We start from the raw sequence: 57,671 nt of genomic DNA, 5'->3' as shown, positions 1-57,671 counted from the left end.
GCTGGGCCGGGCTCTACGCCGCAAAATACGCCCGCGCCGCGGGCCTCGAGGTGATGCTGCTGGAGGGGCGCGAGGACCTCGGCGGCGTGTGGAACTACAGCGACGACCCCGGCGTCGTCACGGTGATGCGCAACACCGTTTCCTCCTCCTCGCGGCACGTGACCGAGGCCTCGGACCTGTCGATGGGCGAGGCGGCCGGCAACTTCTTCCGCCACGAGGACGCGCTGGCCTTCCTGCGCGCCTATGCCGAGCGCTTCGGCCTGAGCGACCGCATCGTGACCGGCGCCAAGGTGGCCGAGGCGCGCAAGGAGGACGGGATCTGGCGGGTCGAGACCGCCGACGGCCGCGTCTTTCGGGCCGAGCGGCTGGCGATCGCGACCGGCGTCCACCAGCGCCGCCGCCCGATCACGGGGCCCGCGGCGGGCTTCGCCGGCAAGCTCGTCCACGCGGGCGACCTGAAGCATCCGCTGGACCTGGGCGCCGGGCCGGGGGATCACGTGGTGGTCTACGGCGGCGGCGAGACGGCGGCCGACATCATCCACGACCTCGCGAGCGGGACCGGCGCCGACGTGACCTGGGCGATCCGCGGCGGGCAGCATTTCTTCCGCAAGGCCCCGATCAAGCGCGACGCGCCGCCGGGCCACTACGACCGCAACGACATGCCCCTCGACGAGTATTCCTCGGTGGTGATGGGCCTGCTGACCACGGTCCACAAGGGCTCCCCGGGGCGGCGGACGATCGCCAGCGTGGCGAGCTCGGGCAGCCTCTTCGCCTACCAGGGCCACGGCGTGGCGGAGTGGACCAACGACATCCGCTGGTTCCGCCAGTTCTTCAACAAGAACGGCCACGCGGTCGAGCATGTCTGGAACGGCCGGGTGACGCCCGCGCGCGGCGTCGCCTCCTGCGACGGCGACCGCGTGACCTTCGAGGACGGCCGCTCGGTCCGGGCCACGCACCTGGTCTGCTCCTTCGGCTACGAGGCCGACTTCGCCTTCCTGCCCGAGGCGCTGCGCGCGACGCCGACCGACCGGCTCTATCGCCTCGTCGTGCATCCCGACGACCCCTCGCTGACCTTCTTCGGCTTCGCGCGGCCCACGATCCTGTCGCTGCCCTACATGATCGAGCTCCAGTGCCTGTTCGCGCAGCGGATGTGGTCGGGCGAGGTGACGCTGCCGGGCCCGCGGGAGATGCGCGAGACCGCCGACCGGCAGGCCGAGGAGCTGGACGCGCTGTTCGGCTACGAACGCTCGAACCGCAACATCGTCTGCCCGTTCTGGTACCTGGGCGTGATGATGGAGGCGATGGAGCTGAGCGGCTACCGCCGCCTGCTGCGCCGCTTCGATCCGCGGCGCGACTGGCGGCTGTTCTCGCAGCTTCTGCGGGCGCCGGCCTCGCCCCTGCTGCTGCGGATGCTGGTGGCGGACTACGGGCCGGAGGAGCGGGCGCGCATCGACCGCTACGTGACGCCCATGATGTTCGGCTTCCGGCGGGAGGAGAAGGTCTCGCTGGCGCGCTACGTGGCGACCTACGCGGCGGTCATCGGCCTGACGCGCCTGCTGCGGATCGACCAGATCCTGGAGCGGATCGCGAAGCGGCGCATCGCGCGCCGGGGCCGCGCGGTCCCGCTGCGCCAGGCGCCGCCGCGGCCGGCCGCGACGCCCGCCGCGGCCGAGGCGCCCGCGCCGCTGTCAGCGGCGGAGTGAGACGGCGGGCAGCGTGCGCCCGCCGAGGTAGAGGACCAGCACCGTCCCCATGACGGCGACGTGGAACGTGCCGTAGAGCCCCAGCCCCGCCACCGAGACGCCGAGCGGCGGCAGCATTCCCGTCGCGATCATCAGCGCCGCGGCCAGCGGCAGCAGCGGCGAGGCCTCGCCCCGCAGGGCCGCGCGCCCCGACAGGATCAGCAGCGCCAGCACCACCACCAGCTGCGCGGCGAGCGGCACGAAGAAGTTGTCCTCCAGCAGGATGTGGACCACGACCGCGGCCGCCGCCGCCGCGCCGGCGAGGATCGTGATCCGCCCCGCCCGCCTGCCCAGGAACGCCCGCGCGGTCATCGCCAGCAGCGCCAGCGAGGAGACCGTCGCGACGATGCGCGTCGCGGCCTTCATCGCGGGGTTCAGCGGGTGGTGCGTCGGCTCGAGGAAGGTGTGGTCGATCGCCCCCAGCAGGAAGGCGAGCGCGCCGAGGAACAGGTAGGCCGCGAAGGCGAAGGCCGGCGAGCCTGGCGCCATCTCCCGCCGCGCGGCGAGCCCCGCGAGGAAGAAGGCCTCGCACGCAAGGATCACGTCGGTCAGAGCCGAAATCTCGAGGTCCGTCATCCTGGGCATCCGTCTGGACCGGCGCGGGCGCGTCCGGAAATGCGTTTCACGCCCGCAATTTGCACGTCGGCGCCCCTGATGTATACGGAATCGCACATCGAAGATCGGCCGGGCGACCCTCCGGCGCCGCGGGCAGGAGACGCGCCATGTTCGGCTATCGCCACGCCGTGCTCGACCATTGCGCCGCCCTGCTGGGCGATCGCGGCGCGGGGCTGCGCGCGCTCGACTTCGGCGCCGGCGACGGCTGGTTCGCCGAGAAGTTCCCCGAGCGGGGGCTCGCCGGCTCGGTCGTCGCGCTCGACGTGCGCCGGGCGCGCGGCGCGCGGGTGGAGCCGATGCTCTACCCCGGCGGCGACCTGCCCTTCGAGGACCGCGCCTTCGACCTCGTCTACGCGGTCGACGTGCTGCACCACTGCGACGACCCCGAGGCGAGCCTGCGGGAGCTGATGCGCTGTTCGGCGCGCTACGTGCTGCTCAAGGACCACGTCCACGCCACCCGGGCCGGCTTCGCGATGCTGTGCATGATGGACGAGGTGGGCAACCGCCTGGCCGGCGTGCCCTGCCCCTACCGCTACCAGCGGGACTGGTCGTGGCGCCCGGTGATGGCGGCGGGCGGGTTCGTGGAGGACGGGATGGTCCACCCCGCGCGCTGCCACCCGCTGCTGCCGCGGTTCCTCTCGGACGAGCTTCAGTTCGTGGGGCTCTGGCGGCGCGAGGGCCCCTGACGCCGTTCGCCGCGCGTGAGATCGCTCAGGCGGCCACCGCGCGCAGCTCGCCGACGAAGCGGGCGAGACGGTCCTCGAGGTCGGTCTCCGCCTTCCAGCCGAGCTCCTGCAAGGCGCGCGACGGGTCGCCCACGAAGCGGCCGACGTCGAAATTGCGCGCCGGCGCGTCGACGATCTCGAGCCCCGGCGCCGCGTGGCGCGACACCGAGCGGGCGAGATCCTCGAGCGTCGTTCCCCGGCCGGAGACGAAGTGGAGCGGCGGCAGCCGCTCGCCCCGCGCGCTGGCCTCGACCAGGCGGAACAGGCCGTCGACCGCGTCCTCGACCGCGGTGAAGTCGAAGGTGTTGCCGCGCCCTTCCATGCGGATCACGCCGCCCCGCGCGGCGGCCGCGGCGAAGGCGGGGACCACGCGGTCGGGATGGTCCTGCGGGCATCCGAACACGCTCGAGAACCGGCAGATGTTGGCGACCATGCCCTCGTCGCGCAGCGCCTGCACGACCCCCTCGCCCGCCACCTTGCTGCGGGCGTAGACGTTCATCGGGGCGAAGGGCGCATGCTCGGGGACGGGGAGGGTCTCCTGCTCGCCGTAAACCTCGCGGCTGCTGGCGAAGACCATGAAGCGGCCGCTCCGCGCGAGGCCGCCTTCGCGCAGCGTCTCGAGCGGGACGACGTTGGTGCGCCAGCACAGGTCGGGGTCCCGCTCCCCCCAGACCACGCGGGAGACGGCGGCGAGGTGCACGACGCCCGTGGCTCCCTCCAGCGCCTGCGCGAACCGGTCGGGATCGCGGATGTCCTCTTCGGGGGTTCGGGCGTGGTCGAAGGGCCGGAAGGCGATCCCAGCGCGCTCGAACCGCGCGCAGAGATGACGGCCGATGAGGCCGGAGGCTCCAGTGACCAGAATCATGATCGCCAGCGACCTCCGATTTCCTTACGCATCACATTCAATGACTAACGCCATATCCGCGGCGAGGCCAACACTCGAGACCGGCCTGAGGAAATGCCGCAGAGGGCGGGCGGGAGGCCGGGTCTGACCGGTCCCCGCGCCCGCCCGTCGGGCTCAGAAGATGAAGTCCGAGGAGCCCATCAGGTTCACGTTCCAGCCCGTGATCTCGAGGCTGCCGTCGCCGCCCAGCGCGTCGAGGTCGATGATGACCACGCCGCCCGCGCGGTTCTGGGAGGCGGCCTTCACGTCGCCGACCGAGGTGGTGATATCGATGTTGAGCGCGCGCAGGTTCAGCACGTCCTCGCCGTCGGTCCAGTCGGTGATCAGGTCGTCGCCGGAATGGCGGCCGATGCGGAAGACGTCGGCCTGGGAGCCGCCGGTCATCTCGTCGTCGCCGCCGCCGCCGACGATCAGGTCCTCGCCCGAGCCGCCCTTGAGCACGTCGTCGCCGGCCTTGCCGAACAGCCGGTCGAAGCCGCCGCCGCCCTCGACCACGTCCTCGCCGTCGCCGCCGATCACGGTGTCGTTGCCCTCTCCGGCCAGGATGCGACCCTCGACCGTCGAGCCCTTGCCGCCCCGGTAGAGGTCGTTGCCGTCGTCGAGGAGGAGATCGCCGTCGATCGAGCCGTCGCGGTTCAGGACCTTGTCGGCGACGGCGCCCGTATCCACGTCGCCCACGATCCGCCCGCCGTTGTTGCGCAGCAGGTCCGCGCCGTCCCCGAGGGCGACATCGCCAGCGATCAGGCCGGAGTTCTGCACGACGTCGATCCCGGTGGAGCCCGAGAAGGCGTTGGCGCCGAGGCTCGAGATCTCGCCGCTGTTGCGCAGCGTGCCCTCCGGCCCGCTCATCACCACCGCCACCGCCGCCGAGGTGATGATCCCTGTGTTCAGGAGCGACCCGCCCGTCGACAGGGAGACGCCGACCGAGGTGACGCCGTGGATGAGGCCGTGGTTGACGACCTGTCCGTCGGCCGCGTCCATGATCACGCCGCGGCTGGCCGCCATCGTCCCAAAGTTCGTGACCTTGCTGCTTGCGCCCAGCATCTGCACCGCGGCGTCGCTCAGGCCCTGGACCAGGCCGTGGTTGATCACGACATGGCTGTTGCCGTTCAGCTCGATCCCGTCGCTGGCTCCGGTGATGCTGCCTCCCGGGTCGACCGTGACCTTGAGCGCGCTGGATCCGCCGTCCGAGCTGACCGCATCCCCGTCCTCGGAGAAGATCGACCCCAGGACGACCAGCGAGACCGAGCTGAGCCCGGCGAAGTCGAAGGCGTCGCCGAACCCCTGGATCGACAGGCGTCCGCTTGCGACCACCACGACCATGTCGCCGTTGCCGGCAGGCGTGAACCCGTCGGAATCTGTGCCTATGAACTGCAGCGTCATGGGAAAGCCTCCCTGTTCCCCCGCGAACCCCGCTCCCCGGGCGCCGGATGACCACGCGCGAGTCGGAGAGATGCGCCGCCCCACGGCGCGCGCGGAGCAGACGACACTGGATATGAACGGCGGCGGAACCGAAGGCCGGGGGGCGCTGCGAAATCAGATCAGGAAGGTCTCGACCGCGATGTCCGCGGCCTCCAGCGCCGGCGCGTCGCGCAGCGTCGCGATCCGGACGGCCGCGGCGGCGCCCGAGCCGTCGGCGTCGTAGCTCAGCGCGCCCGTGGCCGTGTCGTAGATCAGCGCGGCCGCGCCGCCGGTCGGGGCGGCGTCGACGAAGAGCCGGTCCGGCGAGAGCGTCCCCGTCGGCAGTTCCGAGAAGCCGGCGGCGGAGAGGCGCAGCGCGTCCTCGCCCGGCTCGAAGTCGATCTCGTCGGGCTCCCAGGCGGGGTCGAGCAGCCAGAAGACGTCGGCGCCCACGTCGCCGAACAGGCGGTCCGAGGCCTGTCCGCCGACCAGCACGTCGTCGCCCGCGCCCGCGTAGATGCGCACCTCGCCCCGGGTGAAGGCGGAGGCGTCGAAGGTGTTGCTTCCCGACCAGCCGTAGAGGCGCGCCTGGTCGATGTCGACCAGCGCGTCCGTTCCCAGTCCGGTCAGCGTGTCGTCGGTCAGCACGAAGTCGACGTCGCCCCTGGCCTGCACCGCGTCGGGCCGCGCCGCCCGGCCGACCAGCCGGTCGTCGCCCCATCCGCCCTCGAGGATGACCATCGCCCCGGTGAAGGCGGAGGCGTCGAGCGTGTTGTCGCCCAGGCCCCCGGTCAGGTGCGCCCGCTCGATGCTGTGCAGCTCGTCGGTCCCCACGCCGGTCAGCGTCGCGTCGGTCAGGACCATGTCGACGTCGCCGGCCTGGACCACCATGTCCCAGCCCGCGCCGCCGAACAGCGTGTCGTTCCCCGCGTTGCCGGTCAGCTCGTCGCTCGACGCGCCGCCGCGCAGGACGTCGTCGCCGGCGCCGCCGGTCAGGAACACCGGGCCGCGGGTGAACTGGGCGGCGTTGAAGACCACGTCCCCGGCCAGCGCGAACAGCGCGGCCTCCTCGACGTTGCGGAGCGACACCGGCCCCTGCCCCAGCAGCTGGTCGTCGGTCAGCGTCATGTCGAGCTCGGAATAGGCCACGACCCGGTCGACGCCCCCGGCCCGGCCGATCACCGTGTCGGCGCCGCCGCCCGGCTGGATGAAGGTGCGCTCGCCCTCGAAGCCCGAGACGTCGAAGGTGGACGCGCCCCGCCCCCCGACCAGGCGCACGTAGTCGATGTCGACCAGCGTGTCCGTGCCCGCCACCTCGTCCGACACCAGGCGCCGGGTGATCAGCTGGGTCGCGGCGACGGTGTAGTTCCAGTCCTCCCCGAGGTACGGCATCGTCCGCACCCAGTCGACCTTGCGGTCGCTGCCGATGAAGGTGTCGTCGCCCAGCCCGCCGGACATCTCCACCGTGCCGGCGGTCGCGGCCGAGGCGTCCAGGACGCCGCCGAAACCGCCGACCAGCCGCAGCGCGTCGATCCCGACCAGCGTGTCCGTCCAGCTGTCGAAGATCGTGGTCCCCGTGGCGACCACGTCGTTCCTGTCTTTCCACAGGGCGCGCGTGGAGGTGTAGACGTCGTAGGCGCCGCCGCCGATCACGGCGTCGTCGCCCAGCCCCCCTTTCAGGTAGGTCCGATCGCCCCGGAAGCCGGAGACGTCGATCAGGCTGTCGCCGGAGTCGGTGGTCAGGCGCAGCGCCTCGATCCCCGAGAACACGTCTTCGCCCAGGCCCTGAAGCGTGCCGTCGCCGGCGACGAAGCTCGCGGCGCCGGTCTCCACGATCATGTCGCGCCCGGCGCCGCCGACGAAGGAGTCGTCGCCCAGGTCGCCCGTCAGGCGGTTGACGTTGGAGGTCCAGTTCGTGCCCAGCCCGGCGGTCTCGGGCGCGATCAGCGTGTCGTCGCCCAGGTATCCGTCCAGCAGCACCGTCCCGCGCGTGAAGCCCGAGGCGTCGAGGACGTCGTTGTAGACGACCACGGGATCGGGACGTGCGCCGACCAGCTCGGCGCGGAAGAAGCCTTCGAGGAGGTCGGTCCCGCGCCCGACCAGCCGCTCGTCGGTCAGCGTGAGGGCGCCGTGGGAGATCTCGCGCACCGTGTCGATGCCCTCGCCCCCGCGCAGCACGTCGTCGCCGTCGGAGCCCTGCAGCGTGTCGTCGCCATGCAGACCCAGGATCAGGTTGTCGGCCGGACCGCCGATCAGGGTGGAGCCGTCGTAGCCCCCGATCAGCTCGACGAGGTCGGAGAGGATCACCTCCACGTCGACCGCATCGCTCTGCCCGCTCGAATCCATGGCCGCGAGGCGGAGGGTGAAGGTCGGCCGGGTCTCGAAATCCAGGTCGTCCGGGTCGGCGACCGTCACCGCCCCGTCGGCGTCGATGGCGAAGGCGAGCACGCCGTCGCCGTCCAGGTCGACGTTGCCGGAGGCGATGGTGAAGCTGAGGGCGCCGTCCCCGTCCGACGCCTCGTCCGCCTTGGCGACGGTCACGGGCGTGCCGGTCGGCGCGCCCTCCGGCAGGGTCGCGGGGGACGGATCGGCGTAGAGGGTCAGCGGCTCGCTCGCCGCCGCGGCGAGCAGGCCGCCGGCAAGTGCGGCGTCGCGCGCGTGCTGGGCGTCGTCGGAGTCGTCGAAGTCCTGCGGCATCTGAAATGCGTCCTCCCACCAAAGAGACATGCGGCGCGCGCGGCGCGGCCCCTCCCACGGACCGCGTCGCGGCGGACTTGGCGCGCCTGAAAACCAGGGCCCGTCCATCGCTCGCATGGGAACCTTAGCATTGTTCCATCGAGTTTTCAGTGAATGCGATGCGTTGCGGGGAGGCGAGGCGGGCGCGCGCGTCGCCGCCCGGGCATCGACGATGGGCTCGACCGGAGCGGGGGCGACAGGCGCGGATCGTCCGCCAAGGCGCTGGCTTCAAGCGATCATCGCCAACGGCGCGCCTTGGCGCCCGAGCCCCGGAAGCCGCCCCCTCAGCAGGCTCACGACCCGCGAAGCCGCAAGCCGGAGATTCCGCCTGACAGGATCATGTTCCGGACAGGGGCGCCTCGCCGCGCCTAGACCTTCACCGGCGGCTCGAGCCGACCTGCGACGCCGGCGTCGGCGCGGTAGGTCAGGCCCTGGCGGGCGTCGGGGTCGGCGATCCCCTCCCGCGCGGTGGTGACGAACAGGGTGCGCAGGCCCTCGCCGCCGAAGGCGGGGCAGGAGGCGTGGCGCCCGCCCACCGCGACCGCGCGGTCGAAGCGGCCGTCGGGCAGGTAGCGCGCCACCCGGCCCGCGCCCCACTGGGCGTTCCACAGGGCGCCCTCGGCGTCGACGACCGCGCCGTCGGGGTTCAGCCCCTCGGGCGCGAGGTCGACGAACAGCTCCGGCTCGCCCTGCGGCCAGCCCTCGGCGTCGAGCGCCACGCGCAGGATCCGCCGCGTGGGCGTGTCGGCGAAATAGGCGAGCCGCCCGTCGGGCGAGAAGCAGATGGCGTTGGGGATGGTGATCTCGGGAAACAGCGTCTCGACCGCGCCGCGGTGAAAGCGGTGGATGCCGCCGCGGCCCGGCTCGGCACCCTTGCCCATCGTGCCGATCCAGAAGCCGCCGAACGGGTCCGCCCGCCCGTCGTTGGAGCGGGTGGCGGGGTCGCGGTGATCGAGATCCGCGATCGGCTCATGCTCGCCCGAGGGGATGTGGAAGCGACGCAGCGCGGTCTCGGTCGCGATCAGCAGGTGGTCGGCGTCGATCCAGCCGGCGGCGGAGACGTGCTCGGGGAAGGACCAGTCCTGCGGGCCGGCCTCGGTGCGGGTCAGCAGGCGCCGGCCGAGGATGTCGAACCAGAACAGCTGAGAGCGGAGCGGATGCCACAGCGGCCCCTCGCCCAGCTCGCACGGGCGGTCGCAGAAGACCTCGGCCTCCCCGCTCACGGGGCGGCCCCGTCGTGGAAGGGCTCGACCGTCAGGCGGCGACCCAGCAGGAAGGCGTCGGCCACATGGACCAGCGGCGCGAGATCGACGTCGCTGGCGCCCGCGGCGATCAGCTCGGCGAAGCGGCGGTAGAGGTCGGGGTATTCGCCCGGGCCCGAGAGGGGCTGCGGCGCGCCGTCGATCTCCAGCGCCGCCCCGCCCTTCGAGAGGGTCAGGCGGCCGTCGTCGGTCTCCACCTCGATGTCCCAGCGCGGCGGGCCCTCCCAGCGGAAGTCGAAGCGGGCCTCGACCTCCAGCCCCTCCGGTCCCGCGAAGACGAGGTCGCAGGCGATGGGCGTCTCGCAGTTCGCGGGGACGTGCAGGTCGGCGGCGGTCAGGCGCACCGGCGCGGGCAGGATCGCGGTCAGGATCGAGAGCGCGTTGATGCCCGGATCGAACACCCCCAGCCCCCCGGCCTGCCAGATCCAGGTCTGCCCCGGATGCCACTCGCGCACGTCCTCCTGCCACGTGATCCGCACCCGCCGGGGCCTGCGGGCGGAGAGCCAGGCGCGCGCCGGGCCGACGCCCAGGGCGTGGCGGGAGTGCCAGGTGGCGAACAGCGTCACGCCCTGCCGGGCGGCGAGATCGGCCAGCGCCTGCACCTCGGCCACCGTCTGGCCGGGCGGCTTCTCGAGCATCACGTGGCGGCCGGCGAGGATCGCCGCGCGCGCCGCCTCGAACCGCGCCTGCGGCGGCTGGCAGAGGGAGACGGCGGCGACGTCGGGGCGGGCGTCGAGCAGCGCCTCGAGCGTGGCGAAGGTCTCCACCCCCTCCACCGCGCCGGAGCGGGTGGCGGCGGCGGCCAGGCGGAAGCGCGGGTCGGCCGCCAGCGCCGGCAGGTGCTGGTCGCGGGCGATCTTGCCCACGCCCACCACCGCGATGTCGATGGTCCCGCTGGGCGCCTCAGTGGCTGTCACGGGGCACCTCCTTGCCGCGCCGGCCGCGCAGGAAGTCGAAGTCGGCGCCGGTGTCGGCCCCCTCGACATGGGTGTGGAACAGCTGGGCGTAGCCGCCCGACGGCGCGGGCGCGGCGGGGGTCCAGGCGGCGAGGCGCGCCTGGAGCTCCGCCTCGGGGACGTCGAGATGCAGGCGGCGGGCGGCGACGTCGAGCTCGATCATGTCGCCCGAGCGCACCACCGCCAGCGGCCCGCCCACGGCGGCCTCGGGCGAGACGTGCAGGATCACCGTCCCGTAGGCGGTGCCCGACATGCGCGCGTCCGAGATGCGGATCATGTCCTTGATCCCCTTGCGCAGGACCTTCGGCGGCAGGCCCATGTTGCCGACCTCGGCCATGCCCGGATAGCCCTTGGGCCCGCAGTTCTTCAGCACCATGACGCAGGTCTCGTCGATGTCGAGGTCCTCGTCCTCGATCCGCGCCTTGTAGTCGTCGATGTCCTCGAAGACGACGGCGCGGCCGCGGTGGGTCATCAGGTGGGGGCTCGCGGCCGAGGGCTTGAGCACCGCGCCCTTCGGCGCGAGGTTCCCGTTCAGCACCGCGATCCCGCCCGAGGCGGTCAGCGCCCGCTCCACCGGGCGGATCACCTCCTCGTTCCAGTTGCGCGCGTCCTTCACCTGCTCCCACGCGCTCTCGCCCGAGACGGTGAGCGCGTCGCGATGCAGGAGGCCGGCCTCCCCCAACCGCTTGAGCACCACGGGCAGGCCGCCGGCGTAGAAGAACTCCTCCATCAGGTAGTCGCCCGAGGGCATCAGGTTGACGATGGTGGGGATGTCGCGGCCCAGCCGGTCCCAGTCGTCGAGGGTCAGGTCGACCCCCGCCCGGCCCGCCAGCGCCAGCAGGTGGATGACCGCGTTGGTCGAGCCGCCGATGGCGCCGTTGCAGCGGATCGCGTTCTCGAACGCCTCGCGCGTCAGCACGTCGGAGGGCTTCAGGTCGTCCTTGACCATCTGAACGATGCGCCGGCCCGTGAGCTGCGCCATCACCCGGCGGCGGCTGTCGACGGCGGGGATCGCGGCGTTGCCCGACAGGGCCATGCCCAGCGCCTCGGCCATGCTCGCCATGGTGGAGGCCGTGCCCATGGTGTTGCACGAGCCCGGGGAGCGGGACATGGCCTGCTCGGCCTCGAGGAAATCCTCCCGGCTCATCTCCCCGGCCTTGATCGCCTCGGACATCTGCCAGAGCGCGGTGCCCGAGCCCACGCGCTCGCCCCGGAACCAGCCGTTCAGCATCGGACCGCCGGTGACCACGATGGCCGGCAGGTCGACCGAGGCCGCGCCCATCAGCAGCGCGGGCGTGGTCTTGTCGCAACCGACCATCAGCACCACCCCGTCGAGCGGGTTGGCGCGCAGCGCCTCCTCCACGTCCATGGCCGCGAGGTTACGGTACATCATCGCCGAGGGACGCAGGCTGCTCTCGCCGGTCGAGAACACCGGGAACTCCAGCGGCAGGCCGCCGGCCTCGTAGATCCCGTTCTTCACCCGCTGGGCGAGGTCGCGCAGGTGGGCGTTGCAGGGGGTCAGCTCGGACCAGGTGTTGCAGATGCCGATCACCGGGCGGCCGTCGAACAGGTCCGCCGGCAGCCCTTGGTTCTTCATCCAGGAGCGGTGGTAGATATGGTCCCGGCTGTCGCCGCCGTACCATTCCTGACTGCGCAACCTGCGGGGCCAGGGGGCGGGTTGGAAGGTCATGCTCGCTCCTTACAGCGCGCGGATCTCGGTCCGCGGCTCGGGCGAGACGGGGACGGCGACGCGAAGGGGATTGCGCAGGGGCAGGCCGAAGGGCGCGGCCTCGATCTCGAAGACGTCGCCGTCGCGGGTCTGCACGCCCGCGGCGAAGCTGAGCGTGGCGGTGCCGAACATGTGCACGTGCACGTCGCCCGGCCGGCGGAAGCCCGCGTACTTGAAGTGGTGGTGCTCCAGGTTCGCGAGCGAGTGGGACATGTTCGCCTCGCCCGACAGGAAGGGCTGCTCGAAGATCGTCTCGTTCCCGCGCCGGATGCGGGAAACGCCCTCGACCGAGGCGGGCAGCTCGCCCACCAGCAGCTCCGGCCCCACCGCGGCGGGACGCAGCTTGGAGTGGGCGAGGTAGAGGTAATTGCGCCGCTCCATCACGTGGTCGGAGAACTCGTTGGCCAGCGCGAAGCCCAGGCGGAAGGGGGCGCCGTCGGGGCCGATGACGTAGATGCCGGCGATCTCGGGCTCCTCGCCCCCGTCCTCGGCGAAGGCGGGCTGGTCGAGCGGCGATCCCGGGGGGATCAGCGCGTCGCCCTGGCCCTTGTAGAACCACTCCGGCTGCACGCCCGCGCGGTCGTCCGCGGGCTTGCCGCCCTCGATCCCGAGGCGGAACATCTTCATGCTGTCCGTCTCGTCCTGCGCCTTGGCGCCCGCATGCATCGTGGCGCGGGTGGAGGCCGAGCCGAGATGCGTCAGCCCGGTGCCCGTCAGGTGCAGGTGGGCCGGGTCGGGGTGCAGGATCGGGGGCAGCAGGCGCCCCTCGGCATAGAGCCGCGCGAGGTCGACGGGCTCCTTCAACCCGGTGGCGGCGACCAGCTCGGTCAGGGTCCGGCCCTGCTCGATCGCCTGGAGCGCGAGCTCGCGGAGCGGCAGGTCGGAGGCGAGCGCGAAGGCCTCGGCCCCGTCGCGGGCGACCACCTGCACGCCGCCGTCGCGGGTTCGGAACTGGGACAGCAGCATCGCTCAGGCCCCCTTCTTCTTGTTCATGACGTCGAAGATCACCGCGGCCAGCAGCACCAGCCCCTTGATGACCTGCTGCCAGTCGATGCCGATGCCCAGGATCGACATGCCGTTGTTCATCACGCCCATGATGAAGGCGCCGACGACGGCCCCGATCACCGTGCCCACGCCCCCCGACATCGAGGCGCCGCCGATGAAGACCGCCGCGATCACGTCGAGCTCGAAGCCGAGCCCCGCCTTGGGCGTCGCGGTGTTCAGCCGGGCCGCGAAGACCACGCCGGCGAGGGCCGCGAGCATCCCCATGTTGGCGAAGGTCAGGAAGGTCAGCCGCTTGGCGTTGATGCCCGACAGCGTCGCCGCCTTGGCGTTGCCGCCGATGGCGTAGATGCGCCGCCCGACCGTGGTGCGCGAGGTGAGGAACGAGTAGATCGCGATCAGCAGCGCCATCACGATGAAGACGTTGGGCAGGCCGCGGAAATCCGCCATCAGCCAGCCCATCCAGACCAGCGCGACGAAGATCAGCAGGTTCTTGGCGGCGAAGAACACCAGCGGCTCCTCGGCCGTTCCGGCCGCGATCTGGCGCAGCCGCGCGCGCACCGCCAGCCCCAGCACCAGCGCCGCCGCCGCGACCATCAGCAGGAGCGAGAAGAGGTTCAGCCCCTCCCCCCCGAAGAGGTCGGGCACGAAGCCCGAGGAGATCAGGCGGAACGCCTCGGGAAACGGCCCGACGGACTGGCCGGCCAGCAGCCACAGGGTCAGGCCCTTGAAGACCAGCATCCCCGCCAGGGTGACGATGAAGGAGGGGATGCCGAAGTAGGCGACCCAGTAGCCCTGGGCCATGCCGATCAGCGCGCCCGCGATCAGGCACAGGACGCCCGCCACCGGCCAGGGCAGGCCCCATTGCACGATCATCACCGCCGCGAGCGCGCCGACGAAGCCCAGCACCGAGCCGACCGAGAGGTCGATGTGCCCGCACACGATCACCAGCAGCATGCCGATGGCCATGATGACGATGTAGCTGTTCTGCAGGAACAGGTTGGTCAGGTTCACCGGCTTGAGCAGGATGCCGTCGGTGGCGACCTGGAAGAAGGCCATGATCACGATCAGCGCGAACAGGATCCCGAATTCGCGAAGGTGTCGGCGCAGGTAGCGCATCGAGGCCTTCATCTGGGGCTCGGGCGCGTCGGCGCGGCGGGCGTCGGAGGCTGTGGAGTCGGTCATGCGGCGTCTCGGCTCGACTTGATGATGGCGGACATGATCCGCTCCTGGCTCGCTTCGGCGGTCGGCATCTCGGCGACGAAGCGGCCCTCGTTCATGACGTGGAGGCGGTCGGTGACGCCCAGCAGCTCGGGCAGTTCGGAGGAGATCACGATGATCGCCTTGCCCGCCGCGGCCAGGTCCCGGATCACGCAGTAGATCTCGAACTTCGCGCCCACGTCGATGCCGCGGGTCGGCTCGTCCAGGATCAGGATCTCGGGGTCGGCGTGCAGCCACTTGGACAGCACCACCTTCTGCTGGTTGCCGCCCGAGAGGTTCACGCACTCCTGCTCGATGGAGGAGGACTTGATGTTCAGCCGGCCGCGGTAGCGCTCGGCCAGCGCGGCCTCCTTCTCCCGGTCGACCACCCAGCCGTCGGCGATGGCCTCGAGCCGGGCGAGCGGCACGTTGCGCCGGATGCTGTCGTCCAGCACCAGGCCGTAGCCCTTGCGGTCCTCGGTGGCGTAGGCGAGCCCCGCCTTGATCGCGCGCCCCACGGTCGACAGGTCCGCGGGCCGGCCGTCGATGAAGACCTCGCCCGAGATGTCCTGCCCGTAGGATCGCCCGAACAGGCTCATGGCGAGCTCGGTGCGCCCGGCGCCCATCAGGCCGGCGATGCCCAGCACCTCGCCCCGGCGGACGTGGAAGTCGACCCGGTCGACCACCTTGCGCTCGGGGTGCTGGGGGTGGCGCACGGTCCAGCCGCGCACCTCCATCGCGACCTCGCCGATCTTCGGCTCGCGCGGGGGATAGCGGTCCTCGAGGCTGCGCCCGACCATGTCGCGGATGATGTCGTCCTCGGAGATCCCGTTCCGGCAGTCGAGCCGCGCCACCGCCGCCCCGTCGCGCAGCACGGTGATGGTGTCGGCGACGCGGCTGATCTCGTTGAGCTTGTGGGAGATCAGGATCGAGGTCACCCCCTGGCGGCGGAACTCCACCAGCAGGTCCAGCAGCTTGTCGCTGTCCTGCTCGTTGAGCGAGGACGTCGGCTCGTCGAGGATCAGGAGCCGCACGTTCTTCGACAGGGCCTTGGCGATCTCGACCAGCTGCTGCTTGCCGAGGCCGAGGTCGTCGACCCGCGTCCCCGGATGCTCCTTCAGCCCGACGCGGGCCAGCAGCTCGGCGGCGCGGGCGTTGGTCTCGCCCCAGTCGATCACGCCGCGGCGGGCGCGCTCGTTGCCCAGGAAGATGTTCTCGGCCACCGACAGGAGCGGGACCAGCGCCAGCTCCTGGTGGATGATGACGATCCCCTCGCGTTCGCTGTCGGGGATCGCCTGGAAGCGCTTCACCTCGCCGTCGAAGACGATGTCGCCCTCGTAGGAGCCGTGCGGATAGACGCCCGAGAGCACCTTCATCAGCGTCGACTTGCCGGCGCCGTTCTCGCCGACGAGGGCGTGGATCTCGCCCGCCTCGACCGACAGCGTCACGTCGTCGAGCGCCTTGACGCCGGGGAACGCCTTGGTGATCCCGCGCATTTCCAGGATCGCTGCCATGTCCGGCTGCTCCTTGGATGGGAGGGGGGAAGAAAAAAGGGCCCGCGCGGTCCCGCCGGGGAGGAGATCCGGCGGGACCGGGTCCGTCGCGGGGACGGCGGCGGGGCGCAGGGCCCCGGCCGTCCGCGCGACGGCGGTCGGGCTCAGTTGACCTGGTCGGCGGTGTAGTAGCCGCTGTCGATCAGCACCTTCTCCCAGTTGGCCTCGGTCACGGGGACCGGCTCCAGCAGGTAGGAGGGGACGACCTTCACGCCGTTGTCGTAGGTGGTGGTGTCGTTGATCTCGGGCTCGCCGCCCTCGATCAGGGCGTTGACCATGCCCACGGTCACCTCGGCCAGCGCCCGGGTGTCCTTGAAGATGGTGGAGTACTGGTCGCCCCGCAGGATCGCCTTGATCGAGGGGATCTCGGCGTCCTGGCCGGTGACGATGGGCATCTTCATGTCGCCCGAGCCGTAGCCGACCCCGCCCAGCGAGCTGATGATGCCGATCGACAGCCCGTCGTAGGGCGACAGCACCCCGTGCACCGTCTGGTCGGTGTAGTTGGCGGACAAGAGGTTGTCCATTCGGGCCTGGGCGACCGCGCCGTCCCAGCGCAGCGTGCCGACGGTGTCCATGCCCATCTGCCCCGAGGGGATCGCCACGTCGCCCGCGTCGATCATCGGCTGAAGCACCGACATCGCGCCGTTGTAGAAGAAGTAGGCGTTGTTGTCGTCCGGCGAGCCGCCGAACAGCTCGACGTTCCAGGGATGCGCGTCGGGGAAGCGCTCCTTGAGCCCGTCGACCAGGGTGTTGGCCTGCTGCACGCCCACCTTGAAGTTGTCGAAGGTGGCGTAATAGTCGACGTCGCCGCTGTCGCGGATCAGCCGGTCGTAGGCCACCACCTTGATGTCGGCGGCGGCGGCGTTGGCCAGCGCGCTGGTCAGCGTGGTGCCGTCGATGGCCGCGATCACCAGCACGTCGACGCCCTTGGTGATCATGTTCTCGATCTGGGCGAGCTGGTTGGGGATGTCGTCCTCGGCGTACTGGAGATCGGTCTCGTAGCCGGCCTCCTGGAACTTCTTCACCATGTTGTCGCCGTCGGCGATCCAGCGCGCCGAGGACTTGGTGGGCATGGCGATGCCGACGTAGCCCTTGTCGGCGGCGAAGGCCGGCAGGGCCGCGGACAGGGCGACGGCGGCGAGCGCGCTCGTCGCGAGCAGGCGCGTGACGGAAATCATCGGTGTCCTCCCTTGGGCGCCTGCGGATCCTCAGCCTCCCAGCCGATCGCGTCCGACGCCTTCGTGTTCGCCGAGCGCGCCGGCGGGCTCCTCCCGCCCGGCGTCGTCGACCGGCTCTTTCTTCCCTTGCGTCGACATGCAGATCAAATCAGTAATCGGCCTCTGGATATATCAATCAGGAGATATCCCGTGCCCCGCAGGCCCCCAGGCGCGACCGAGCCGCCCCGCCGCGACGCGCTGCTGCGCCGGGGGCTGCGCTTCTCCCAGCTGCGGCTGCTGGCGGCGCTGGCGGAGACGGGGCGGATCTCGGCGGCCGCGGCGCAGCTCGGCATCACCCAGCCCGCCGCCTCGCGCCTGCTGGCGGAGCTGCAGAAGGCCGCCGGCGCGCCGCTCTACGTCCGCCACCCGCGGGGCGTGACGTTGACCGAGGCGGGCGGGCTGCTGGCGGCGCGGGCCGAGATCGTGCTGCGCCAGCTCGACCAGGGCTTCGACGAGATCCAGGAGACGACCCGCGGCGCCCGGGGCCTGGTGCGCATCGGCGCCGTCACGGGCCCGGCGCTCGAGATCGTGCTGCCGGTGATCCGGGAGCTGCGGGTGACCTATCCCGAGATCGAGGTCTCGGTGCAGGTCGACACCTCCGACAAGCTCGCCGAGCAGCTGCTGAGGCTGGAGCTCGATTTCTACATCGGCCGCCTGCCCGACGAGCTCGACGCGCGCGCCGTCTCGCTTCGCCCCATCGGCCCCGAGCCGGTCAGCCTGGTGGTGCGGCTGGAGCATCCGCTGACCCGGCTCGAGCGGGTGCGGATCGAGGATTGCCTGATCTACGACTGGGTGATGCAGCCGCCCGGCGGCCTGCAGCGGCGCACGGTCGAAAGCTGGCTGCTGGCCCGCGGCCTGCCGCAGCCGAAGCGGGTGCTGGGCACCTCCTCGATCCTGCTGACGCTGGCGCTGGTCTCGGACACCAACGCGGTCGCGCCGCTGTCGCGGGCGGTGGCGGAGTTCTTCGCCTCCCGCAGCGGGCTGAGCGGGAACATCCGCCGGCTCGACGTGGCCGAGGACATCGCGGTGACCCCGTTCTCGCTGATCCTGCGCGCGGACGAGCCGCCCCCGCCCCCCGTCGCCCGGGTGCTGAGCCTGATCGAGACGCAGATCCGGCGGCTCTGAGCGGTCGCCTCAGACGCTCCCCGGATCGCCCTCCGGTCCCGGTTCGGCCCCGACCAGCGACAGGTGGTCGGGGGGCAGGCGGTCGGCGGCCCAGCTTTGCGCGACCATGGCGTTGATGCGGGCCAGGATCGGCTCTGGGACCGGGGCGCCGACGCCCGGCGCGTGGACCGGCTCGTCATGGAACAGGTAGAGGCGCGCGGCGAATTGTTCGATCGGCAGCGAGGCCTCGCCGTGACGCTCCCCGCAGCCGGCGGTCGAGACCACGATGCCCCCGCCCCAGTCCTGGCCGCTGTCGTTGTTGGGGTTGTAGAAATAGACCCGCATCTCGCCGTGCTGGTCCTCGGCCACGCGCTGGATGGCGATGGCGTGCCAGCCCACGAACCGCGCGGCGCTGTCGGTGGCGGCGACCCCCGCGGGCTGGGGGTGGATCACCGGGCGCCCGCCGTTGAAGCGCGGGTCGTAGGCCTGGAAGAAGCGGGTGAGGAAGGCGTCGAACGCCGCCAGCCGGCCGGTGGCGACGTCGACGGCCACCAGGCACTCCCGCGGCACCCACCAGCCGTGGAACTCGGGGTTGATCCAGCGGTGCGGATCGCCGCCCCGCTCGGCGCACAGGCGCCCCATCTCGGCGTAGATCCGGTCGAGATGCGGCACCAGCAGCACCGAGACCGGATCGGCGTCGAGCGGCGCGCCCGCCGCCAGCCCCGCCGGAAGCTCGGAGGAGCGGATCGGGCGGCCTTCGAAATGCATCAGCACCGCGTCGAACTCGGTCGCCTGGGCGACGAGGTGCAGCAGGAAGTCGGGATCGTTCATCGACCACATGGCGATGGCGCGCGCCGACTGGCAGGTGGGGTTGGCCCCCTGCCCCACGCCCAGCGGCTGGCCCAGAACCTCGAGCACGCCGGCGAGCAGGCGCACCTCGGCCGAGAGCTCCGCCCCGTAGGCCAGGCTCAGCCGCTCGGCCACCGCGGGCGCCGCGCGGGCGGTCATCTGCCGGCGCAGGGCCGGCGCGATGGGGGGCACGTGCAGGAGGCCCCGCTCCAGCATCAGCGCGAGGCCGTGCACCGCCTGGGGGCTGCGTTCGGAGATCGCGAAGGCCACCAGCTCGTCGACCAGGCCGCGCCAGCGCCGCCGGCACTCGCGCCCCGTGGGGCCGAGGCCCAGCGCCTCGTCGACCACGTCCACGTCGGTCTCGCACACGATCCAGCGCAGGAAGGCGGCGTGGTAGTCCGAGACGAGGCCGGTGTCGTGCATGGCGCGCGCGAAGCCCGTCGCCTCATGCATCAGGGCGGCCTCGTCGAGATGGCTCAGCCGTTCGAAATAGACCGCGAGGCCGGGGTCGTCGCGGCACTGGGTGGTGGGCCCGAAGAGGGCCGCCACCAGACGCTCGGCGCCCGAGCGGGCGCGCCCCGCGGCGACGTCGGCGCGGGTCATGGCGATGGAGATCTGGGTGATCATCTCCTTCACCGGCCCGGTCTGCACCGGCCGCTGGTCGAGGATGCGCCAGATCTCGTCCACCAGCACGCCCAGCACGTCCTCGAGCCCGACGTGATCGGCGATGTAGCGGAACACCGTCCGCCGCAGGCCGGGGTGGGCGGCCTGGCGGTCCGCCTCGGTGGTCGTGGCGAAGAAGTGGCGCAGGTTCAGCGCCAGCGCCTGGGTCAGGAAATGGCGCGCGAACTCCTGCGGCACGCCGCGGGGCCCCGCCTCGCCGCGGGCGGCGACGAGCAGGCGCATGAGGCTCGCGACCTCGAGGGCCACGAGCGCCATGTCGGCGGAGGCCAGCGTCTGGCCGGTGAGCTGGGGCAGAAGCGTGCGGGGGCTGTCCCAGTCCGAGCCCTGGAAGATCCCCGCCGCCTCCATGCGCGCGGCGCGCGCGTCCAGCGCCTCGAGCCCGCCGGGGACCGCGATCATGCGGCCCACGACGGCCAGCACGGGCGGCTGGTGGCGATGCTTGGCGAAGGGGCGGGCCTGCTCCAGCCGCTCCAGCGCCGCGTCCAGCGTCGCCGCCAGCCTCTGCGCGTCGGTCGGCGCGGCCGACCCCTGCGCATCGGGCGTCTGACTGTTCATGGCTCTCTCTTGCCTGTTTCCGGAGCCGTCGACAATCGCGCTCAGACGTAAAAGTCGAGTTCTTCCTGACGTTTCAGCAGATCCCGCAGCGTGTGGGGATCCTCGCCGAAGAAGTAGGCCAGCCCCCAGTGGGTGCCGAAGGCGGTGCGCTTGGTCACCTTCTGCTCCATCGGCTCGGCGAGCTGGTGATACTCGAAATACGGGTTCTCCGCCGTCTCCTGGGGCACCTCGAGGCGGCTGACCACCCGGCGGCGGGGATAGACGCCGAAGCAGCCGGCGTGGCCCTTCGCGTCCACCACCTCCTTGGGGAAGAAGGCGTCGATCTCGTCCTGCGTGGTCTTGGGATCGAACATCAGCACCAGGCCCTGGTAGCCGTTGAACCCGTAGGCCCGCTCGATCAGCTCCAGCGCGTTGAAGCCCGGCGGACGGTAGGCGACCTCGCCGAAGTAGAGGCGGTTGTCGGCGGTCAGGAAGTATTCCGGGTGGATGAAGCCGAAGTCGATGTCGAAGGCCTCGATCAGCTTCTCGATCTCCTCGGTGATGCGGGCGCGGTGCGCCTCCAGCTCGGGCGTCGCCGGCACGAAGACCGAATAGCCCAGCGTCACGTATTCGGAGATGTTGAGGAACTGGATCTTGCGGTCCTTGATCCAGGCCTCGACCGCGAACTCCCACCCGTCGAGATGGCTCTCCAGCAGGGCCGGGAACTCGTCGTCGGGGATGTTGTCCACGTCCTCGGGCGTGCGGATCACGCGGTGGCCCGCGGTGCCGGACTTGTCGAAGGCCTTGAAGTGGATCGGGTCGTTGGGGTCGCCGTCGAGCTTCAGCAGCGTCTGGTTCACCCGCTTGAGGAAGCGGATCACGTCGGCGCGGTCGTCGGCCTCCTCGAACACGCCCACGCGGATGCCGCCCAGCTGCGCGCGGCGCTTCATCAGCGACTTGTCGCGGAACAGCATCGACTGGCCCAGCAGGCGCGGGTTGCCCAGCAGCACGGCGTTGACCGCGCCGGCCCATTCCACCGTCTCCTCGAACAGCGGGATGGCGACGTCGACGCCCTTCTCCTTGAGGGTCTGCGCCAGCTCCCAAGAGCGTTCGTTGAGGCGCGAGAAGTCCCAGGAGATGTAGGGAATGTCGTTCTCGGTGCAGTAGGGCTCCGCCCAGGGCGGGGCCACGACGACGTAGCGTCGGTCGAACCGGTCGACCGCGTCGATCGCGTTGAGGCTCCAGCCGAGCAGAGCGACGTAGCCCTTGTCGGGGTTGTAGTCAGCCATTCGGTCCCTCCGTTGATCGCGTTTCTGCACGCGGCGACGCGCCCCGAGCGGGCGCGGCGGCGCGCCGTTCGGGACGAGGGAACCCCCTGTGATCGCGGCGGAGGCTGACCCCTGCGTCGGCTGCATGCGGTTCGGGTCGTGGTCTTTACCTAGTGCGCAAACGGTCAGATCAAACCGCCCGACGCGGTTGCAGGCGGAAACCTTCGGCTTCGGCCGGGCCTCTCGACGGCCGCGCGGGGCCGCTCGGCCGCCTTCGCGAGCGCCTTCCGGAGGCCTCCGGGGCCCCCGCGGACCGCGCCCGATCGGAGACGGTCCGGCGGCCGCGGAGGGGATCGTTTCACCGCCCGTGGGCCGCGGGCCGCAGTGCGCGTGGGTCGGCGCTTCGCGCTGCGGAATGACTGGCGGCGGCGGGGATCGGAAGGCACGCTCGCGGCGCTTGTCGATGGAGAGATCCCACATGGCGTCCCGTGCGTTGCGTCCGACCCTGCTGACCCAGTTTCTCATCTTCGTCTTCGCCTCCGCGGCGGTGGTCTCGGCGGGGCTCGCGCTCGCCGCGCGCGACGCGGCCGCGCGGTTCGAGCGCGCGGTGCTCGAGGAGGTGACGCTGCAGCGCGCGAACGCGGTGGGGCGGCTGTTCGTGCGGGCGATCCATTCCGACTGGCGCGACGTGGCGACGCTCGCGCCCAGCGTCTCGCCGGGCGAGGGCGCGGCGGCCCGGCCGGCGCTGGACCTGGTGGTGGGCGACGGCTCGCGCATCTCCTGGGCCGGGATCGCGGCGTTGGACGGGACCGTGACCGCGGCCTCCTACGGGATGCTGGAGGGCGGCTCGGTCGCGGGGCGGCCCTGGTTCGACGCGGGCCTGCGCGGCCCCTTCGCCGGCGACGTGCACGAGGCGAAGCTGCTCGCCGGGCTGCTGCCCGCCGGACCCGACGGCGCGCCGCCGCGGTTCCTCGACCTCGCCGCCCCGATCCCGGACGCGGACGGGCGGGCGATCGGGGTGGTGGGCTTTCACGTGAACTTCGCCTGGGCCCAGGCGTACCTGGCCGAGACCGCCGCGATGGTGGGGATCGAGGCGGTGGTGGTCGACCGCGACGGCACCGTGGTCGTGGGCCCCGCCGAGATGCAGGGCGCGGCCTTCGACCTCGCCAGCATGCGGGCCGCGACCGTCGGCGCCCAGTCGACGGTGGTCGAGACCTGGCCCGACGGCGTCGCCTCGCTGTCGGCGGTGGCCCCCTCGATCACCTATCGCGACCTGCCGGCCTTCGGCTGGGGCCTGATCGCGCGCGTGGACCCGGCGCTGCTGGCCGAACAGCGCGCGGCGACGACGCTGCGGCTCGACCTCGGGCTGGCCGTGGCGGCGGCGGTGTTCGCAGCGGCCGGCCTGATCTTCGGCTGGATCGTGGCGCGGCCCTTCGACCGGCTGTCGCGCTCGGCCGAGGCGATCGCGGACGGGCGCGACGTCTACCCCGAGGAATCGCGGCGCACGGCGGACCTCGCGCGGTTCTCCCACGCGATCAGCCGCCTCGCCTCGCGCGGGGACGGCACGGGGCGCTAGGCGCGCCCCGCCGGGGGGCCGGGCCTCAGCGGCGCAGGCCCAGTAGGCGGGAGCCGAAGTCCCCCGCCAGCCCCATCAGCCTGGTGCGCGTGGCGCCCGGCGCCTCGCCGGTGGTGTAGAAGCGGCGCAGCAGCGCCTCGCGCTGCTCGGGCGTGGGATCGAGGCGCAGGCGCACCCCGTCGCCGGAGGTGGCGCGCACCATCGCCGCGACCGGGCCCACGTCGGGCACGTGCAGCACCGCCGCCGTCCCCGGTGCCGGCTGGCGGCCGCGCACGCGCGCCCCTTCCGAGGTCAGCTCGGCCAGCCACACCCGCTCCTGCACGCCGTCGATCTCCAGCGCCGCGCGCTCGGGCCCGTCGGCGACGTGGCGCTCGGCGCGGGGCAGCTCGATGCACACCAGCAGGGTCAGGGCCAGCACGAGGACGTTGTAGACGGTCCAGAACAGGATCACGGTCTTGCCGTCGCCGGCCTCGCCGAAGGCGAAGCGGGGCGAGGCGATGCCGATGGTCAGCCCCAGCAGCGTCAGCCCCAGCAGGACCAGGAACGGGCGCATCAGCGCCCATTGCACCACCACCTTGTCCCGGTCCCCGCCCTTCGCCGTCACCTTGAACGGGTGGCCGTGGGGCTGGATCAGGCCGGTGAAGGCCGCCCGCGCGATGGGGATCGCCCCCAGCATCTGGCTGACGTCGTTGACCAGCGGCACCACCAGCCCGCGCGAGACCACGTTCAGCGCCAGCAGCACCCACACGAAATAGACCCCGAAATAGCTGATCACGTCGGGCACGCGCGCGTCGACCACGGTGATCCCGAAGAACCAGTAGAGCAGCGGGAAGCTCAGCGCCGCGAGGCGGAAGGTGTAGGTCGTGGTCCAGTAGAGGACCGAGTCGATCACCGACCACCGGTCCACCCAGCGCAGGCGGTTGCGCGACAGCGGGCCCAGGTTTCCGCGCGCGATCTGCATCAGGCCCAGGCACCAGCGGGCGCGCTGGGTGACGTATTCCTTCAGCCCCTCGGGGGCGAGTCCCTCGGTCAGCGGCTCGTCGAGGTAGACGGTGCGCCAGCCCGCGTCCTGCATGGTGAGGGTGACGAGGAAATCCTCGGTGATCGAGCCGGTGGGGAAGCCGCCGATCGCGTCGAGCGCCTCCCACCGCGCGATCGAGGAGGTGCCGCAGCAGAAGGCGATCCCCCAGGCGTCGCGGGCGGGCTGGAGATGGTCGAAGAAGAACCGCTGCTCGTCGGGGTAGGAGCGCGAGAGGCCCAGGTTGTGCTGGATCGGGTCGGGGTTGAAGAAGTGCTGCGGCGTCTGCACCAACCCCACGTCGGGTTCGTGGAACAGCGCCAGCGTGCGCGACAGGAACCCCTGGTGGGGCACGAAGTCGGCGTCGAGCACCGCCACGTAGTCCGGCGGCCCCTCGGCCCGCAGCAGGGCGAGGCCGTGGTTGATGTTGCCGGCCTTGGCGTGGCTGTTGTCGGGGCGGGTGACGTGGCGCACGCCCAGCTCGCGGCAGAACTCGCCCAGCCACTCCCGCCGCCCGTCGTCGAGGACCAGGATCTCCTTGGCCGGATGGCGCAGGGCCTTGGCGCCGACGATGGTGCGCTCCAGCACCTCGCGGCTTTCGTTGTAGGTGGCGATCAGGATCGCCACGCGCGGCGCGGGCCCCTGCCCCCACCAGCCGGCGTGCCGGGTCGACTCCGCGTGCCGCGCCTTCGTGCGGCTGAGGATGGCGAAGGCCGAGAGCGAGGACAGGATCGCCCCCGCCTCGATGGCGAAGAAGGTCCAGCTCGCCAGGCAGTCCCAGGTCAGGCCGAAGGGGGCCAGCGTCTCGGTCGCGCGCCACCAGCCGTAGCGGATGGCGAGCACGCCCGAGATCGCGAAGATCACCATCCGGTGCGCGGTGCGCCGCCGGTCCGCGAACTCGGCCGCCAACAGGCCCGCGCCGATCACCAGCGCGACCTGCACCCAGGCCGACTGCACCTCGCTCAGCCGCAGCGCGTCCATGGGCGGCCTCAGTCGATGAGGCGGCGCAGGCCGTCGAGGGGCCGCGTCGCGAAGAACACCCGCCCGGTGCGCCCGACGGCGCAGCCCAGCTCCGGATCGTCCACCAGCCCCGGCGCCTGCACCGCCACGTCGTAGCGCTCCAGGTGCCGCTGGGAGGGGGCGACGGCGAGGTTCTGGTAGATGGTCGAGGCGCCCGAGCCCGCCAGCCGCAGCACCGTGCCCGAGATCACCTTGTCGGTCCCCGCGGGGCGGAACTCGGCCGCGTCGCCGACCGCGAGGGTGTTGTAGACCGACTCGGCCACCGACAGCGTCACCAGGGTCGAGGCGCAGTCGACCAGGCGCATCACGTCCTGGCCGCGCTGCACCCGCTCCCCGTCCGCGGCGAGCAGCGACCAGACGCGGCCGCGCACGTTGGCGGTCAGCCCGGCGGTGCGCAGATCGTTCACCCGCCGCCGCTCGGCGTCGATGCGCGCGTCGATGGCCTGGGCGCGGGTGGTCTCGCCGGCGAGTTGGGCGGCCAGCAGGCGCTTCTGGACCGAGAGCTCAGAGATCCGCTGCTCGGAATAGGGGGCGTCGTTGTAGCCCTCGCCCAGGAACACGCCGCGGCGGGCGGAGGCGAGCTCGATCCGCGCCACCTCGATGTCGGCCTGGGCGGCCTCGAGCTGGCGCTCCGCCACCCGGGCGGCGGCGCGGAAGCGGTCGAAGTTGGCGGCGGTCTCGACGCCGCGCGACTGCAGCTCGGTCGAGCGGTTCAGCGCCCCGCGCGCCTCCTCCAGCGTCGCCTCCAGCGCGCGGGCCTGGGAGTTGCGCTGCTCGAGCTGCGCCTCGAGCTGGCGCTGGCGGCGCAGGCCGTAGTCCGCGGCCCGGCTCTCGAGCGAGGCGACGGCCTCCTCGAGCGCGGCGATCTCGGCCTCAAGGCGCTCGATCTCCGAGCGGGCGACGGCGCGCTCGAGGGTCAGGTCGTCGAGGCGCACGGTGTCCGCGCGCGGGTCGGCGAGCGAGCCCAGCGGCTCCCCCTGCTCGACCAGCGTGCCGAGCTCGCGCGGGGCCAGCGACAGGTCGCCCGCGATGGGGGCGCGCACGGTCGTCAACCGGGCGTTGACCACTGCGTCGGCGCTGGCGCCGGCGAGCTGCTCGCCCAGGATGATCCACAGAGCCGCCAGAGCGATCGCGAATCCGGCGACGATCCTGACCAGTCGCATCCCATTCTCCACACCGTTACGCACGTCTACCGACTCTGCATAACGCATTCCGCTGCAAGGAAGATCTCGGTCTTGCGGACGCCCCTCGGCTTCGTGCGCAACCGTCGCAGACAAGTGACATTCTCCGCGCCTCGCGGCCCGGCCGTTCGCGACCTGCCGCGTCGCAAATGTTCAAATCCGAGCATGTTTGACGTAGAGTCACCATGACCTGACAGGAATCCCCCCGGCGGCGCAGGACGTCGCCGCGCACGCGCCGGCTGCGCGACCCGAGAGGAGGACGACATGCCCCGCGCCCCCGAGATCTCCGTCGCCTCCTCCATGGCCGCCTCCGCCGGGGACGACGGCATCTCGGTCGCGGCGCTGGACGACGGAACCTTCGTGGTGGTGTGGGAGGCCGACGACGACCCCGTGGGCTCGGCGCCCGGCCGCGACCTCTACGGCGCGATCTACGACGCGCGCGGACAGGCGACGAGCGGACCCTTCCTGGTCAACCGCCGCTCCACCGTCGACGACGAGACGACGCCCCGGGTGGCCGCCGTCGACGGGGGCTTCGTGGTCGTCTACGTCGATACCAACGACGAGACCCCGGGCGTCGGCCGCGCGCTGAGCTACGAGCGGTTCGCGCTGGGCGGCGCGCATGTCCGCTCGGGCGTCATCCCGCTGGAGGAGCGTCACACGGACGGCGACGGACGCCTGTCCTTCTCCGAGCACGACGTGACCCGGCTGGCGGACGGCGGCTTCTTCGTCGCCTACCACCACACCACGCAGGACGACTTCTCCCTCTCCGACGCGTTCGATTTCGACGACCAGTTCCGCGAGACCTACGACGACATCGTGGGCTACGCCGTGGCCGCGGACGGGACCCGCAGCGGGCAGCTCGGGATCAAGCGCGACCTCAGCGACGACCGCTACGGCGACGGGGCCACCTCCAACCCCTCGGTCGCAACGCTGACCGACGGCTCCATCGTCACCGCCTTCAACCAGCTTCGCGGCGGCGAGTGGGACGTGTTCGTGGTGATCAGCAGCGTGAGCGGGGGAAGCATCACGAACCGCTCCTACCGCTGGGCCACGAACCAGAGCGAGCCGGTCTCGGCCCCCTCGGTCGCGGCGCTGGCGGACGGGCGCTTCGTCGTCTCCTTCGCCTACCCCGAGCGGGGCGCCGACGACGGGGTCTCGATCCGCACCGCCTACCGGGTCTTCGACCGCGACGGGAACAACGCCTCGGACGACGGGTCAGTGGAGAGCGCGGCGAACGTCCCGGCCTCGCCGCGGCCCTCCGCGACCTCGGCCGAGGACGTCTTCGTGCTGGCGATGGGCGGAGGCGCCTCCGAGCCGCGCTTCGCCGCCCTCGCCTCGCCGGACGAGCTGGCGGTGGGCGGCCGACGCATCGCGGTGGAGAGCGAGGGCAGGTGGCCCTCCTTCGACGGGGCGATGGGCGCGGACGGGCGGCTGTTCATCGCCTACCAGGCCGAGGGCGGGGTGCTGGCGGAATTCCTCGACCCCCGCGGCGCGCCCAATCCCTCGACCGCGGGCGACGACGTGATCACCACGCCCGCCCGGGGGCCCGACGCCGAGGGCTTCGACATCGACGCGCAGGCGGGCGACGACACGGTGATCGGCAGCGACGCCGCCGACGTGCTGCGCGGCGGCGCGGGCGCGGACCGGCTGGAGGGCTGGAACGGCGACGACATCCTCAACGGCGACGACCCGCCGGGGACCACGGGCGCGGGCGACACGATCATCGGGGGCGCGGGCGACGACATCCTGCGCGGCTACGCCGGCGACGACGTGCTGATCGGCGACGCCGACATGGGCGCGCTGGGAACCTGGGTGCGGCGCGAGGCGACGGGGCATCATTACCTCGCCGCCTTCTCCCTGGGCGAGACCTGGCGGGAGGCGAACGCCCGCGCGGTGGCCTTCGGCCACGGCATGCACCTCGCCTCGATCACCTCGGCGGCGGAGAACCGCTTCGTCACCGACCTGATCGCCGGCCTGCCCGTGGGCGTGCACATCGGCGCCCTGCAGGCGCGCGACGCGTCGCGCCCCGACGAGGGCTGGACCTGGACCTCGGGCGAGCGCTTCAGCTGGAACAACTGGGGCGCGGGGGAGCCCAACGACGGCTCCGCCGCCGGCGGCACGCCCGAGCGGGGGGCGGAGATCCGGCGCTCCACCGTCGACGAGAGCGGCGCGGTCTGGAACGACGAGCAGCTCGATGCCGGCGACCGCGAGGCCTACCTGATGGAGTGGGACGGCGCCGACGACAGCCTCTACGGCGGCGACGGGCGCGACCTGCTGCGGGGCGGCATCGGGAACGACGAACTCTACGGCGGGCGCGGCGGCGACACGATCTTCGGGGGCGAGGGCGACGACCTGCTGGACGGGGACCAGGCGGGCCTGGCCGAGCCCGACGTGCTCTACGGCGGCCCCGGCGACGACGTGCTGCGGGCGGGGACCGAGCGCACCGGCGGGACCGGGGCGGACGTGTTCCTGTTCGGCTCGGGCGTGGTGCAGGATTTCCAGATCGGCGGCGACCGGCTGGACCTGACCGGGGCGGGCGACGTGCGCAGCCTCAGCCGGCTGAGCCTCTACGACAGCGGCGCGGACCTGGTGGTCGACGTCGTCGGCTCCTCCACCAGCCAGCGGCTGGCGGGGCTGGCGGGCTCCACGCTGACCGAGGCCGACTTCATCTTCCCCGACGCGCCCGACGTGGTGGTGGTGACCAACTGGGTGGACGAATCCGACGGCGACGTCTCGCCCGGCGACATCAGCCTGCGCGAGGCGCTGACGCTGGTGGCGGCGGGGGGGCGGATCACCTTCGATTCCTCCCTGCCCGACACGATCCGGCTGGTCTACCGGCTCGAGGTCGACGAGCGGGTGACGATCGACGGGGACCTGAACGACGACGGCGTCCCCGACGTGACGATCGACGGCGCCGGGCTGCACCGGGTGCTGAACTTCTTCGCGACCGCCTCGGGCTCAGTGATCGAGGGGCTGACGATCGCCAACGGCTACGTGGATTCGCGCCTGCGCGACGGCGAGGACGGCGCCGGCGTGCGCAGCGAGGGCGACCTCACGATCCGGAACTCGGTCATCCGCGACAACGTCAACGCCAGCCGCGACGGCGAGGGCGGCGGCCTGTGGACGGCCGGCCACCTGCGGATGGAGAACGTCTCGGTCCACGGCAACGACGCCGACGACGCGCAGGGCGCGGGCCAGGGCGACGGGATCACGGTCGAGGGCGGCTCGCTCGAGCTGATCGGCGTCGACATCGGGCGCAACGGAACCTGGGCGAGCGACGTGGGGCTCGCGCTGATCGACGCCGACGCGACGATCCGGGACTCGGTCCTGCACGGCTCCTACTACGGGATCGAGGCGACGGGGAGCTCGCTGGAGGTGGCGAACACCACCTTCGCCGATCACACCACGGGGTTGAGCCTCGCGGGCGGCGACGCCGCGTTGACCAACGTCACCGTGGCCGGCGGCGCCTTCGGGCTGCGCGCGCGGCTGTCGACGACGGTGACGCTGTCGGATTCGATCCTGCTGGGGGCGCGGCGCGAGGACCTGGACCTGACCGAGGGCGCGACCCGGCTGCTGGACGGGGTGAGCATCATCGGCGAGGGGGCCGACGCCGACCCCTCCGACGGCGTGATCAACGCCGATCCCGTGCAGGTCTTCGCCGGGGGGACGCCGACGCTCGCCGACAATGGCGGGCCGGTGGCGACCGTGGCGCTGGCGCCGCGTCGGGCGAACCCCGCGCTCGACGCCGGCGGCGGGGGCGCGCCGCCGACGAAGGACGCGCGCGGGGTCGCGGCCTTCGACCAGCCCGCGGTCGGCGCCGCGGGCGTGGGCGGCGCGGTGCGCGACCTGGGCGCCTACGAGGTCGGAACCCTGGTCGAGGACGTATGGATCGTCAGCACCCTGCACGACGAGGACGACGGGCTCCTCCACGCCGGCGACCTGAGCCTGCGCGAGGCGCTGGCCCGCGTGCAGGACGGGGGGCTGGTGACCTTCGCCCCCTCGATCCTGACCGGCGGCGTGCACGGGCAGACCGACGGGCGCTTCGCCCTCGACCCCGCGCTGGGGCCGCTGTCGCTGGCGGGGGCGACGCGCGCGAACATCCGGGTGGCGGGGGGCGACGTCGACGGCGACGGGATCCTCGACGTGACCATCGACGCCGGCGGCGCCTCCCGCGCGCTGGAGATCGCGGTGGCCTCGGTCGAGCTGTCGGGCCTGCGGATCACCGGCGGCCTCGCGGCCGGGGACGGCGGCGCGCTGCGCGCGACGGGCGGCGAGGTGATCCTGCGCGACAGCGAGGTCCTGGATTCCCGCGCCGAGGGGGCCGGCGCCTCGGGCGGCGGCGTCGCCTCCATCGGCGCCGACCTGACGCTCGACGGCGTGACGGTCGCGGGCAACGCGGCCGAGGGCGACGGCGGCGGCGTGCACGCCGAGGGGGGGACGCTGACGCTTGTCGACTCCACGATCTCGGGCAACACCGCCCACGGGGGCGGCGGGGTCGACGTGCTGGGCGGGACCGCGACGCTGGCGCGAACGACCCTCGCCGGCAACGCGGCGACGGACGAGGGGGGCGGCCTCGCGGCGGACGGGGCGGTGTCGATGCGCGACGTCGCGATCCTCGACAACACGGCCGCGGCCGGGGGCGGGCTGAGGCTGGAGGGCGAGGGCCTGCTGGTCAACGCGACGCTGGCGGGCAACGCGGCCACGGGCCTGGGCGGCGGCCTGTCGGTCGGCGCGGGCGGGGACGTGGCGCTGGTCAACGCGACGCTGACCGGCAACGCGGCCGCGGCCGGCGGGGGGATCCGCAACGACGGGCTGCTGTCGATGCAAAACAGCATCGCGCTGGGCGACGCCATCGCCGAGGTCTCGGGCGCGGCGCCCACCTTCCTGGGCCTCAACATCGTCGGCCGGGGCGGCGACGCGGACGGCGCCGACGGGCGCATCAACGCGACCCCCGGATCGGTCTTCGCCGCGCTGACGCCCGAGGGCGGCGGCCGGGTCGCGCAGACGCCCGGCGCACCGGTCGCGACCGTGGCCCTCGCCGCGCGGCTGGAAAACCCAGCGCTCGACGCCTCGCTCGGGGCGGGAACGCCGACGGCGGACGCCCGTGGGCTGGACGCGGTCGATTTCGTCGGCGGCGCCTCGGGCGCCGGGGCCGCGGTGCGCGACCTGGGCGCCTACGAGCTGCAGGATCCTCGCCCGGACCTCCTGGTGGTCGACCTGCTGACCGACGAGGACGACGGCGACCACTCCGCCGGCGACCTGTCGCTGCGCGAGGCCATCGGGCTCGTGGCCGACGGCGGCCGGATCGCGTTCGCGCCCGGGCTGGCGGGGGGCGTGGTGCACCTGACGCTCGGCCAGCTCGACATCGCGCGGGCGCTGACGCTGGACGGCGACGTGGACGACGACCGCACGCCCGACGTCACGATCGACGGCGGCGGGCTGAGCCGGCTGATCGACGTGCGCAACGGGGCCGACCTCCTCCGCATCGAGGGGATGATCCTGCAGAACGGCCTGGTCGCGACGGGCGTGGGCGGCGCCGTGCGCGCCCGCGCGCCGGTGGAGCTGGTGGACTCGGTCGTCACCGGCAACCGCGCCGAGGCCGGGGGCGGCGGCATCTCGGCCGACGGCGACCTGACCGTGATCGGCAGCCTGATCGCCGACAACGCCGTCACCGGAAACGGGCGCGAGGGCGGCGGCGTGCGGGTGGTCGACGGCCTGCTGACGATCCGCGCCTCGACCGTCAGCGGCAACGACGTGCAGCGCAACGGCGACGGCGCGGGCGTCTACATCGGCGCCGGCCGCGCGGTGCTGGAGAACGCGACGCTGGCCTTCAACGGGACCGGCTCGGGCGACCTGCGCGACACCCGCGGCGGGGGGCTGGCGGCGGGCACCGCGGACGTGGTCGCGGCCCACCTGACCGTGACCGGCAACCGCGCCGCGGACGGCGGCGGCCTGCACCTGGACGGCGGCGCGCTGAGCCTCGCCGACAGCCTGGCGCTGGGCAACGACGGCGCGAGCGAGATCTCGGGCGCCGGCGCGCGCGCCTTCCTGGGCCTGAACCTGGTGGGGACCGGGGCCGACGCCGACCCTTCGGACGGGGTGATGAACGCCGATCCTGCGGCGGTCTTCGCCGCCGTCGCGACGGTGGGAAGCGCCACGGCCGGCACGCTCGGCGACAACGGCGGGCCCACGCCCACGGTCCTGATCGCCCGCGGCGGCCCGGCCGAGAACGCGGGCGACCCCGCCTTCGCCGCGAGCCTGCCCGTCGACCAGCGCGGCTTCGCGCGGCAGGTGGGCCCCGCCCCCGACCTCGGCGCCGTCGAGCTTGGCGTGCCCGAGGTGCGCGGCACGCCCGGCCCCGACGACCTGAGCGGCACGGCGCTGGGGGAGCGGATGCTGGGGCTCGGCGACGACGACACGCTGCAGGCCGGCGGCGGCGACGACACACTCGAGGGCGGCGAGGGCGACGACACGCTCGACGGGGGCGAGGGGGACGACACGCTCGACGGCGGTCCGGGCGCGGACCGGATGATCGGAGGCCCCGGCGACGACGTGCACCGCGTGGACGATCCCGGCGACCGGGTGGTGGAGACGGCGGGCGGCGGCGTCGACCGGATCGAGACGACGATCTCCCTGTCGCTCGCCGACCTCGGGGCCGAGGTCGAGCGGCTGGTCTTCACGGGCGAGGGCGACTTCGTCGGCCGCGGCGACGCGCGCGCCAACACCATCGACGGCGGCGCGGGCGCCGACCTGCTGGCGGGCGAGGGCGGCGACGATCTGCTGCGCGGGGGCGAGGGGCGCGACGTCGCCGCCTTCTCGGGCGTGCGGCGCGGCTACTCGGTCGCCTACGACGTGGCTCAGGACGCCTATGCGGTCGAGGACATCGACCCGGGCGACGGCGACGACGGCCGCGACCTGCTGCGCGGGATCGAGGCGCTGGCCTTCGCCGACGGGACCCTGCCGCTCGCCGCGCTGACCGGCGGCCCGGTGATGGAGTTCGGCTCGCTCGAGCTCGACGACGCGGGCGCGAGCGTCGCCTTCTCCCACGCCTTCGTCGACCCGGTGGTGGTCGCCTTCGTCGCCACCGCCAACGGCGCCCAGCCGGTCGAGGCGCGGATCACCGGGGTGAAGGCGGGCGGCGCCAACGGCTTCTCGCTGCGGCTGCAGGAGCCCGACCACCTCGACGGGACGCATGCCGTCGAGACGGTGCGCTGGCTCGCGGTCGAGAGCGGCGCCTGGCGGCTGCCGGACGGGCGCCTGGCGGAGGCCGGCCATTACGAGGACCGCGGCCAGCTGGTCCCCGACGGCTTCGACCGCATCGACTTCTCGGCCGGGTTCGAGAGCCGCCCCGCCGTCTTCGCCCAGGTGCAGAGCGACGTGGGCAAGTCCTTCGTCACCATGCGCCAGCGCGGCGACGACGCGGGCGGAGTGGAGCTCGCCATGCAGGAGGAGGAGGCGAACGAAGGCTCGGGCCACGCGCTGGAGCGGATCGGCTGGATCGCCATCGAAGAGGGCTTTCTCGCCGCCGACGGGCTGGCCTTCGAGGTCGGCTCGATCGGGGGCGTGACCCACCAGGGCGCGACCATCGTCCCCTCCGCCCGCTTCGGCGGCCCGGTGCAGGGCGGCGCGACGCTGTCGAGCGTCGTGGGCGCCGACCCCGCCTGGGCGCGGGGCGACGGTTTCGCCGACGCGTCCTTCCGGGTGCGGGTGGAGGAAGACGCGAGCGCCGACGCCGAGACCAACCACGTGGGGGAGCGGGTGGACTGGTTCGCCTTCGGCGCCTCCGACGCGGGCGCGGGCGCGCGGTCGGCCTCCGGGGGCGTGCTCCCGGGCGTGCCGCTGACCCCGGCGCTGGAGACGGGGACGGCGCGGCTCGACGACGGCGGGGCGACGATCTCCTTCCGCGGCGACTACGTCGATCCGGTGGTGGTCGCCTTCGTCGCCACCCGCAACGGCGTGCAGCCGGCGGTGGTGCGGATCTCGGACGTGGGGCCGGGCTCGGCGACGCTCAGGCTGCAGGAGCCCAACCACCTCGACGGCGGCCATGCGTTCGAGACGGTGAGCTACCTCGTCGCCGAGGCCGGGCGCTGGCAGCTGCCCGGCGGACAGGTGTTCGAGGCCGGGCGGCTCGACAGCAGCCTGCTGACCAGCCAGGGGTTCGAGAGCGTGAGCTTCGCCGCCGGGTTCGACGCGCGCCCCGCGCTGCTGACCCAGGTGCAGACCTCAGCCGGGGTGGATTTCGTCGTCGCCCGCTCCCGCGCCGTCGACGGGGACGGGTTCGAGCTGGCGATGCAGGAGGAGGAGGCCCTGATGGACGGCGGCCACGCCGTCGAGACGCTGGGCTGGATCGCCTTCGAGACCGGCGCCGGCGGGGCCGACGACTTCCTGTGGGAGGCGGGGACGACCCCGGGCGTGGACCACCGCGGCGCGACGACGAGCCTGGGCGCGCCCCACCCGGTCCCCACCCACGCGGTCGCGGCGCTGTCGAGCTTCGCCGGCGCCGACCCGGCCTGGGCGCGGGGCCTCTCCGCCTCCGCCACGGGGTTCGCGGCGATGGTCGAGGAGGACGCCAGCGCCGACGCCGAGACCAACCATGTCGGCGAGACGCTGGACTGGTTCGCCTTCTCGCGCGCGGGCCTGATCTCGGCGCTCGACATCGACCCGGCCTGAGAGGGCGCGCTCCGCCGCCATGTCGGCAGCGGCCGCGCCTTCAGGCTCGGGCGCATGGAGGACGACCCGCGCCGCCTGCGGGCGGGATCCCGTGCGCCGCGACCGGGTCCGGGGCAGGTCCTGCGAGCCCCCCCTTCGACGCGTTTCCTCTGGTGACTCGGCGCCGATGTGCGCAGGTTGGGCGCCGACGTGGATACGAACCGCGCCCGGACGTCCGCGCCGAGCCGACGGCGCCCGGCCGCTGAAGAAAAGATCACCGGAGGACACCCATGACCGCCGAGACGGAGGCGCCGGCCGGCGCCGTGCGCCGCACGCTGGAGAACGGGATCGGAACCCTGATCCTTGACAACCCCGCCGCGCGCAACGCCATGTCCGCCAGCCTTCAGGCCGACCTGATCGAGGGGCTGAAGGTGTTGGGCGCGGACCCCGCGTGCCGGGTGATCGTGATCGCGGGCGCCGGCGGGCATTTCTGCGCCGGCGGCGATGTGAAGGGGATGACGACGCTGGACGCCGACAACGCCCACGGCAAGCTGGTGAAGATGCAGGAGATGATCCGCGGCGTGGTCGAGGCGCCCAAGCCCGTGATCGCCGCGGTCGAGGGCGTGGCCGTGGGCGGCGGCATGGCGCTCGCCGTCGCCTGCGACTTCGTGGTGGCCGCCCGCGACGCCCGCTTCGCCTCGGCCTTCGTGAAGATCGGGCTGATGCCGGACCTGGGCGCGATGTGGACGCTGACCATGCGCATGGGGCTGGGCCGGGCGCGGGCCTTCCTGATGTCGGGCGAGGTGATGGGCGCCGAGGCCGCGCGCGAGGGCGGCATGATCGAGGAGGTGGTCGACCCCGGCCAGGCCCTGCCCCGCGCGCAGGAGATGGCCGCGGGCTTCGCGACCATGGCGACCCGGGCGCTGGCGCGCACCAAGTCCTACATGGCGCGCATGCCGATGGGCTTCGACGAGGCCCTGAAGCTGGAGCCCGACGCGCAGACCGCCTGCATCATCTCCGAGGATTTCGCCGAGGGGCGCGCGGCCTTCCTCGAGAAGCGGGCGCCGGTGTTCAAGGGGCGGTAGGGAGCGCTCGCGACGAGGGGGGAGCGGCGCATCGAACTGCGCGGGGCGCGGGGGAGGCGGGGGGCTTCAGCCGGCGCCCTGTCCCTCCCAGTACGGCGCGCGCAGGTCGCGCTTGAGGATCTTGCCGGCGGAGCTCAGCGGCAGCGGCTCGGTCCGGATCTGCACCTCGCGAGGACACTTGTAGGGGGCGAGCCGCGCCCGGCAGAAATCGATCACCGCCTGCGGCTCGACCGTCGCGCCCGCGCGCGGGACCACGATCGCCAGCACCGTCTCGCCCCATTGCGGATGGGGGATGCCGATGACGGCGGATTCGGCCACGCCCGGAACCTCGGCGATCACGTTCTCGACCTCGATGGCGAAGACGTTCTCGCCCCCGGTCTTGATCATGTCCTTCAGGCGGCCGGCGAGGAACAGGAACCCCTCCTCGTCCAGCCAGCCGAGGTCGCCGGAGTGCATCCAGCCCTCGCGCAGCGCGGCCGCCGTCTCCTCCGGCCGGTTCCAGTAGCCCTGCATCACGTTGGGGCCGCGGATCGCGATCTCCCCGACCTCGCCTGGATCGGCGCGGCTTCCGTCCTCGCGCCGCACCTCGACCTCGCACAGCAGCCCCGCCTGCCCGCAGGAGCGGCGCTTGGCGGCGTGAGGACCCTCGGTCACCGAGTACTTGCCGGGCAGCATGGTGGCGATGGAGGAGACCTCGGTCATGCCGTAGCCATGCACGAACCGCGCGTTGGGCAGCAGCGTCAGGGCCCGGCGCAGGGTCTCGTCCTCGATCGGGCTGGCGCCGTAGAGGACGTTGCGCAGGCTCGAAAGATCCCGGGTCTGCGCGTCGGGATGGTCGAGCAGCATCTTGATCATCGTCGGCACGAACTGCGCGTTGGTCACGCCGCAGGCCTCGATCTGCGCGAGGCAGGCGGCGGGATCGAAGCGGGGCACGTAGGCGTGGGCGCCGCCCATCATCGTGATCGCGAAGGTCGAGGTTCCGTCGGCCAGGTGGAACATCGGGGCCGAGTGCAGGTAGATCGACTCCTCGGTGAACTGCAGCGAGGCCATGGCGTTGATCGCGTTGGCGCAGATGTTGTCGTGGCTGAGCATCACCCCTTTCGAGGCGCTGGTGGTCCCCGCGGTGTAGTAGAGCCCGGCGAGATCCTCGCCGCCCCGCTCCAAGTCCGCCATCGGCTCGGCGCCCGTCGCCAGATCCTCGTAGGGGACGAGGTCGGCGGCGCCGTCGCCGCCCTGCCCGATCAGGACGGTGCGGCCCCAGGCGGCGGGGCGCGGGGTCATTCGGCGGGCCAGCGCCAGGCCCTCGGCGTCGGCGATCAGCACGCCCACGCCCGCATCCTCCATCAGGAAGGCGAGCTCGCGCGGGGTCAGGCGCCAGTTCATCGGCACCGCCACGGCGCCGCACCAGGGAAGGACGAACAGCGCCTCGAGGTAGAATTCGGAGTTGAAGGCGAGCAGGCCCACCCGGTCGCCGGGCGCCACGCCCAGCGCGCGCAGGCCGCCGGCGAGACGCGCGACCCGCCCGATCGCCTCGCGATAGCTCCGCCGCCCTTCGGGCGAGACCCGGATCGCCCCGTTCGGGTTGGTGGCGACGGCGCGTTTGAGGCCATGCGTCAGCTGCATGAGCGATCCTCCCCAGGAATGGTCCCCGGGCTCTGCGGCCCGTTCCGCCCGATCCGGCGGGCGTTCGAGACCGGAGATACGATTTCAGTAAGCGAAACGAAAGATTCCCCGCGGGCGGATCCCGTCGCCTGACGCCGGCGCCCGGCGGCGCGCCGGCCCTCAGGCGGCCGCGGGGCGCAGGGCGGCGAGCCCCTCGACGATGGCGTCCGTATCGGCGAGGCAGCCGAAGACGCCGTCCTCGACGGTCACCATCTTCAGGGCGGCGGCGTGGATCTCGGCGTCGCCGCTGGCGCAGGCGTCGGCGGCGGTCAGGCACTGGAAGTTCAGGTCGCAGGCCTGGCGCAGGGTGGTGTGCACGCAGACGTCCGTCGTCACCCCCGCCACGATCAGATGCGTGATCCCCCGCGCCCGCAGGACGTGGTCGAGGTCGGTGTGGGTGAAGGCGCCGTTGCAGGTCTTGTCGACGACGACGTCCTGCGGCGCGACCTCCACCCCCGCCTCGATCTCGAAGCCCGGCGTGCCGCGCAGCAGCGCCTGGGAGCGGTCGAGCCCGCTGCGCGCGCGCCGCCAACGCTCGTAAGGGGTCATGTCGGCGAGGTCGGCGCGGTAGCCCTGCCGGGTGTGCACGACCGTTCCGCCCACGCCGCGGACCGCGGCCGAGATCCGGTTCACCTGCGGGATCACCCGGCGCAGCGGCGCGGGGTCGTAGCCCATGCGCGCGAAATAGCCCTCCGGCGACAGGAAGTCGTGCTGCAGGTCGATGGCCACGAAGGCCAGCGCCGCGGGGGCGAGGCGACCGTCGTAGGGCCAGTCGAAGGGCTCGGCTCGGATCATGGGCGCGAGCCTAGCACGCCCCGCCCGGCGCGGAAGCGGCCCGCGCGCCGCAGGCGGCGCCCGTCCCGGGCCGAACGGGACGCGCGGCGCCGCGGGGGCGCGGGGCGGGGCCGGGCGACGGGCGGGGCGCGATGCTGGACAGGGCGCGGGGGGATCGCCCAGACTGGAGGCCATGGCCGGACGGGCCCGCTCCCGTCGGGCCGCCCGGTCCTGGGGAGGCGACCATGGCTCTCGACGGCTCCGCGCGCCTGCGCGTGCCCACCTTCTGCGCCCTGTGCACCTCGCGCTGCGGCGCGGTCGCGACGGTGGAGGGGGGGCGGCTGACCGCGCTCGCCGCCGATCCCTCGCACCCCACCGGGCAGGCCCTGTGCCTGAAGGGCAAGGTGGCGCCCGAACTGGTCGAGAGCCCGCGCCGCCTGCTGCACCCGATGAAGCGCACCCGCCCCAAGGGCGACCCTGACCCGGGGTGGGAGCGGATCTCCTGGGACGAGGCGCTGGAGCTGGCGGCGACGCGCCTGAACGCGCTGGCGGCCGAGCATGGGCCCGAGACGGTGGCCTTCAACACCGTCTCCCCCTCCACCTCGGCGCTGTCGGATTCGCGCCACTGGGTGGTGCGCCTGCGCCGCGCCTTCGGCAGCCCCAACCACTCCACCTCCTACGAGCTGTGCGGCTGGGGGCGGTGGATGGGCAACCTGCTCAGCTGGGGCTCGGCCCTGCCGGCGGGCGTGATGCCGGACATGGAGCGGGCGGGCTGCATCCTGCTGTGGGGCTACAACCCCACCGTCTCGCGCATCGCCCATGCGACCGCGGCCGTCGCGGCGGTGCGCCGGGGGGCGAAGCTGGTGGTGGTCGATCCGCGCAACGCGGGCCTCGCCCGGCGCGCGGACGAATGGCTGCGCGTGCGACCCGGGACCGACGGGGCGCTGGCGCTGGGCCTCGCCCACGTGCTGATCCGCGACGGGCTTTACGACGCCGGGTTCCTGCGCGCCTGGACCAACGCCCCCGCCCTGGTGCGCGAGGACGACGGCCGCCTGCTGCGCGCGGGCGACCTGGCCGGCGGCGCGGACGACCCCGCGCAGGATCCGGGGGCCCTGCTCGCCTGGTCCGAGGCCGCGGGCGCCCCCGTCCCCTGCCGCCTGGGCGAGGCGGACCCGGCGCTGGCGCTCGCCGGCCGGTTCGAGGTCGCCACCCCCGCCGGCCCCGTCGCCTGCCGCCCGGTCTTCGCGCGCTGGGCCGAGCTCTGCGCCCGCCACGACCCGGCCGAGACCGAGCGGCTGACCGACATCCCCGCCGAGCAGGTGGAGCGCACCGCGGCCCTGATCCACCAGGCCCGACCGCTCGCCTACATGACCTGGAGCGGGCTCGAGCAGCAGTCGAACGCCAACCAGGCGGCGCTGGCGATCGGCCTGCTCTACGCCCTGACCGGCGACTACGACGCGCCCGGCGGCAACGTCGAGCTGCCCGTGGTCCCCGCCGCCGACGTGCAGGGCGCCGAGTTCCTGAGCGCGGAGCAGCGCGCGAAGACCGTGGGGCGCGAGACCCGCCCCCTGGGCCCCGCCGCCTACGAGGAGGCGAACTCCGCCGACGTCTACCGCGCGATCCTCGAGGGGGAACCCTACCGGATCCGCGGGCTGGTCAGCTTCGGCTCGAACCTGCTGATGGCCCATGCGGACGGCGACGCGGGCGCGAAGGCGCTGGCGGCGCTGGAGTTCCATGTCCACGTCGATCACACGCCCAACCCCTCGGCCGACTTCGCGGACCTGCTGCTGCCCGCCGCCACGCCCTTCGAGACCGAGGGCCTCAAGATCGGCTTCGAGATCAGCGCCGAGGCGAACGGGCTGGTGCAGCTCCGCCGGCCGCTGGTCGAGCCGCGGGGCGAGTCGCGGGCCGACGCGCGGATCGTCTTCGACCTCGCCTGCGCTCTCGGGCTGGGGGACCGGTTCTGGGACGGCGACCTCGACGCGGGAATGCGCGCGCAGCTCGCCCCCTCGGGCGTGACGCTCGAGGCGCTGCGCGCGGCGCCCGAGGGGGTGCGCGTGCCCCTCGTCCAGCGGCATCGCAAATACGCCGAGCCGGGGCCGGACGCCGAGGGGCCGCGCGGCTTCGCCACCCCCTCGCGGCGGGTGGAGCTCTATTCCGAGCGGCTGCTGGCGCACGGCTACGACCCGCTGCCCGTCTACCGGCCCCCGCTGGTCGAGCCGCGGCGCGCGCCGCGCTTCCCGCTGACGCTGACCTGCGCCAAGGACACGCTGTTCTGCGAGACCCAGCACCGCGGCGTTCCCGCCCTGCGCCGCCGCCAGCCCGACCCGCCCGTCGACCTGCACCCCGACGCCGCCGCCGCGCGGGGGATCGCGGCGGGCGACTGGGTGCGCATCCGCACCCCGCACGGCCAGTCGCTGGCCCGCGCCCGGCTCGATCCCGCGCTCGCCCCGGACGTGGTCTGCGGCCAGCACGGCTGGTGGGAGCCGTGCGAGGAGCTGGACGCGCCGGGCTATCCCGCGCTGGGCCCCGGCAACTCGAACTTCAACGCCATGATCGGCCATGACGCGGTCGATCCGGTCAGCGGCTCGGTCCCGCTGAGGGCCTATGTCTGCGAGGTCGAGCGGCTGGAGACGCCGCCCTCTGCAGGCTGACGGGCGCCCGCCCTCCCCCGCTCGCCCCCCGCGGGAAAAGGTTGACTTGCGAGGCGCTTGAAGGGGAGGGTTCAGGGGTTGTCCGCGCGTAAGCGCCGTCCGGCCCCGCCGGCGCGGCCACGGGCGACGAGAGGGGACGCGAAGGGAGCGGCGTTGCGATTCGCATCCGTGGTCTGGGGGGCGGCCGAAGGCAGACGGCTGTGGCTCCTGTGCGTGCTGGCGATCGCCATGGTCAGCCCCGTGGGCGTGCTCGCGGTGGTCAACAACGTGATCTCCGGCGGCGCCGGCTACACGGTGCGCGGGGCGGACGTGGCGCTGTTCGTGCTCTCGGCGATGGGCGTGGTCGCGGGCCAGCTGGTCGGCGCGCGGATGAGCGTCGACGCGGTCGAGACCATGCTCGACGGGATGCGGATGCGCCTGGTCGAGAGCCTGCGCCGCCTGGAGTACTCGGATTTCGAGCGCATCGGCGGCGGGCGCATCTACGACGCCCTGACCCGCAACACCGCCCTGATCTCGGAAGCCGCGATGGTGGTGCTGCCGGGCTACGCGGCGCTGGGATCGCTGGTCCTGGGGGGGCTCTACACGCTGATGCTCTCGCCGGTGGTGTTCTTCACGCTGGCCGGCATCGTCGGCGCCTCGGCGGTGCTCTACACCATCTCCCAGCGCAGCGTGCGCGCCGCGCTGATCGAGGCGTCGCAGGCCGAGACCGGCTTCCTGCGCCTGCTGGGCCACGTGATCCACGGCTTCAAGGAGACCCGGCTGCACCGCCCCCGCGGCGCCGCGCTGGAGCACGAGCATCTCTCGCCCGCCTCGGCCGACTATCGCGACGCGCGGGCGCAGGCGGCGGCGCGGATCCATCGCGGGATCTCGATCTCCTACGGGTTCTTCTACGTGATGCTGGCCTCGATCGCCTTCGTGCTGCCGCCCTTCGTGGGCGACCAGGAGGTGATCGTGCAGTCGATCTACGTGGCGATCTTCCTGCTCTCGACGGTGGAGATCATCCTGCGCTCGATCCCGCTGGTCGCGCGGGCGGAATTCGCGCTCGACGATCTCGAGAGCGCCGAGCGCAGGGTCGAGGCGGCCTCGGCGGGCGTCGAGACCGGGGAGGCGCCGGCCGGCTTCTCCGAGCTCGGCGTGCGGGCCGCGACCTTCACCTACCGCGACGCGCAGGGCGCGCCGGTGTTCTCGATCGGGCCGGTGGACCTGAGCGTGCCGGCGGGCCAGACGCTGTTCGTGGTGGGGGGCAACGGCTCGGGCAAGTCGACGTTCCTCAAGCTGCTGTGCCGGCTCTATCCGCCGGACACGGGCGCGCTGGAGCTCGACGGGCGGCCGGTGGGGCCGGCGCAGGCGGCGGCGTGGCGGGGGCTGTTCAGCTCGGTCTTCACCGACTTCCACCTCTTCGACCGGCTCTACGGGCTCGAGGATCGCACGCCCGAGGAGGTGAACGACCTGCTCGCGGATCTCGGGCTGGGGGGGAAGGTGCGCTTCGTGGACGGCGCCTTCTCGACCACCGAGCTCTCGACCGGGCAGCGCAAGCGCCTGGCGCTGGCCGTGGCGCTGCTGGAGCGGCGCCCGGTGCTGATCCTGGACGAGGTCGCCGCCGACCAGGACCAGGAGTTCCGCGAACGGCTCTACCGCGAGATCCTGCCCCGCCTGAAGCGCGAGGGCCGGACCCTGATCGTGGTCAGCCATGACGACCGATACCACGACGGCGCCGACCGGGTGATCCGCTTCGCCGACGGCCGCATCGTCGAGGACCGACGACTGGAGGGAGAGCGCGCGTGACCGACGCCAGGACCCCCGCCCCCGATCCCTCGGGCCCGCCCCCCCCGGGCCCGCCCCCCTCCGACGCCCGGCGCCGCCGCGACCGGCGGGAGAAGCCGCCGCTGTTCTCGCGGAGCGAGCGCATCGTCGCCTGGGCGGTGGGGCTAACGAGCTTGATCTCGATCGTGCTGCTGATCCTGTGGAACGTGATCTTCGTGCAGATCCTGCCGGGCCAGGCGGGGGTGCGCTACAAGCTGCTGGCCGGCGGCACCGACCTGGGCGAGCCGCTGCCCGAGGGCTATGCGCTGAAGCTGCCCTGGGACCGGATCTACATCTACGAGCTGCGCGTGCAGCAGTTCCCCTTCTCGATCGAGGCGCTGTCCTCCGAGGGCATGTCGGTGCGCATCGAGGGCAACGTCATCTACCGCGCCCGCTACGCCACGCTGGGCGAGCTGCAGAAGGGCGTGGGGCCGGAATACCGCGCCCGCGTGGTGGGCCCCGTCTCGGTCGCCGCGATCCGTCATGCGGTCGCCAACCACACCTCGAACGAGCTCTACTCGATCAACTTCGACCAGCTGAAGCAGGAGGTGATCGAGGACATCACCTCCCACGCCGCGGCGGAGGTGATCGAGTTCCTGGACGTGGCCGTGCGCGGCATCTACCTGCCCGAGCAGGTGACCCAGGCCATCGACCAGAAGCTGGCGCAGGAGCAGCTCGCCGCCTCCTACGAGTTCCGGATCATGTCCGAGAAGCAGGAGGCCGAGCGCCGCCGGATCGAGGCGATCGGCATCCGCTCGTTCTACACCATCGTCTCCGAGGCGCTGAACGACTCCCTGCTGACCTGGCGGGGGATCGAGGCGACGGTGCAGCTCTCGAAGTCGCCCAACGCCAAGGTGGTGGTGGTGGGCAACGGCAAGGACGCGATGCCCCTGATCCTGGGCGGGGAGCTGGGCGCCCTGCCCGCCACCGCCCAGCCGATCCCCGAGATGGGCGCCGACCAGGCAAACACGCTGCCAAGCTGGAGCGAGATGCCGATGCTGTTCCCCGAGCTTCAGCAGCAGGTGGATTCGCGCGGCGCCCGCACCCTCGGCGCGCTGCCGCCGCGCGGCCCGCTGCCCGCCGACGGCTCCGCCCCCCCGGCCGAGCCCGGCGACGGGATGCCCGCCCCGCCGGGCGGCCTGCGCGGCGGAAGCGGGAGCGACGGCGACGACCCCGCCGCCTCGGTCGCCCGCCCGGGCGGGGAACCGGCCGGCGGCGCGATCCCCCAGAACGGCGCGCAGCCCGCGCCCGACGGCTCCGCGCCGCCGCGCGCGGTGGACCCGACGGACTGAGGCGGAGGGACGACGCGCCCCGCCTGAGGGCGAGGCCGAAGGAGAAGGGCGGAGCCCGCTCGCGGCGCGGCGGGCCCCGCGGATCGAGGCGGCCTCCGCCGAGGGGGCCGCGACGCGCCGGAGCCGGAGGACGCGATGCTTCCCTACATTCTGTGGCTGCTCTACATCGGCGGCGCGCTGGGCGCGGCCTGGCTGGGGCGCACGACGCTGGCGGGCTTCGGGGGCTGCCTGCTGCTGTCGCTGCTGCTCACGCCCCTGGCGGTTCTGCTGGCCCTGCTGCTTCTGCAGCGTCGTCCCGCCCGCTGAGCGCGAATTCGGCGAGCGCGGTCTCGACCAGCGGATCGACGCCGGTCAGGCGGGCGAAGTGGCGATGCTCGCCCAGGCCCAGCGGACAGCCGGCGAGGCCCAGGTCCTCGGCCGCGAGCGCGAGGCCCAGCGCGTGGACGCCCGCGTGCATCAGGCCCAGCCGGTAGGCGTTGGAGTAGTAGCGCCGCGCCAGCGCGCCCGGCCGCCAGCCCATCACCACCACCGCGTCGGGCGGCGCCCCGGCCGACATGGCCCCTTCGGCCTGCGCGAGGACCGCGGCCAGCGGATCCGCCTCGCCCGGCCCCGCGTCGCGCCCCGCAGGGCCCTCGCCGATGGCGCTTCGCCCCGCGTCGGGGAAGCGGGTCAGCGCGTGGGCGACGTCGTCGTAGCCGTAGAAGCCCCGCGGCAGGCCCAGGCAGCGCCCCACCGCCACGTAGAGCGAGACGTCCCCTTTCGCGCCCCCGCCGGGCAGGTTGCGCAGCACGGCGCCCGGAAGCTCGTCGCGCCGGTCGTCGCGGCGGCGCGCGACCCGCCACAGAAGCGCGCCCAGCGCCGCGAGGGTCAGCGGCCGCGCCCCCGGCTCCCGGCGGGAGCGGCGACGCTCCAGCACCTCGGCGAGGGGGCGGGAGGGGAGGTCGGGCGCCGGGCGCGGCAGCGCGATGCGCGGCAGGCCCGGACGCGCCCAGGCGGGCGGCGGGCCGGCGAAGGAATCGTCCCTGTCCCGCTCGGGAAGGCCCGGGATCGGCGCGTGCATCCGCGTCACGTCCCGGGTCAGGCGATGGGCGAGCCGGTCCCAGGTGGTCCAGTCCGCGGCGGGCGGGTCCGGGGCCGCGGGATCGGGCGGCGGGCGCAGGATCCCCGCGGCGGCGAAAGCCGCGCGGGCGGCGGCGGGCAGCGGCGGCGCGCCGGGCCGCCCCGCGCCCATGATCGCGCCCACCAGCGGCAGGCCGGCGGGCGTCACCGTCACCACCGCGTCGATGTCCGGAACCTCCAGCAGCAGCCCGGAGGTGGCCCATGCCAGCACCGCGCCCTCGGCGATCCGCAGGTCCGGCGTCGCCGGCACGGTCGACAGGGGGGCGTAGCGCCCGCTGAGCGGCAGGATCTCGACCGCGCGCAGGTCGGGGGCGCCGTACCACCACGCCAGCAGGCGCGAGCGGCTGAGATGCAGGAGCGCGGTCCAGGCCTCGGCCCCCAGCCGCCGGGCCGCCGCCTCGGGCGTCTCGCCCGCGCCCGAGCGCCCCGCCGTGGGGGGCGCCCCCGGCTCGGCCTCGCCCGCGCAGAGCGCGGCGAAGCGCGACCAGGGCGCCCCGCCGCGGGCCAGCGCCGCCAGCGCGCGGCCCAGCGCCGGGTCGCGCCAGGGGATCTCGGCCTTCAGCCCCTGCACCAGGGTCAGGCTCAGGGCGCCGTCGCGCAGTTGCGCCGAGGTCACGTCGGGATGCAGGCCCAGGTGCAGCCGCCAGCCGGGATCCGCGCCGCCCATCCCGCCGCCCGGCCGCGTCGCGGCCTGGCCCGCGGCGGGCGGGCGGGCGAAGGCGAGGCGCACGACCTCCCCGTCCGTCCGACCGGCGCCGGCCGATCCCGCGGCCTCCGCGCCGGGACGCTCCGGCTCGTCGCCGCTCATGACGCGGGGCTCCGGAGCGCGGGGCGCCGAGCCGGGGGGGCCGAGAGGGGGGCGGGGCGGGTCACAGGACGAAGTCGATCGGGTTCAGCTCGTCCTCCCGCGCGGGGCGGTCGCGCCAGCCCATCTTCGCAGGAACCTCGAGCAGGCGTCCCGGGCCGCGCCGGGACCAGAAATGGCGCATCCCCGGCGCCACCACCTTCACGCAGCTCAACGGCAGGTCGCCGCGCGCATAGTCGTGGACCATCAGCTCCACCCCGCAGGCGGCCAGCCGGTCGCGCGCCTCGAGCACCGCGCCCCGCAGGCTGGGGGCCGGCGGCCGGGCCATCGCGCGCACGTCGCGCAGCGGGCCGGGCGCGGGGCGCAGCCAGGGCTGGGTCTCCAGCGTCTCGCGCTCCATCCAGCGGGCGAGGTGGCCGTCGAATTCCTGCGTCTCGGCCTCCGCCGACTCCGGCCGGTCGAAGGCGATGATCTGGTTGAGCTCGGTCAGCGCCCGCTCGGCCGCGACGCGGGGGTCGAAATGGGCGCCGAAGCCCATCAGGATCCGCCCGCCCCCCTCCGCCATCGCCGAGACGGCGACGGCCGCGGGGATGCCCACGTCTGTCGTCACGTCGATCAGGTGCACGGTGCGCCCGCGCCCGGCGTAGACGGCCAGCATCCGCTCGACGAAGGCGTCGTCGATCCCCTCGAGCGCGATGCCCGGATGCTGCAGGCGGTTGTACCACCAGATCGCCACCGCATCCCGCTCGATCACCTCCAGCAGGCCCTGCAGCGCGGCCTCGGCCGGGGTCGCGCCCGCGGCGCAGCCGTTGGAATCGCCCAGCGCGAAGGCGTGGTCGCCGGGCACGTTCCGCGGCCGGTAGCCGTAATGGAGGAAGCGCGTGGGCAGCCAGCGCGTGGTATCGTGCGTCAGCGACCAGACCGGCGTCCACTCGATCTCCTTCGTCTCGTCGAAGGGCAGCGGCACGTGGTGCAGGGGGCCGCTCGTCGCGTTGATCCGCTCCCGCTCGGCGTACTGGCGTTCGGAGAAGCCGAGCAGCGCGTGGGGGTGGACCGCGGCCTCGCCCAGGTCGGCCAGCCGGGCGCGGATGCGCGGCTCGGCCCCCGACCAGCCGCAGCCGTAGCGCTCCACCGCCTCGGCGAGGCAGGAGACGCGGGCCTGCGTCTCGGTCAGGCCCTTGCCGCTGGCCGAGCCCGCCTTGCCCGCCTGCCGGTTGCGGGTGAAGTCGACGCCGCCGCGGTTGGCCTGGGAGGCGTTGAAGACGTAGAGACCGCGGTCGTGGTCGTGGCCCGGGACCATGTCGCTGACGATGCCGGTCAGGTCGCTGACCAGCGGCTCCAGCCGGGCCAGGGCCTGCTCGGCCGTCCAGGCGCGCCAGCCGCCGATCTCGCTGTCGACCGAGGCTTCCTCCCCCAGCGCGAAGGGCGCGGCGGCGGCCGGCGCGGGCGGCGCGGCGGGGCCGCAGTCGGGGCAGTCGAGGAAGGTCCAGTGGCGGTGCGTCTCCCGCGCGCCGGTGGCCCCGTCGAGCGCCAGCAGCGCGCCCGAGAGCGCGTCGCCCTGCTCCAGCGCCATGCGCGTGATCTCGAGCGTCGCGGCCGCGCGCGCCAGCTCCAGCGAGGCAGGCAGCCAGGCGCGGGCGGGGCGGGGGCCGGCGACGCCCGCGGGGGCGAGCGCGTCGTTGGGCCGATGCTCGGCCATGCGGCGCGCGAGGCAGGTCAGGCACCCGCCCCCGGCCGCGCCGCCGAAGCCCGGCCCCATCAGCGGCCCGATCAGCGCGCGCCGCCCGCCCGGGCGCATCGGCAGCCAGGCGCGGTCCGGGCCCAGCGCCGCGGCGAGGTCCTGCAGCGCGGGGTCGAGGTAGTCGTCGACCAGCGCCACCACCAGCTCGGCCGAGCGCAGGTCCCCCGGCGCGAAGCCCGAGCCCATCAGCATCGCCGTCAGCGCCCCCGCCCCGGCCGAGCCCGCGGCGGCGCTGCGCCCCAGCCCCGCCACCGCGACGCGGATGCCGGCGAGGCGCAGCTCGGTCTCCGCCGGGGGCAGGCCGCCCTCGGACCAGAAGGCCTGTCGGTTCACGTCCGCGCCGGGGGCCAGCGCCACCACCTGCCCCGCCTCGTAGAGGCTGACGAGCGTGCGGCGCGCCTGCTCGCCCGCGTCGGCGGCGGCGCCGGGGACGGCGGCGATTTCGGCCAGGATCTCGGCGCCGGTGCGCTCTCCGGTCAGGCGGGGGAGGAGGCGGGCGTAGAGGTCGCCGCGCAGGCGCAGGCTTCGCCCCTCGGCGAACAGCAGGAAGCGGTCGCTCGCCTCCCGGTGGACGGTGAAATGCGGCGCGATCGCCAGGTGCTTGTCCGCCAGGTCCGTGGCCATGCCGTGTCGCGCCTCCGCTCGTCCGGCGCCCAGGCGCCCTCCCCTTTCCTTGCGTAAATCCGCGAAGACCGCGCTGGCAAGCCAAACCTCGCCGGCGCCGCAATCGCGAAGTGCTTCAATGTGAACGATTTTTCATGCGATTGTTCTTTACCAAGCGTCAGAGCTGTGGAACTCTCCGTAAAGGAGAACGCTTCGGCAAGGCTTCCCGCCTCGCCTGAGCTGTCGCTGCGTCCGACCAGGGGGGACGGCATGACGGCCGAGATCGAAGCCAAGTCCGGGGACGCGCCTGCGCCGACCTCCGCCGCGGACGCCGAGAGTGCGCGGATCATCTGGAATCACGTGGCCTACGCCGCGGTGGCGGGGCTGGTCCCGATCCCCGCGGTGGACGTCGCCGCGGCGACGACCGTGCAGGTGCGCATGGTCGCGCAGCTGTGCGAGGCGCGCGGCGTCAGGTTCTCGGAACAGGCGGTCAAGACGGTGATCTCGACCCTGCTGACCGTGGGCCTGCCCCGGGGGCTCCTGGGCTATCCGGTCGCTTCCGCCGCCAAGGCGGTGCCGGGGGTGGGGACGCTGCTGGCGGTGGCCACGCTGCCGGCCCTGAACGGCGCGATCACCTGGGCCGTGGGCCGGGTGTTCGACTGGCATTTCGCCCGCGGCGGCACGATCGAGTCGCTCGATCCCGCCGCCATGAGCAGCCGCTTCGCGGCCGAGGTCGAGAAGGGCAAATCCGCGGTGAAGTCCGCGATCCGCCGACGCGACACGTCGAAGGCGGAGGACGCCGAGGTCGTGAAGACCGAGGCGAGCTGACCGGCCCGGCGGGCGCGCCCGCCGCCGCCGTCTCGAGAGCCGCCGTCCGCCCGGCGGCCGCGCCCCGCGCCGGCGGTTCGGCGCGACTGGCATCCCATGGGGGGAGGACCTGCAAGATGACCCACCACCTGATCGCCGCGACCTTCAGGGTCGACCGCGCCGTGGCGGCGCCGCCGCCCGCGGCCTCGCCGCACGCGCCCGAAGGGGCGGAGGAGCTGGACGGCCGCGCCGCGGCTTCGGCGCCCTGCGCCTTCCCCTGCGCCTTCTGCGGCGCGCCCGAGGCCGTCGCGGCCGAGGACCTCGAGGGACGCGCCGCCGCCTCCGCGCCGTGCGTAGTCCCCTGCGCCTTCTGCGGCGCGCCCGAGACCTCCGCGGCCGAGGACCTCGACGGACGCGCCGCCGCCTCCGCGCCCTGCGCCTTCTGCTGCGTCTTCTGCAAGGCGCCCGACAACGCCTCCGCCGAGGATCTCGACGGCAGGACCGCCGCCGCGGCGCCCTGCGTCCCCTGCGTCTTCTGCCGCGCGCCCGAGAGCGTGGCGACCGAGGATCTCGACGGGCGCGCCGCGGCCGCGGGCTTCTGCATGGTCCCCTGCGCCTGCCGCACGCCCGAGACCGCAGCGGCCGAAGACCTCGACGGACGCGCCGCCGCCTCCGCGCCCTGCGCCTTCTGCTGCGGCTTCTGCAAGGCGCCCGAAAGCGTCGCGGCCGAAGACCTCGACGGCAGGACCGCCGCCTCGGCGCCCTGCGTGTTCTGCTGCGTCATCTGCAAGACGCCGGAGACGGCCGAGGCCTCGGCCGAGGATCTCGACGGCCGCGCCGCCGGCTCCGCGCCCTGCGGGATCCCCTGCGTCCCCTGCGGCTGCCGGTCGACGCAGACCGAGGCCGAGGCGCCGGCCGCCCTCAGGGCCACGGGCTGAGCCCGGCCCGGTCCGCCGCCGCGCCCGCGCCGCGGCGGACCGCCCGACCGATCCTCCCGGCGCGGCGCGCGCCGTCCGGACCCGGCGTCGCGCGATGCCGGGTCCGTCCCGTCCCCGGCCGGCGCGAGACCCCGATGAGCGACCCCGATCTCCGCTTCGCCCCGGCGCGCCCCGAGGATGCGCCCGAGGCGCTGGAGGCCTGCGCCCCGATCTTCGAGAGCGCCCCCTCGCTGGGCGACTGGTGGGCCCGCCGCCTTCGCGACCCGCGGGGCCGTGTGCTGCTGACCCGCGACGCCTCCCGCCCGTCGCAGGCGGGATCCGGCGGCCCGGGCCGGCTCGTCGCGCTGACGATCGTGGACGAGAGGCCGATGGTCGCCCTCGACGGCCGCGCCGCCCTGACCCTGCCGCTCGCGGACGCGCCGCCAGGGCTGGACGCCGCCCTCCTCCCCGAGGTGGACGCGCTCGCCCGCCGGCTGGGCGTGGGGCTGCTGACCGCCACGATCCCCGCGCCCGACGACGGCGACCCGCCCTGCCCCGCGGGCTACGCCCCCCTCCAGCGGCTGCTGGTGGTCTCTCTGCCGCTCGACCAGCCCGCCTCCGCCCCGCCCGAGGGCGTGGCGGTCGCCCCCCATGACGGCGGCGATCCCGCGGCGGAGGCCGAGGCCGCCGACCTCTCCTGGCGGATGATGCGCCGCGAGGGCGTGTGGCCCCGCCTCGACGGCCCCGCCGTCGCCGCCCTGATGGCCGCGCCGGACAGCCTGTGGCTGCTGGCGCGCGACGCCGCCAGCGGCCGCGTGGTGGGCGTGGCCGAGACCAGCCCGCAGATGGGCTTCTACAGCATGATGGCGATCGCCCGCAGCCACTGGGGCACGGGCCTCGCCGACCACATGACCCGCGAGGGGCTGCGCGCCATGGCCGCGCGCGGCGCGACCCACGCCTTCTCGCTGGTGCGGCCCGGGAACGCGGCCTCGCTGAAGCTGCAGGCGCGGGCCGGGGCCGCGCCCACGGGCGCGATGATGATGTTCGCCCGCAAGGTGCCCCAGCCGGCGATGGCCTGAACCGCCGCCCCCGCGTCCCGCCGCCCGCTTGCGCGCGCCCCGCCCGCGCGCGCAACATGGCGCATGACCCGTGCAGAGCCCCGCCGATGACCGCCCCCGCCGACCGCCCCTGGCGCGTGGGCGTCCTGTTCTCGCGCAGCGGCCCCACCGCGGTGACCGAGACCGAGCACTTCCTGGGCACCGAGCTCGCCATCGCAGAGATCAACGCCGCCGGCGGCGTGCTGGGCCGCCCGCTGGAGCCCGTCGCCTACGATCCCGGCGGCGATCCCGACGCCTACCGCGCGCTCGCCCGCCGGCTGCTGGCCGAGGACGACGCGACGGTGATCTTCGGCGGCTCCACCTCCGCCTCGCGCAAGGCGATGCTGCCGATCGTCGAGCGCTACAACGGCCTGCTGTTCTACCCCTCGATGTACGAGGGGTTCGAGTACTGCGAGAACGTGCTCTACATGGGCTCGACCCTGAACCAGACGATCTTCCCGCTGGCCGACTGGCTGATGCGGCGCGGGGCGCGGCGGGTGCACCTGCTGGGGATCGACTACGTGTTCCCGCGCGAATCCAACCGCGTGATGCGCGACCTGGTCGAGAGCCGCGGCGGCGAGATCGTGGCCGAGCGCTACCTGCCCCTGGTCGCGACCGAGGACGCGGTCGCCGAGGAGGTGGCCGAGATCCGCCGCCTCGCGCCCGACGTGGTGTTCTCGACCGCCATCGGGCGCACGGCGCGGATGCTCTACGCCCAGTATCACGCCGCCGGCATCGACCGCCGCGCCCGCCCCATCGCCTCGCTGACCATGGCCGAGACGGAGATGCGCGAGATCGGGATCGAGAAATGCGACGGCCACGTTCTGGCCGCGACCTATTTCGGCGACCTCGACGCGCCCGGCAACGCCGACTTCGTGGCCCGCTTCCGCGCCCGGTTCGGGGCGCAGGCGACGCCCACGATCTGGTCCGAACCCGCCTACGTGCAGACCCGGCTGTTCGCCCGGGCGCTGGCGGAGGCGGGCTCGATGGACCCCCGCCGCCTGTCCCGCGCCTGCCTGGGGCAGGAGCTGCGCGCGCCCGAGGGGCCGGTGCGCCTCGACCCCGAGACCCGCCACATGTGGCTGACGCCCCGCATCGGCGTGGCGCGCCCGCAGGGGGGCTTCGAGGTGGTGTGGTCCGCCGCCGCCCCCGTGCGCCCCGACCCCTGGCTCGCCGTCACGCGCTTCGAGGAAGCGTGGACGGCGGACCCGGCCTGAGGGGAGGGCGCGCGATGCGCAACGAGGATCGCGACGGACCCGACGCCCCCGGCCGACGCCGCGGCCCCGATGCCGGGCCCGGCGCGCGGACGCCCGAGCGGGCGGCCCCCGCCGCCCCCGCCGCGCCTCCGGCCCGCGGCCGGGGCGGAGAGCGAGGCGGCGACCGGGGCGGCGATCGGGGCGGAGACCGGGGCGCCGCGCGCCGCATCCTCGAGGACCTGCGCCGCGCCCGCGTGCTGGTCGCCCATCCGCCCGACGAGGAGGGGGCGCTGCTCGCCGGCCATCTGCGCCGTTTGGGCTGCGAGGTGCGCGAGGTCTGGCCCGCGCCCGCGCCGCTGCCCGAGGACGTGGACGTGGTGTTCCTGGCCATCGAGGACCGCCTGCCCGAGGCGGTGGCCGTGAGCCTGGAGGAGGACGGCCCCGCCCTGATCGCCGTGGTGACCTACGAGACGCCGACCGCGCTGAAGGCGATCGTGGACCTCAACGTGCACGGGGTGATCTCGAAGCCGGTGCGCGCGGCCGGCATCCTCACCCAGTTCGCGCTGGCCCGACACCGCCGCGGCTACGAGGCGCGCCTGAGCGCCAAGGTCCGCAAGCTGGAGGAGACGCTGAAGGGCCGCCGGGTGGTCGAGCGCGCGGTGAAGCTGCTGGTCGAGCGTCAGGGCCTCGACGAGGACGCCGCCTACCGCCTGATCCGCGAGCAGGCGAGCGCCGACCGCTCGCCGATGTCCGCCGTGGCCGAGGCGCTGATCCAGGCCCACGAGACGATGGCGCGCCTCGGCCTCCCCTTCCCCGCCCCGCCCCCCCGCCGCTGACCCGCCTTCCGCGCAAGCGCGGAGGCCCGCCCCAGGCCCCCGGCGCGACGCGCGGAGGTCCTCGCGAAGCGCCTGTTCTTCGGAGCCGTCTCTCGCTGATGCCGATAAGAGCGACTCGTCCGCCGGGGTCAGGGATCGCGAAGCGACCCCGCGCCTGCGCGGGGCTTGTCCTTGACCCCGGCGGGCGAGTCGCTCAGGCATCAACAGCGAGAGACGGATCCGAAGGACAGGCGCGGCCCCTGTTCTTTGGTGAGTCAGGAGCCCGCCGGAGGCCGCGCCACGACCGCAGGCCCATGACGCCCCCTGAGCCCGCGCGACGCAGCCAAGCCCGCCCGCAGGGCGCCTGCAGACCGCGCCGCCCCCGCTCCGGCGCCCGTTTTCGCGGCGCCGCCTCGCAGGCGCCGCAAGATCAGGCTTGACCCCCGCCCGATTCTCGCCAACGCTGGCGATCGGAACAGCATCGTTCCCGCGCGGCAGGGTCGCCGCCTTCCACATCCCGGCTATGCAGCCCTTGGTTCGCGACGCGCTCCGCGCGTCCGCGCCAGGGGCTTTTTGCGTTTCGGAGGACGCATGAGTCCCACAACGGACCCGCGGGCGGTCGCCATCGCCTGCCTCCAGTTCGAACCCAGGATCGGCGAGGTCGAGGCCAATCTCGACGCGCTCGAGCGCCTGGTCCGCGCCGCCGCCGCGCAGGGCGCGGAGCTGATCGTGGCCCCCGAACTGGCCGACACCGGCTACGTCTTCGCCGACCGGGCGGAGCTCGCCTCGCTCGCCTCGCCGATCCCCTCGGGCGCGCCCTCGCGCCGGCTGGCGGCGCTGGCGGCGGAGCTGGGCGTGCATATCGTGAGCGGTCTCGCCGAGGCCGAGGACGGCAAGTATTACAACGCCTCCGGCCTGTTCGGCCCGCAGGGCTTCATCGGCGGCTACCGCAAGCTGCACCTGTGGGACGGGGAGACGGAGGTCTTCGACCGCTCGCCTCCCGCGACGCCGGTCTACGACACGGCCCTGGGCAGGATCGCCATCGCCATCTGCTACGACGGCTGGTTCCCGGAGCTGTTCCGCGCCTATGCGCTCGCCGGCGCGCAGATCGTGGCGATCCCCACCAACTGGGTGCCGATGCCCGACCAGCCCGACGACCAGGCGGCGATGTCGAACATCCTCCACCAGGCCGCCGCGCATTCGAACGGCCTGGTCATCGCCTGCGCCGACCGCGTCGGCGTCGAGCGCGGCCAGCCCTTCATCGGGCAGAGCGTGATCGTCGACGCCACCGGCTGGCGGCTCGCCGGTCCCGCCTCGCGCGACCGGGAGGAGATCCTGATCGCCCGCGCCACCCCCGGCGCGGTCGAGACGATCCGCGCGGTCAGCGCGCGCAACCACGTCCTGGCCGATCGTCGGCCCGACGCCTACGGCCCGCTCGACGGGCCCCTCAAGACGGGGGGAGACGCCCCCGCGACGACCGAACCGGCCCCCCGGCCGGCCCATCAGACCGCAGGAGAGGTGAAATGAACCGCAAGACCGCACTGGGCGCGCTGACGCTCGCCCCCGCATTCGCGCTCGGCCTCGCCGGCGCAGCCCTCGCTGAGGACCCGATCAGGATCGGCGTGCCGGTGGGCCTCTCGGGCGCCAACTCGGTGGTCGCGCCCTCGGTGGTGCAGGCGGCCGAACTGGCCGTCGAGGAGATCAACGCCAAGGGCGGCGGGCGCGCAGAAGGCCTTCGACAGCCTGATCTTCAAGGACGAGGTCGACGTGCTGATCTCTATGGAGACCTCGGCCGCGCGCAACGCCGGCCTGCCGGCGGTGGCCAAGGGCAAGGTCCCCTACATCTACACCTCGTTCTACGAGGGGCGCTCGTGCTCGCCGTTCCTCTTCGTGAACGCCTGGGTGCCCGAGCAGCAGGTGCCGCCGATCGTCGACTACCTCAACAAGGAAGGCGCCAAGAAGTACTTCCTCGTCGGCTCCGACTACGCCTTCGGGCGCGGCATGCTGGAGTTCGCGGCCAAGTACGTGACGGAGACGGGCGGCGAGATCGTGGGCGAGGAATACCTGCCCATGGACGGCACAGACTGGACGGCGATCATCTCGAACCTCAAGAGCTCGGGCGCCGACGCGCTGATCACCTCGACCGCGGGCGGCGCGCCGAACGTGACGCTGACCAAGCAGCTGCGCGGCGCGGGCGTCAGCCTGCCCTACGCCAACCTCGCGGTGGACGAGGGCACCGCCGCCTCGATGGGCGCGGACGCCGAGGGGATCCTGATCTCGGCCTCCTACGTGACCGGCATCGAGTCCGAGGCGAACCAGGCGTTCCTGGCCGCGATGGAGGCCAAGTTCGGCGAGGATCTGCGCACCCCCAACGACCTGTCGGTGCCGCAGTACGAGGCCGTCTACGCCTATGCCGCCGCCGTGGAGAAGGCGGGGTCGCCCGACGCGCGCGCGGTGCTCGCCGCCCTGCCCGAGGTCGCTGTCGAGGGGCCCCGCGGAACCATCAGCATGAACAAGCAGCACCACGCGCCGCTGACCATGTACCTGGGCCAGGTGCAGGCCGACGGCTCGGTGGAGGTCGTCGCCTCCTTCGAGAACGTCGACCCCGGCGAACAGTGCCCGAACCTGTGAGCGGGCGCCGCCCCCTCCGCGCGGCACAGGCTCCGCGCGCGACGGCGGCGGCGGAGCGCGCCCCGGCCCCCGAGCCGGAGCCTCGCCCGGCCCGCCGCGGGCGCCGCGCTCCGCCCGGGCCGCGGCGGCCGACGCCCTGAGCGCGGCGGCGCCCCGCCCGGCGCGGGCCGCGAGGCCCCGGGTCGAGCCCGGGGCGCCGCGCGCGGGCCTCGGGCCGAGGGCATGACGACGCTGCGGGAGGGCCGGCGACCGGCCCTCCCTTCCCCGCCCCCCAACAGGAGCCGCGGCATGACGCTCGTGCTCGACATGATCACCACGGCGGCGATCCTGTTCATCGTCGCCTCGGGCCTGCTGGCCATCTTCGGCGTGCTGAAGATCATCAACTTCGCCCATGGCGCCTGGCTGACGGTCGGGGGCTACTGCGCGGTGGTCTGCGCGCAGGCGGGGATCACGCCCTGGCTGTCGCTGCCGCTGGCCTTCGTCGTCGGGGGCGCGCTGGGCGGGCTGACCGAGCGCTTCATCGTCCGCCCCCTCTACGACCGCCCCCTCGACGCGATCCTGGCGACCTGGGGCCTGGGCATCGTGGTGGGCCAGCTGATCACGCTGGGCTTCGGGCGCGACGTGCAGTTCACCGAGAGCCTGCTGCCCGGCGCCGTCTCGCTGGGGCCGGTCGACTACTCGCTCTATCGCCTGTTCGCGCTGGTCGCGGCCGTCGTGATCGGCGGGGGCTTCGCGCTGATGCTGGACGGGACCCGGCTGGGCCTGTCGGCGCGCGCGGTGATCATGAACGAGCATCTGGCGAAGGCCCTGGGGCTCGACACCGCCAGGGTCCGCTCGGTCACCTTCATGCTGGGCGCGGGGCTGGCGGGGCTCGCGGGCGCGCTGCTGTCGCCGCTGACCTCGGTCGATCCCACGATGGGGGTCGGCTGGCTGGTCGGCTCCTTCATGCTGGTGATGGCGGCGGGCTCCTCCTTCGCGGGGCTGGCGGTGGCCTGCATCCTGTTCGGCTCGGCGCAGGTGGCGGTGTCGACCTACGTCTCGCCGATCCTGGGCGGGATCACGGTCGCGGTGCTCTCGGCGCTGGTGCTGCGCGTGCGTCCGAAAGGGTTCTCCAATGTCTGAGGCGACCTCCCTTCCCGCCCGCAAGCCCTCGCGCCGCGTCTCGGCCCGAGTCTGGCTGCTGGTCGTCGTCGGGCTGGCCGGCGTCGCGCTGGCGCTGCTGGGGCCGCTGGTCTTCGACCGGTTCACGGTGAACGTGCTGACCCGCTCGATGATCTACGCGATGCTGGCGATCACGGTGGACCTGCTGTGGGGCTTCACCGGCGTCCTCACCTTCGGCCAGGCGGCGTTCTTCGGCGTGGGCGCCTACGCGACCGCGATGACGTTGACCCACATCGGCTCCTCCCCCGCGCTGCTGGCGCTGTCGCTGGCGGGCGCGATCCTGATCCCGATGCTGCTGGGGGCGATCGTGGGGTGGCTCAGCTTCTACCACGGCTCGACCGCCTTCTACGCCACCGTCATCTCGCTGCTGTTCCCCATCGTGGTCACCCAGCTGATCTATTCCGGCGGGACCACCACCGGCTCCTCCTCGGGCCTCGTGGGCTACTGGGCGATGGACCTGTCGCTGGAGGGCTATTTCCGGCTGGCGGGGCTGAGCCTCGCCGCCCTGACCGTGCTGGCCCTGGTCTTCGTGCGCTCCGACGCCGGCCGGGTGCTGGCCGCGATCCGGGACAACGAGACCCGCT

General features: G+C 73.6%; 38 protein-coding genes (2 of these 38 cut by a window edge). 19 read left to right on the top strand and 19 right to left on the bottom strand.

The genetic code is table 11. From position 1 onward, the window contains the following. A protein-coding gene (locus P2H44_RS19815; RefSeq protein WP_275766313.1) for a flavin-containing monooxygenase crosses the window boundary here: on the top strand, positions 1-1,703 show its 3' portion. The gene continues 34 nt to the left of window position 1, outside the view; the window shows 1,703 of its 1,737 coding nt (coding positions 35-1,737); the start codon falls outside the window, past its left edge; the stop codon is at positions 1,701-1,703. On the opposite strand, the gene P2H44_RS19810 is transcribed toward P2H44_RS19815, so the two are convergent. Beyond that, on the bottom strand, positions 1,689-2,318 hold the full coding sequence (locus tag P2H44_RS19810; protein WP_275766311.1) for a DUF6962 family protein: 630 nt from the start codon (positions 2,316-2,318) through the stop codon (positions 1,689-1,691). The two genes, P2H44_RS19815 and P2H44_RS19810, sit on opposite strands and share 15 nt — an antisense overlap. A gap of 146 nt (positions 2,319-2,464) precedes the next feature. Here P2H44_RS19810 and P2H44_RS19805 point away from each other — a divergent pair, with 146 nt between their 5' ends. Then, entirely contained in the window at positions 2,465-3,043 is a 579-nt protein-coding gene (locus tag P2H44_RS19805; protein WP_275766308.1) for a class I SAM-dependent methyltransferase, read from the top strand. 25 nt (positions 3,044-3,068) lie between these two features. Here P2H44_RS19805 and P2H44_RS19800 read toward each other — a convergent pair whose 3' ends face one another. The 10 genes from P2H44_RS19800 to chvE all read right to left on the bottom strand — a co-directional run bounded on the left by P2H44_RS19800 (position 3,069) and on the right by chvE (position 17,003). Next, the gene (locus P2H44_RS19800) at positions 3,069-3,947 is read right to left on the bottom strand and encodes an NAD-dependent epimerase/dehydratase family protein (RefSeq protein ID WP_275766306.1); all 879 of its coding nucleotides are present in this window, start codon (positions 3,945-3,947) and stop codon (positions 3,069-3,071) included. Between the two features lie 153 nt (positions 3,948-4,100). Then, the gene (locus P2H44_RS19795) at positions 4,101-5,369 is read right to left on the bottom strand and encodes a calcium-binding protein (protein ID WP_275766304.1); all 1,269 of its coding nucleotides are present in this window, start codon (positions 5,367-5,369) and stop codon (positions 4,101-4,103) included. 153 nt (positions 5,370-5,522) lie between these two features. Continuing rightward, positions 5,523-8,084 carry a hypothetical protein gene (locus P2H44_RS19790; protein ID WP_275766303.1) on the bottom strand — a complete coding sequence of 854 codons (2,562 nt, stop codon included), beginning with the start codon at positions 8,082-8,084 and terminating at the stop codon, positions 5,523-5,525. A 407-nt stretch (positions 8,085-8,491) separates the two neighbouring features. After that, entirely contained in the window at positions 8,492-9,346 is an 855-nt protein-coding gene (locus P2H44_RS19785) for an SMP-30/gluconolactonase/LRE family protein (protein ID WP_275766301.1), read from the bottom strand. Continuing rightward, entirely contained in the window at positions 9,343-10,302 is a 960-nt protein-coding gene (locus P2H44_RS19780) for a Gfo/Idh/MocA family protein (RefSeq protein ID WP_275766299.1), read from the bottom strand. The genes P2H44_RS19785 and P2H44_RS19780 overlap by 4 nt, the downstream gene beginning before the upstream one ends. Next, positions 10,289-12,031, bottom strand: coding sequence for an L-arabinonate dehydratase (araD, locus tag P2H44_RS19775; protein WP_275766296.1), 1,743 nt, complete (start codon positions 12,029-12,031; stop codon positions 10,289-10,291). The genes P2H44_RS19780 and araD overlap by 14 nt, the downstream gene beginning before the upstream one ends. 9 nt (positions 12,032-12,040) lie before the next feature. Continuing rightward, on the bottom strand, positions 12,041-13,036 hold the full coding sequence (gene araD1, locus P2H44_RS19770; RefSeq protein WP_275766294.1) for an AraD1 family protein: 996 nt from the start codon (positions 13,034-13,036) through the stop codon (positions 12,041-12,043). 3 nt (positions 13,037-13,039) lie between these two features. Continuing rightward, on the bottom strand, positions 13,040-14,257 hold the full coding sequence (gene mmsB, locus P2H44_RS19765; protein WP_462976309.1) for a multiple monosaccharide ABC transporter permease: 1,218 nt from the start codon (positions 14,255-14,257) through the stop codon (positions 13,040-13,042). Further along, positions 14,254-15,786, bottom strand: coding sequence for a multiple monosaccharide ABC transporter ATP-binding protein (gene mmsA, locus P2H44_RS19760; protein ID WP_275766292.1), 1,533 nt, complete (start codon positions 15,784-15,786; stop codon positions 14,254-14,256). Before mmsA ends, mmsB begins: the two co-directional genes overlap by 4 nt. Before the next feature lie 143 nt (positions 15,787-15,929). Then, positions 15,930-17,003 carry a multiple monosaccharide ABC transporter substrate-binding protein gene (chvE, locus tag P2H44_RS19755; protein ID WP_275766290.1) on the bottom strand — a complete coding sequence of 358 codons (1,074 nt, stop codon included), beginning with the start codon at positions 17,001-17,003 and terminating at the stop codon, positions 15,930-15,932. 189 nt (positions 17,004-17,192) lie between these two features. On the opposite strand from chvE, the gene P2H44_RS19750 reads away from it, so the two are divergent. Further along, positions 17,193-18,167, top strand: a complete 975-nt coding sequence (locus P2H44_RS19750) for a LysR family transcriptional regulator (RefSeq protein ID WP_275766288.1) — start codon at positions 17,193-17,195, stop codon at positions 18,165-18,167. Positions 18,168-18,176: 9 nt separating this feature from the next. Here the strand turns inward: P2H44_RS19750 and P2H44_RS19745 are convergent, their stop codons facing one another. Together P2H44_RS19745 and P2H44_RS19740 are read right to left on the bottom strand one after the other, a co-directional pair. Further along, entirely contained in the window at positions 18,177-20,234 is a 2,058-nt protein-coding gene (locus tag P2H44_RS19745) for a hypothetical protein (protein WP_275766286.1), read from the bottom strand. 41 nt (positions 20,235-20,275) lie between these two features. Then, complete coding sequence (locus P2H44_RS19740) at positions 20,276-21,502, bottom strand: ATP-grasp domain-containing protein (protein WP_275766284.1); 1,227 nt, start codon at positions 21,500-21,502, stop codon at positions 20,276-20,278. Positions 21,503-21,959: 457 nt separating this feature from the next. Here P2H44_RS19740 and P2H44_RS19735 point away from each other — a divergent pair, with 457 nt between their 5' ends. Further along, complete coding sequence (locus P2H44_RS19735; protein WP_275766281.1) at positions 21,960-23,057, top strand: cache domain-containing protein; 1,098 nt, start codon at positions 21,960-21,962, stop codon at positions 23,055-23,057. Between the two features lie 25 nt (positions 23,058-23,082). Here P2H44_RS19735 and P2H44_RS19730 read toward each other — a convergent pair whose 3' ends face one another. Together P2H44_RS19730 and P2H44_RS19725 are read right to left on the bottom strand one after the other, a co-directional pair. Further along, positions 23,083-25,056 carry a glycosyltransferase family 2 protein gene (locus P2H44_RS19730; protein WP_275766278.1) on the bottom strand — a complete coding sequence of 658 codons (1,974 nt, stop codon included), beginning with the start codon at positions 25,054-25,056 and terminating at the stop codon, positions 23,083-23,085. Positions 25,057-25,064: 8 nt separating this feature from the next. After that, complete coding sequence (locus P2H44_RS19725) at positions 25,065-26,258, bottom strand: HlyD family secretion protein (RefSeq protein WP_275766277.1); 1,194 nt, start codon at positions 26,256-26,258, stop codon at positions 25,065-25,067. 282 nt (positions 26,259-26,540) lie between these two features. Here P2H44_RS19725 and P2H44_RS19720 point away from each other — a divergent pair, with 282 nt between their 5' ends. Both P2H44_RS19720 and P2H44_RS19715 read left to right on the top strand, forming a co-directional pair. Beyond that, positions 26,541-34,946 (top strand): choice-of-anchor Q domain-containing protein, encoded by an 8,406-nt coding sequence (locus P2H44_RS19720; RefSeq protein ID WP_275766274.1) that lies wholly within the window; start codon positions 26,541-26,543, stop codon positions 34,944-34,946. A 269-nt stretch (positions 34,947-35,215) separates the two neighbouring features. Next, complete coding sequence (locus tag P2H44_RS19715; RefSeq protein ID WP_275766271.1) at positions 35,216-36,010, top strand: enoyl-CoA hydratase/isomerase family protein; 795 nt, start codon at positions 35,216-35,218, stop codon at positions 36,008-36,010. A 66-nt stretch (positions 36,011-36,076) separates the two neighbouring features. On the opposite strand, the gene P2H44_RS19710 is transcribed toward P2H44_RS19715, so the two are convergent. Both P2H44_RS19710 and P2H44_RS19705 read right to left on the bottom strand, forming a co-directional pair. After that, a complete protein-coding gene (locus P2H44_RS19710) occupies positions 36,077-37,633 on the bottom strand; it encodes a class I adenylate-forming enzyme family protein (protein ID WP_275766268.1) in 1,557 nt (518 codons plus the stop codon). 159 nt (positions 37,634-37,792) lie between these two features. After that, positions 37,793-38,467, bottom strand: coding sequence for a cysteine hydrolase family protein (locus P2H44_RS19705; protein WP_275766266.1), 675 nt, complete (start codon positions 38,465-38,467; stop codon positions 37,793-37,795). A 224-nt stretch (positions 38,468-38,691) separates the two neighbouring features. On the opposite strand from P2H44_RS19705, the gene P2H44_RS19700 reads away from it, so the two are divergent. The 4 genes from P2H44_RS19700 to P2H44_RS19685 all read left to right on the top strand — a co-directional run bounded on the left by P2H44_RS19700 (position 38,692) and on the right by P2H44_RS19685 (position 44,501). Continuing rightward, positions 38,692-41,100, top strand: coding sequence for a molybdopterin-containing oxidoreductase family protein (locus P2H44_RS19700; protein WP_275766263.1), 2,409 nt, complete (start codon positions 38,692-38,694; stop codon positions 41,098-41,100). Between the two features lie 153 nt (positions 41,101-41,253). After that, positions 41,254-42,885: a cyclic peptide export ABC transporter gene (locus tag P2H44_RS19695; protein ID WP_275766260.1), complete on the top strand. Its 1,632-nt coding sequence runs from the start codon at positions 41,254-41,256 to the stop codon at positions 42,883-42,885. Further along, positions 42,882-44,195, top strand: a complete 1,314-nt coding sequence (locus P2H44_RS19690; protein ID WP_275766258.1) for a prohibitin family protein — start codon at positions 42,882-42,884, stop codon at positions 44,193-44,195. Before P2H44_RS19695 ends, P2H44_RS19690 begins: the two co-directional genes overlap by 4 nt. Positions 44,196-44,330: 135 nt before the next feature. Further along, entirely contained in the window at positions 44,331-44,501 is a 171-nt protein-coding gene (locus P2H44_RS19685) for a hypothetical protein (protein WP_275766256.1), read from the top strand. Here the strand turns inward: P2H44_RS19685 and P2H44_RS19680 are convergent. Then, entirely contained in the window at positions 44,443-46,122 is a 1,680-nt protein-coding gene (locus tag P2H44_RS19680; protein WP_275766255.1) for a SagB/ThcOx family dehydrogenase, read from the bottom strand. The two genes, P2H44_RS19685 and P2H44_RS19680, sit on opposite strands and share 59 nt — an antisense overlap. Before the next feature lie 61 nt (positions 46,123-46,183). Then, the gene (locus P2H44_RS19675; RefSeq protein ID WP_275766253.1) at positions 46,184-48,484 is read right to left on the bottom strand and encodes a TOMM precursor leader peptide-binding protein; all 2,301 of its coding nucleotides are present in this window, start codon (positions 48,482-48,484) and stop codon (positions 46,184-46,186) included. 249 nt (positions 48,485-48,733) lie between these two features. On the opposite strand from P2H44_RS19675, the gene P2H44_RS19670 reads away from it, so the two are divergent. The 9 genes from P2H44_RS19670 to P2H44_RS19630 form a co-directional block, all read left to right on the top strand. Then, entirely contained in the window at positions 48,734-49,291 is a 558-nt protein-coding gene (locus P2H44_RS19670; protein WP_275766251.1) for a YcjF family protein, read from the top strand. 116 nt (positions 49,292-49,407) lie between these two features. Next, positions 49,408-50,208: a hypothetical protein gene (locus tag P2H44_RS19665; RefSeq protein ID WP_275766249.1), complete on the top strand. Its 801-nt coding sequence runs from the start codon at positions 49,408-49,410 to the stop codon at positions 50,206-50,208. Positions 50,209-50,342: 134 nt separating this feature from the next. Then, positions 50,343-51,266 (top strand): GNAT family N-acetyltransferase, encoded by a 924-nt coding sequence (locus P2H44_RS19660; RefSeq protein ID WP_275766246.1) that lies wholly within the window; start codon positions 50,343-50,345, stop codon positions 51,264-51,266. A gap of 86 nt (positions 51,267-51,352) precedes the next feature. Then, positions 51,353-52,501: a transporter substrate-binding domain-containing protein gene (locus P2H44_RS19655; RefSeq protein WP_275766244.1), complete on the top strand. Its 1,149-nt coding sequence runs from the start codon at positions 51,353-51,355 to the stop codon at positions 52,499-52,501. 14 nt (positions 52,502-52,515) lie between these two features. After that, on the top strand, positions 52,516-53,316 hold the full coding sequence (locus tag P2H44_RS19650) for an ANTAR domain-containing response regulator (protein WP_275766241.1): 801 nt from the start codon (positions 52,516-52,518) through the stop codon (positions 53,314-53,316). Positions 53,317-53,886: 570 nt separating this feature from the next. Continuing rightward, entirely contained in the window at positions 53,887-54,822 is a 936-nt protein-coding gene (locus P2H44_RS19645) for a nitrilase family protein (protein ID WP_275766240.1), read from the top strand. A 240-nt stretch (positions 54,823-55,062) separates the two neighbouring features. After that, positions 55,063-55,926 (top strand): ABC transporter substrate-binding protein, encoded by an 864-nt coding sequence (locus P2H44_RS19640; protein ID WP_275766239.1) that lies wholly within the window; start codon positions 55,063-55,065, stop codon positions 55,924-55,926. A 288-nt stretch (positions 55,927-56,214) separates the two neighbouring features. Continuing rightward, positions 56,215-57,048, top strand: coding sequence for a branched-chain amino acid ABC transporter permease (locus P2H44_RS19635; RefSeq protein ID WP_275766237.1), 834 nt, complete (start codon positions 56,215-56,217; stop codon positions 57,046-57,048). After that, positions 57,041-57,671 carry the 5' end (the start) of a branched-chain amino acid ABC transporter ATP-binding protein/permease gene (locus P2H44_RS19630; RefSeq protein ID WP_275766234.1) on the top strand. Its footprint extends 1,169 nt past the window's final position, so 631 of the gene's 1,800 nt are visible here — the first part of the coding sequence; the start codon lies at positions 57,041-57,043; its stop codon lies beyond the right edge, outside the window. The genes P2H44_RS19635 and P2H44_RS19630 overlap by 8 nt, the downstream gene beginning before the upstream one ends.

This window comes from Albimonas marina (assembly GCF_029223255.1).
Lineage (GTDB): Bacteria > Pseudomonadota > Alphaproteobacteria > Rhodobacterales > Rhodobacteraceae > Albimonas.
The sequence above is the reverse complement of the archived record's forward strand: the minus strand, read 5'-3'. Positions and strand labels throughout refer to the sequence as shown.

What these genes read in the sequence shown, in the direction of transcription:
- chvE (WP_275766290.1), bottom strand. Translation starts at nt 17,003, where the DNA reads ATGATTTCCGTCACGCGCCTGCTCGCGACGAGCGCGCTCGCCGCCGTC.
- P2H44_RS19805 (WP_275766308.1), top strand. Translation starts at nt 2,465, where the DNA reads ATGTTCGGCTATCGCCACGCCGTGCTCGACCATTGCGCCGCCCTGCTG.
- P2H44_RS19650 (WP_275766241.1), top strand. Translation starts at nt 52,516, where the DNA reads ATGCGCAACGAGGATCGCGACGGACCCGACGCCCCCGGCCGACGCCGC.
- mmsA (WP_275766292.1), bottom strand. Translation starts at nt 15,786, where the DNA reads ATGGCAGCGATCCTGGAAATGCGCGGGATCACCAAGGCGTTCCCCGGC.
- P2H44_RS19660 (WP_275766246.1), top strand. Translation starts at nt 50,343, where the DNA reads ATGAGCGACCCCGATCTCCGCTTCGCCCCGGCGCGCCCCGAGGATGCG.
- P2H44_RS19725 (WP_275766277.1), bottom strand. Translation starts at nt 26,258, where the DNA reads ATGCGACTGGTCAGGATCGTCGCCGGATTCGCGATCGCTCTGGCGGCT.
- P2H44_RS19800 (WP_275766306.1), bottom strand. Translation starts at nt 3,947, where the DNA reads ATGATTCTGGTCACTGGAGCCTCCGGCCTCATCGGCCGTCATCTCTGC.
- P2H44_RS19710 (WP_275766268.1), bottom strand. Translation starts at nt 37,633, where the DNA reads ATGCAGCTGACGCATGGCCTCAAACGCGCCGTCGCCACCAACCCGAAC.
- P2H44_RS19740 (WP_275766284.1), bottom strand. Translation starts at nt 21,502, where the DNA reads ATGGCTGACTACAACCCCGACAAGGGCTACGTCGCTCTGCTCGGCTGG.
- P2H44_RS19795 (WP_275766304.1), bottom strand. Translation starts at nt 5,369, where the DNA reads ATGACGCTGCAGTTCATAGGCACAGATTCCGACGGGTTCACGCCTGCC.
- P2H44_RS19790 (WP_275766303.1), bottom strand. Translation starts at nt 8,084, where the DNA reads ATGCCGCAGGACTTCGACGACTCCGACGACGCCCAGCACGCGCGCGAC.
- P2H44_RS19735 (WP_275766281.1), top strand. Translation starts at nt 21,960, where the DNA reads ATGGCGTCCCGTGCGTTGCGTCCGACCCTGCTGACCCAGTTTCTCATC.
- P2H44_RS19635 (WP_275766237.1), top strand. Translation starts at nt 56,215, where the DNA reads ATGACGCTCGTGCTCGACATGATCACCACGGCGGCGATCCTGTTCATC.
- P2H44_RS19675 (WP_275766253.1), bottom strand. Translation starts at nt 48,484, where the DNA reads ATGGCCACGGACCTGGCGGACAAGCACCTGGCGATCGCGCCGCATTTC.
- araD (WP_275766296.1), bottom strand. Translation starts at nt 12,031, where the DNA reads ATGACCTTCCAACCCGCCCCCTGGCCCCGCAGGTTGCGCAGTCAGGAA.
- P2H44_RS19700 (WP_275766263.1), top strand. Translation starts at nt 38,692, where the DNA reads ATGGCTCTCGACGGCTCCGCGCGCCTGCGCGTGCCCACCTTCTGCGCC.
- P2H44_RS19685 (WP_275766256.1), top strand. Translation starts at nt 44,331, where the DNA reads ATGCTTCCCTACATTCTGTGGCTGCTCTACATCGGCGGCGCGCTGGGC.
- P2H44_RS19745 (WP_275766286.1), bottom strand. Translation starts at nt 20,234, where the DNA reads ATGAACAGTCAGACGCCCGATGCGCAGGGGTCGGCCGCGCCGACCGAC.
- araD1 (WP_275766294.1), bottom strand. Translation starts at nt 13,036, where the DNA reads ATGCTGCTGTCCCAGTTCCGAACCCGCGACGGCGGCGTGCAGGTGGTC.
- P2H44_RS19810 (WP_275766311.1), bottom strand. Translation starts at nt 2,318, where the DNA reads ATGACGGACCTCGAGATTTCGGCTCTGACCGACGTGATCCTTGCGTGC.
- P2H44_RS19715 (WP_275766271.1), top strand. Translation starts at nt 35,216, where the DNA reads ATGACCGCCGAGACGGAGGCGCCGGCCGGCGCCGTGCGCCGCACGCTG.
- P2H44_RS19655 (WP_275766244.1), top strand. Translation starts at nt 51,353, where the DNA reads ATGACCGCCCCCGCCGACCGCCCCTGGCGCGTGGGCGTCCTGTTCTCG.
- P2H44_RS19730 (WP_275766278.1), bottom strand. Translation starts at nt 25,056, where the DNA reads ATGGACGCGCTGCGGCTGAGCGAGGTGCAGTCGGCCTGGGTGCAGGTC.
- P2H44_RS19720 (WP_275766274.1), top strand. Translation starts at nt 26,541, where the DNA reads ATGCCCCGCGCCCCCGAGATCTCCGTCGCCTCCTCCATGGCCGCCTCC.
- P2H44_RS19645 (WP_275766240.1), top strand. Translation starts at nt 53,887, where the DNA reads ATGAGTCCCACAACGGACCCGCGGGCGGTCGCCATCGCCTGCCTCCAG.
- mmsB (WP_462976309.1), bottom strand. Translation starts at nt 14,257, where the DNA reads ATGACCGACTCCACAGCCTCCGACGCCCGCCGCGCCGACGCGCCCGAG.
- P2H44_RS19665 (WP_275766249.1), top strand. Translation starts at nt 49,408, where the DNA reads ATGACCCACCACCTGATCGCCGCGACCTTCAGGGTCGACCGCGCCGTG.
- P2H44_RS19680 (WP_275766255.1), bottom strand. Translation starts at nt 46,122, where the DNA reads ATGAGCGGCGACGAGCCGGAGCGTCCCGGCGCGGAGGCCGCGGGATCG.
- P2H44_RS19705 (WP_275766266.1), bottom strand. Translation starts at nt 38,467, where the DNA reads ATGATCCGAGCCGAGCCCTTCGACTGGCCCTACGACGGTCGCCTCGCC.
- P2H44_RS19670 (WP_275766251.1), top strand. Translation starts at nt 48,734, where the DNA reads ATGACGGCCGAGATCGAAGCCAAGTCCGGGGACGCGCCTGCGCCGACC.